Raw genomic sequence first — 55806 nt, forward strand, 5'->3', positions numbered from 1 at the left:
CACCCCGCCCGCATTCCGTCCCTCCCACCCCCGGCCTCCCGGCTGGCAGGGGTCCCGGGCCGTGCACGGACGGTGGAGGGGGGCCGCGCATGAAGCGGTTGCTCATCGTGGACGACGAGCTCGCCATCGTGGAGGCGCTCGAGGACATCCTGTCGCTGGAGGGCTACGACATCGTCACCGCCTACAACGGTGACGAAGGCCTGCAGCGGCTCCTGGCGGCCAAGCCGGACCTGGTGCTGTTGGACCTGATGATGCCGGTGATGGACGGCGGAGAGCTGCTGCGCCGCATCCGCGCCCACCCGGACCTGTGCGACCTGCCCGTGGTCGTCATGAGCGCGGGCCGCCTCACGGACGAGGAGCGCCGCGCCAGCTCCCACTTCCTCGCCAAGCCCTTCGAGCTGGACGACCTCCTGGGCACCATCCAGAAGCAGCTGCCCGCGGACGGGCCTCGCGCCTAGCCCGGCGTCGCGCGGAAGAGGACGTCGCGGTAGTACTGCAGCTCGCTGATGCTGGAGCGCAGGTCCGCGAGCGCGGTGTGCCCGCTGGGCGGCTTGCGCGGCTCCACCAGCGCCGGGTACCAGGCGCGCGTGATCACCTTCAGGCTCGTCACGTCCACCATGCGGTAGTGCAGGTAGCGGTCCACCATGGGCATGTGGTCGATGAGGAAGCGCCGGTCCGTGTGGATGGAGTTGCCCGCGAGGATGCCTTCGCCCAGGTCGCAGTAGTCCGCGATGAAGGACGTCACCTCGCGCTCCACCACGCGCAGGGACGACGTGGACGCGCGCACCTTCTCCAGCAGGCCGTTCTTCGTGTGCATCTCGCGCACGACGGGCTCCATGCGCTGGAGCATCTCCTCCGGCTGCCAGACGACGCGCTCGAACTCTCCCAGGGGCCGCAGGTCCGGACCCGTGACGATGATGCCCACCTCGATGATGCCGCAGGTATTGGGGTCCAGGCCCGTCATCTCCAGGTCGAGCCACACAAAGCGGATGTCACGAGAAGCCATTTTCCGGAGGGTCCTGGTCGCGAAGAGGGAAGTGTCCCTATAGCAGCCCGGAGCCCCGGCGCATCTGTGTCGTGGACGAATCCTCCCGCTGTGCCTGCCCGCGGTCCTAGAAGTCCACCAGCGCCTCGGCGGTCCACACGCCCTCCGGCTCCTGGCGCACGGACAGCCGCGTGAACGACGCGCCCGTCACCGCTACGCAGGCACCATGGCGAGCCTGCCCCGCGCGTTCACCGAAGCCGTGGCCGAAGAGGTTCAATCCATCCAGGCGCACCACGAAGCACTGGAAGCGCAGGCGCCGTCCGGCCATGGCGCCCACCACCGCGCGCAGCCAGTCCGCCAGCAGCTGTTCGTGGTCCGCGGACTGGCAGGCCACCTCCAGCTCCTCGTGCGCCTCCACGCTCCGGGGGTCCGTCACCCATGCGCAGAGTGCCAGCGCCGCCATCTCGAAGGCCTGCTCCATGGAGCGGCCCACGCCGCGCACCCCGAGCAATTCGTCGCGCGTGAAGTGCTCCCAGTGCGTCCGGGGCCTGCGGTCCTCCGCGTGCACGGTGTCCACGTCCATACGTCCTCCTCATGTCCTCGTCGTCAGAACCACCAACCGCCGGACAGGTCCGGCGCCACGTCCGACTTCCGGGCGGGATGGGCCTCCCGCGCGCGGGTGAGCCAGCGCCGCATCTCGTCCTGGGTGAGCGCGGGGAAGGTGTCATAGGCCTCGGAGACGTCGCGCAGGCCAGGGTCCAGCGTCAGCGCGTGCACGGCGTCCGCGCGGCCGCGGATGCGCTCCAGCGCCTTGGGTGTCGCCACGCCCACCGCCACGACGCGCTGGCGCGCGCCCTGCTGCTTCAGCGCCAGGAGCGCCGCGGCCACGGTGGCGCCCGTGACCATCCCGTCATCCACCAGCAGCACCGTGCAGCCCCGGATGCGGGGCGTGAGGCCGCCGCGCAGCTGCCGGGCCTGGTGCTCCACGTCGTCCACCTCCTGGTGCACGAAGCGCTGGAGCACGTCCCCGGACAGCTTCGTCTGGACCGCGGCCTGCGGATCCAGGAACAGCCCGCCCCCTTCCGTCACCGCGCCCAGCGAGAGGCGGCTCCCCGGCACGCGCAGCCTGCGCGCCACCCACAGGTCCAGGGGGGCTCCCAGCGCCCGGGCCACCTCGTACGCCACGCGCAGGCCGCCGCGTGTCAGCCCCAGCACACACACGTCCCCGGAGCGGTAGGGCGTCAACACCCCCGCGAGCTTCTGTCCCGCCTCCGCCCTGTCCCGGAAACGCATTGGCCAGCCTCCACCCCGGAAGGTGCTCTTCGCCCTCGAGCGCGGCGGCGGAGGCACGTTCAGTGGCTCTCCTGGCGGCACGCCCGGGGGGCCAGGGCACCACGAGCGGCTCCCGCGCTAGGGTGCGGACCATGACGCCCATCGCCCTCGTTGTCGGTAGTGCCAGTCCCCACCTCGGCCGTTCGCTCGCCCAGGCGTTCGGCACGGACCCCGTGGGAGTGAAGCGCGAGCGCTTCCCGGATGGAGAACTGCACATCGAAGTGCCCCCGGAGGAGGTGCGCGGCCGCCGCGTCGTCGTCCTCCAGTCCTCCACGCCGCCCGTGGGGGAGAACCTGATGGAGCTGCTGCTGCTCGCGGACGCGTGCTGGCGGGCGGGCGCGGCGTCGCTGGAGGCGGTGATTCCGTACGTGGGCTATGCGCGCCAGGACCGGCGGGCCAGGCCCGGCGAGCCCCTGGGTGGCCGTCTGGTGGCCGACATGGTGTCCCATGGCCGCTTCACGCGGGTGTTCACCGTGGACCTGCACAACCCGGCGCTGGAGGGCTGCTTCGGCGCCCCGCTGGAGCACCTGTCCGCGCTGCCGCTCCTGGCGGACGCGCTGCGCCCCCATGTCTCCGACACGACGGTGGTGGTGGCGCCGGACCTGGGCGCGGTGAAGCGCGCGGAGGCGCTGGCGAAGCTGCTCGGCCGCCCGTGGGCGGTGGTGCACAAGGCGCGGCTGAGCGGCAACGACGTGGAGACGCTGGGCCTCTTGGGCCAGGTGCGCGGCATGCGCCCCATCCTGGTGGACGACATGGTGTCCACCGGCGGCACGCTGGCGGCGGCGGCGAAGGAGCTGAAGGGCGAGGGCTGCGTGGACGACTTCATCCTCGCCACCACGCACGCCCTCCTGGTGGGCCCCGCGCTGGAGCGCCTGCACGGCGTGCCCGTGAAGCGGCTGGTCAGCACGGACAGTGTGGAGCCCCGGGAGCCCCTGCCCTTCCCGCATCAGGTGGTGACGCTGGCCCCGCTGCTCTTGCGCGCACTGCGGCCCGACGCGCGTTAGTCTGCCCGGCCATGTCCGACACGCTTCTGACGCAGCTCGACGCCGGGGTCTTCTCCGTCACCTTCAACCGGCCGGAGAAGAAGAACGCCTTCACCCACGCCATGTACGAGGCCGCCACCGCCGCGCTCCAGGAGGCGGAGCGCCGCGACGACGTCCGGGTGGTGCTCCTGTCCGGCGCGGGCGGCGCGTTCACCGCGGGCAACGACATTGGCGACTTCCTGGAGCACCCGCCCACGGGCGAGGACAGCGCGGTGTTCCGCTACCTGCGCGCGCTGGCCGCCATGAGCAAGCCGGTGCTCGCCGCGGTGGAGGGCGCGGCGGTGGGCATCGGCACCACCATGCTGCTGCACTGCGACTACGTGGTGGCCGGGGAGAAGGCGCGCTTCGCCATGCCCTTCGTCAACCTGGGCCTGTGCGCGGAAGGCGCCAGCAGCCTGCTGTTGCCGCGCGCGGCGGGCTTCGCGCTGGCGTCGGAGCTGCTGCTCTTCGGAGACCCGTTCGACGCGGCCACCGCGCTGCGCGCCGGCATCATCAACAAGACCGTCCCGGAGGCGCAGCTGAAGGAAGTGGCCACCGAGCGCGCCCGCGCCCTGGCCCAGCGTCCCGCCCAGGCGTTGAAGGTGACCAAGGCGCTCATCCGCGGCCCGCTGCGCGAGCAGGTGGACGCCGCCCTCAAGCGCGAGGGCGCCGAGTTCGTCCAGCGCCTCACCTCCGACGAGGCGAAGGAAGCCTTCATGTCCTTCATGTCGCGCGGCCGGAAGTAACCTCGCGCAACGGCCTCAACCCACCGGGTCCGCGTGCATGTCACGCGGACCCGGCGTCGTTTCAAGTCCCTAGCGAGGCGCGGGCGGCGCCTGCGGCGTCTTGGCCTTGTTGGAGAGGAACGCGCCGATGCTCGCGCCCTGGGCCTGCTTCAGCGCGATGCACTGGTCGACGATCTCCAGCACCTGGCGCAGCACGCGCTCGGAGCCGGGGACCTTGTCCGTGCGGGGCTCGAAGAAGGCGGCCACCTCCTTGCGCTTGCCCGCGTCGCAGTAGCCGGCGGCCATGTACGGCAGCCGCGAGCCCATGCCCTCCGGCATCAGGCCCGGCTTGTCGCCGGTGCCCACCAGCGTGTCGAAGTGCGTCTTCATGAACTCCACCGCGGTGTCGCGGGTGCGCGCGTCGCGGGACGCGCCCATCAGCAGCCACAGGTTCTCACGCATGTCCTGCTTCGGGTCGAGCAGCAGCTCCAGGTTCGCCTTCACCAGCTTCGGGTCGGTGACGTGGGACAGGCCGCCCAGGAGCTGCTGGCGCTGGTAGCGGCTCGTCTCGCCGCGCAGGGCCTCCATCAGCTTGCCGTGCAGGGCCGCGTCGCCGTGCTCCACCGCGATGGACAGCACCGCGCCCACCACGTCCGGGGCCACCGCCTTGCGGTCCTTGAGCCACGCTTCCGCCAGCGTGCGCGCCTCGGCGACGAGCTTCGGATCATTTCCCTCGTTGCCGGCCAGCTCCAGCAGGCGCGGACGCAGCAGGCGCAGGTCCTCGCTCTCACCGGCGCGCGGCTTGAAGCCCAGCTTGCGCGCGCGCGGCCCGAAGGTGTCGCGCACGTAGCGGGCGCGGTCCGCGTCCTGCGCCTCCGTGAGCAGCCGCGACGACACCAGGTCCATCAACTCCAGGCCCGCCTCCAGCACCTGCCGGTCCGGGTCCTCGGCCACGCCCGAGAGCAGCGGCAGCGCGTCCGCCGCGGGCATCAGCCCCGCCTGCGCCAGCGCCAGCGAGTCGCTCAGGAGCACCACGCGCTCCGCGCGCGACAGCTTCGTGAGGCCGGACTTCATCAGCTTCGCGCGCGTGTCGTCGGACAGGCGCATGCGGTAGTAGCCCGCGCCCTCCGCGTTGGGGAACACCCAGGCCGGGCACGCCTTGGCCTCCGGCAGCTCGACCTCCGCCTGGGTGTCCGTCATCAGCGTGCACGCGGTGGCGTCCTTGGACGCGCCCGGGTACTTCACGCACACCGGCACCTTCCACGACTGCGCGTCCGGGGCCTTGGAGCCCAGGCGCACGTAGCGCTCCTGGGTGAGGGCCACGCGCGGCTTGCCGCCGTCGCACAGCAGGGTCGCGGTGATGAAGGGCGCGCCCGTCTGGTCCAGGAAGCTGTTCATCACCTGGGCCACGTCCTTGCCGGACTCCTGCGACAGCGCGTCCAGGAAGTCCTTCGCGGTGGCGTTCCTGCCCGCATGCGCGCGGATGTAGCGCTGGATGCCCTTCTGGAAGACGTCGCGTCCCAGCCACGTCTCCGCCATGGCCAGCACCGCGCTGCCCTTGCCGTAGGTGATGCCGTCGAAGGCGTTCTGGATGTCACCCGCGTCCTGGATGGGCTGGCGGATGAAGCGCGCGGCGACCAGGCTGTCCGCGTCCAGCGCGCCGTTGCGGTCCTGCACGCGCTCCACCGGCGCGTCCCACGTGGGCTGCCAGGACTCCAGGATGCGCGGGGTCATCCACGAGGCGAAGGACTCGTTGAGCCACAGGTCGTCCCACCACGCCATGGTGACCAGGTCGCCGAACCACTGGTGCGCCAGCTCGTGCACCTGCGTGCCCGCGAACGCGCGCTGGCGCCACACGGCATCCTCTTCCGGCCTGGCCAGGATGAGGCGCGAGTTGAACGTCACGAGGCCCGGGTTCTCCATGGCGCCGCCCATCAGCGGCACCGCGAGCACGTCCAGCTTCTCGTACGCGTACGGGATGCCGAAGTACGCCTCCAGGCGCTCCAGGATTTCCGGCGTCACCTTCGCGGCCCACGCGCCTTCACTCGCGCGGTTGCGCGGCGTGATGATGCGCGTCTTCACCTGCTTCTGGCCCGCGTCGCGCGCGGGCAGGAAGTCGAACGGGCCCACGCCGAAGGCGATGAGGTAGCTGGGCAGGGGCTGCGTGGGGGCGAAGCGGTAGATGTGCCAGCCGTCCGCGCCCTTCTCCTCCGCCAGCTGCGGCGTGTTGGTGACGGCCACGTTGCCTTCCGGCACGTGGAAGGTCAGCTGCCACGGCACCTTGAAGCCGGGCTCGTCGAAGGACGGGAACGCGCGGCGCGCGCCCAGCGGCTCGAACTGCGTGTAGATGTACCAGTCGCCGCCCTCGTTGACGCGGAAGGCGCCGGACGTCTCGCGCTCGGACGCGGTGCCCGTGTACGTCAGGTGCAGCTTCGCGCCGCCCACCGCCAGCGGCTTGTCCAGCGTCAGGCCCAGGAAGTCCTCGCCCGCGGAGGAGGGCTTGAGCGTCTGCGTGACGCCCGCCTGCTCCAGCGTGGCCTCCTTCACGATGAGGCCCTTGCCGTGCATCCAGATGACGTTCGTGGCCTTGGCCACCTCCAGCATCACGTCCACGGTGCCTTCGAAGGACTCCGCCTTCGGATCCATCTTCAGCACGATGGCGTACTTCGTGGGCCGCACGTCGTCCGGCAGCCGCAGCGCGGGCGGCCTGGGCGCGGCGGCCGCGCTGGGCCCGGAGACGGCGGGCGGCGTTTCAACGGCACCAGGAGCGGGAGCGTTGCCCTGACGGGCACCACATGCCGCAAGGAAGGTTGCGGTGGCCAGGGCCACCGGACGGAGCAGGTTGGGCATGGCCGCGCAGTGTGGACCAGAGCGGCCTGGCAAGGTAGCGACGTGCAAGCAGCGCGTGGCCTTGCTGTCAGGTCGTCTTCGCGATGGAGTGCGCCGCCGTGTCCGCTCCCCTCTCCCCGCATCCGCTGCCAGTGCAAACGAACACCCCTCCCGAGGAGAAACGGCCTCCGGAGCACCTGCGCCGCATCATCGGTTCACCACCCGGCCCCATCGTGGCGTTCCTGACGCGCGGCGTCTGGGCGCTGCTCACGGCGATGTCACCGGACGCGCGGGACGCGCTCGCGCGCTTCGTGGCGAGGCTGGCCTACACGCTGGGCATCCGCCGCAAGGTGGCGCTGGACAACCTGGCGCATGCGATGCCGGAGAAGAGCGAGGCCGAGCGCCACGACATCGCGCGCGGCGCGTACCTCACCATGGCGCGCGTGGTGGTGGAGTCGCTGCCGTCCGGTGACCGCATGACGCCGGACTGGGACCAGCAGGGCATCGAAGGGGAAGAGGCCTTCGCGGCGCTCAAGGCACACGTGGCCACGGGCAAGGGCGCGCTGCTGGTGACGGCGCACTTCGGCAACTGGGAGCTGGTGGGCCAGATGCTGATCCGCTGGGGCATCCCGCTCAACGCGCTGGTGCGGCCGCTCAAGGGCGCGCTCAACACGCGCATCGCGGAGAACCGGCTGGGCGCGGGCGCGGGGCTCATCTACCCGAAGGGCGCGATTCAAGAGATTACGGACGCGGTGAACCGCGGCGAGTCCGCGTACATGCTGCTGGACCAGGCGCTGCCCGCGAAGTCCGCCGTGTTCGTGCCCTTCTTCGGAAGGCTCGCGTCCACGACGCCCGCCATGGCGGTGGCCGCCGAGCGCACGGGCGTGCCGGTGTTCGTGGTGATGGGCGTGCGGCCCCCGGGTCCGGGCGCGCGCTACAAGCTGGAGGTGGAGGGTCCCATCCTCCCGCCGAAGCCCGGCGAGTGCGCGGACCCCATCACCGAGCACACCGCGCGCGTCACCGCCGCGCTGGAGCGCGCCATCCGCCGGCACCCGGAGCAGTGGCTGTGGCTGCACCGCCGCTGGAAGGTGCAGCCTCCGGCGCTCACGACGGCGCCGTCCCCCGGCCTGACCGAGGGCACGCCGTCGAAGTAGCTACTCCACGACCACGCGGCGCAGGTGCGCGCCCAGGCGCGTCACCAGCTCGTAGTGGATGGTCTGCGCCCAGCCGGCCAGGGACTCGGCGGACACGGACTCCTCGCCGTCGCGGCCCAGGAGCGTGGCCGTCACCGGGCGCTCGTCGGCGGTGGCGCGCGTCACGTCCACCATCAGGTGGTTCATCATCACGCGGCCCAGCACCGCGCACCGCCGCCCGTTCACCAGCACGTGCGCCTTGCCGGACGCGAGGCGCGGATAGCCGTCGTAGTAGCCCACCGGAAGCACCGCGATGCGCGTGGGCTCCGGGCAGCGGTACGTGCAGCCGTAGCCCACGTACGCGCCCGCCGGCAGCCACTTCACCACCTGGCTCCTGCACCGCCACGACAGCACCGGCTTGAGCACCGGCAGCTCCCCCAGCACCAGCCGCGCGGACAGCCGCGTCTCCGGCGAGGGCCACAGCCCGTACAGCGAGATGCCCACGCGCGCGGCCTCGTAGCGCGCCCGGGGCAGCACCAGCGCGGCGGCGCTGGCGGCGATGTGCCGCTGCAACGGCTTCGCGGGCTTGAGCTGCGCGGACAGGTGCGCGAGCGCCGTCTCGAACGCGTCCAGCTGCGCCAGCGCGTACGCCTGCTCCGTCACGTCCTCCGTGTTGGCGAAGTGGCTGAGCACGCCCACCGGCTCGAACACGTCCGGCGCGTCCGCGAGGAACCGCGTCTCCCGCGGCAGCTGATCCAACGTGAAGCCCTCGCGGCCCAGGCCCGTGTCGATGTGCACGTGGACTCGCAAGGGACGCGGCAGCTTCGCCGCGCGAAGGGCGGGCACCGCGTCCGCCCAGGAGCGGTCCGCCACCACCACGTCGATGCCCTGATGCGCCAGCACGACGGCCTCCTCCGGAGCCACCGCGCCCAGCACCACCACCTGCCGTGCGGGCAGTCCGTGCGCGGACTCGTGCGCGCGCACCGTGAGCGCGTCCTGCGGCGCGATGAAGTAGAGGACGTCCACGCCCGCGTGCACCACGGGCAGCACCTGCGCCAGGCCGTGGCCGTAGGCGTTGCCCTTGAGCACCGCGCCCAGCGCCCGGGGCGTGGGACCGGAGGACTCCAGCGCGCGGAACGCCGCCACGTTGTGCTTGAGGTGGGACGCGCTCACCTCCAGCCACGAGGAGTACACCGCATCACCCGGCCCGGCTCCGACATCCCGCACGTTCACACCTCCGCACCCGCTCACGTCGCTCCCGCCTCTACCAGCAAAGCGCAGGCCATGGGCGGCCGTGGCCGGAGCGCCACACAGGGCTGGATGCCACTCGGGCGGACGAGGGCGCACCAGGAAATCCCGCCCTCCACGGCCAGAGGGGCGTGCTCGGGTGGACACGCGCGGCGCGCCAGCGTGTCCCGGGGGACACCTGACAGGTGGGAGCCGCTGCGCGACATGTCGGGTGAGACGGCGTCGCGACAGGGGCCGATGATAGTGTCCCTTCCGTGGCCTCCCCGGAATTGCCCCTAGCCCAGGCCTTCATGACCGCCCGAGGAAGGACGGAGCCGGCAGGCGCCCTCCCCGTCCTCCAGGAGCGGCTGGCCCAGGCCCTGGAATCCGCCCGGCAGTCCTGGCCGGACATCCCGCTGGAGGGGCCTCGCTTCGCGGCGCACCTGGCCCGGCTGGTCCCCGCGGACGGCCACGAGGACGCCTGGGGCCGGCTGCACATGGCGGACGTGTACCTGGCCCGGGCGGCGGCGGACGGCGTGCCCGCGGCGCTGGCCACGTTCGAGCAGCGCCTGATGCCAGAGGTGGACGCGGCGGTGGCGCGGCTGAAGCTGCCCCCGGCCGGGCTGGACGAGGTCCGCCAGGCGCTGCGGCAGCGCATGCTGGTGGGCAGCACGGAGGCCCCGGCGCGGCTGGCGGCGTACCCGGGCACCGGGCCGCTGGCGGGCTGGGTGCGCGCGGCGGCGCTGTGGCTGGCGCTGGACTGGCAGCGGCAGCGCTCGGGACAGGCGCAGTCGGAGGACGGCGACCTGTCCATGCTGGTGGCGCCCGGGGACGACCCGGAGCTGGCGTACCTCAAGCAGACCTACCGCGCGGAGTTCAGCGCGTCCTTCCAGGCGGCGCTCGCGGCCCTGTCCGCCCGGCAGCGCAACTTCCTGCGGCTGAAGTACCTGGACGGGCTGGGCATCGACCAGCTGGGGGCGCTGTACGGCGTGCACCGCTCCACGGCCGCACGCTGGGTGGTGGGCGCGCAGGAGGAGCTGCTGGACGGGACGCGGCAGCGGCTGACGGAGCGGCTGCGGCTGACGCGCTCCCAGCTGGACAGCGTGCTGAGGCTCATCTCCAGCCAGCTGGACGTGAGCCTCAGCCGGCTGTTGCGCACGCCTCCCGAATAACGCGGCGCGCGAGCGGCCGTCCCCGCGCGACGTGCCCGAGAATCCGGGCGGGGCATTCGAGGCCAGTGCGTTAAAGAGGGGAGAGATGCGAACGCTCTTCATTGGAGATGTGCACGGCTGTTCCGCCGAGCTGGACGCGCTCCTGAAGGCGTGTGACTGGAAGCCGGGCGACCGGGTGGTGCTGGTGGGCGACCTGGTGGCGAAGGGGCCGGACTCCGCCGGCGTGGTGCGGCGGGCGCGCGAGCACGGCTTCCTGGCGGTGAAGGGCAACCACGACGCGCACGTGCTGCGCTGGCATGGAGGCCGCGCGGCCAAGGGCAAGAAGCTCAAGCCGGAGCACCGCCAGGTGCTGGACACGCTGAGCGCCGCGGACTGGGCCTGGATGGAGACCCTGCCCTCCTACCTGCACCTGCCGGAGCTCAACGTGCTGGCGGTGCACGCGGGGCTGGTGCCGGGCGTGCCGCTGACGGAGCAGCGGGAGGAGTTCCTCTTCAACCTGCGCAGCATCGCGGCGGACGGGACGCCGTCCAAGCGGCTGGAGGCGGGCGAGCCCTGGGGCAGCCTGTGGAAGGGCCCGGAGCTGGTCATCTTCGGCCACGACGCCATGCGCGGCCTGCAGAAGCACCCGTTCGCGGTGGGCCTGGACTCCGGCTGCGTCTACGGAGGCAAGCTCACCGCGTACGTCCTGCCGGAGGGGAGGTTCTACTCCGTGCCCGCGGCCCGCGCGTACATGGCGCTGTAGGCGCTGTAGGCGCTGTAGCTCAGGGCTTCGCGCCCGGCGTCTTGCCGGCCTTCAGGGCCGCCATGCGCAGGCCCTCCTGCGCCTCCGGGTCGTCCGGGAAGAGGGCCGCGTTCTCCTGGAACACCTTCAGGCCTTCCTCCGTCTTGCCGGACATCATCATCCCGTAGCCCACCTGGCCGAGCACCTGGGGCGACAGCCCCGCGCCCTTCGTCTTCCGCGCCCACGCGATGACCGCGTCCGCGCCCTTCACGCGTGAGAGCAGGTCCGCCGTCATCTCCGGCGACTTCAGGTGGTCCGGCACGGGCTTCCAGCCGTACTCCGCGGCGATGCTCGCGATGATCCGCTCGAAGAGCAGCACGCCGTTGTCCGAGTTGGCCATCAGCACCACGCCGCTGCCCGAGTCCCCCAGCGTCATCACCGTGGCGGTGAAGCCCTCGTTCCACCCGCCGTGCTCGAAGCGGTCCGACGCGTCATCCACCCTGTAGCCCAGCCCGGAGGGCCCGGACTGCTTCGTGAGCATCTGCCGCGTCATGGCCTGCGACAGCACGCGCTGCGACCTGCCCGCCTTCGCCTTCGCCACCTCCAGCTGGAGCAGCGCCAGGTCGGACGGCGTCGTCCACAGCCCCGCGGGCGCCAGCTCCGGGTAGACCTTCCAGCGGCCCTCCACGGTCTCCCCGCTGGCGCGCGTGCCCGAGGCGGTGCGCGCCACGAGCTCCGGAGGCAGCGGCTGTTCGAACGTGCTGTGCGTCATCCCCACCGGGTCCAGCACCGCTTCCTTCATCAGCCGAGGGAAGGGCTTGTTCGTCACGTCCATCAAGAGCTTCTGCACGACGACGTAGCCGCCGCCGCTGTAGCGGCTCTCCGTGCCGGGCACCGTGTCCACGCGCACCGCCTCCGTGTTCGCGGGCTTCTGTCCGTCGAGGATCTGCTGGAGCGTGGGCAGCGGCTCGCCCACGCCGTAGCCGGGGAAGCCGTGCACGGTGAGGCCCGCGCTGTGGCTGAGCAGCCGGCGCAGCGTCACCTTCTGCTCGCGCGTGAAGCCGTTGTCCGGGACCTTCCAGCACTTCAGCGCGTCGTTGACGTTCGCGTCGAGCGACAGCTGCCCCTGCTCCACGGCGCGCAGCGCGGCCAGCGCCGTCACCGGCTTGCTGATGGACGCGGCCTGGAACAGCGTCTCCAGCGTGACGGGCTCCTTGCCGCCGGCCTGCGTCACGCCATACGTCTTGCTCCACACCCGCGCGTGCTTGTCATAGACCGCCACGCTCAGGCCCGGGATGCGGTACAGGTCCATCCAGCGCCGCACGGAGAGGGATTGCGGCTTCTCCCCCGGCAGCGCCAGCGGCGCGAGCCTCGCCTCCACCCGCGCGACGCGGGCGGACTCGGAGGGCCGCGCCGTCCACTGCGTGGTGGGCGGGACGGGCTTGGGCGCATCAGCCGCCGTGAGCAGGACGACCGCCGAACAGCCCAGGAACAGCGCCGGGACGAAGCGAGGGACGGCTTGGGACATGACGGACTCCGGGTTGACCCGCGGGGACAGGAGGTCAACCTACGAAGTCATGACTGCCCTTGGGCCTTGGCCACTCCTCGCGTTCGTCATGGTTTGGCCATGACGAACGCGAGTGTCTTCAATATGGCAGCGCTTCGCCGCGCGCCCGTAGAGCCCTGTCGTGGGTTCAGGGTTGAGCCGCCTGCACCTGTGAAGACACCATCGAGAACAGCTGCGGATCCAGGTGCGCCTTGGACGCGGACAACAGCCGCGACTCCACCGCGCGCGGCGCGTCCTCGTGCAAGGACGTACGGCCGCCCTCCACGACCTGCACCACGTCGCGGTACACCGTGGCCTTCGCACCGTCCGCCCACGTCACCGTGAAGCCCCGGTAGCCCAGCCCCGGGTCGGGCGGGGCGCGCTTGCCTTCGGGCAGCGCGTCCATCGACTCGCGCAGGGCGCGAGCGTCCTCGTCGGACAGCGCCCACGAGGGCGCCTCCCGGCCACTGAAGAGATCCACGCTCACCCGAGCCGCTGTCGCCATGGCACGCTCCTCCGCGCCCGGCGCATCCGCCGGTGCACCACCCCTCGCGCAAGCCCAGACTCCCAGAAGCCCCAGGCCCGCGGCCATCCACATGCCTCGAAATGACCGTTTCATGTCATGACCCCGTCAGGTTGTTGTTGGATGGGATACGGCCAAAGCCTTTCAAAGTTCCATCGCGGAAACCCCGCTTTCCGAATCTTTGACGCCTGACGCGCTAAGCCAAGCTTGAACATGGATTGAAGATTTGAGCTGCGAGTATCTTCCGCCCGCCCCCGGGGCTCTGACATATTCCGTGGACAGCGTCATTTTCCGGAGGAGTTCAACATGTCCCGCACCTCGAACCTCATCGGCGCCCTGCTCCTCGTGAGCGCCTGCCAGAAGCCCCCGGAGGCTTCCTCGCCGGCCGTGCCCGTGGCCGCGCCGGAGGCCGTGCGGGTGAAGGTGGCGCCGTTCTCACTGTCGGTGCTGCAGGACGCGGCGCCGTCGGGCTGTACGTGGCTGCGCCTGGAGTCAGACGGCAGACGCAGGGCCCTGGTCACGGTGGACGCGGCGTGTGACGGGTTGCAGCTCGCGTGGAGCGCGGATGGGAAGCACGCGGCGGTGCGGGACCCGGCCGGCAGCGCGCGCGGCCCCGGGCGCGTGTGGGTGGTGGACCTGACGTCGGGCCAGGGCGTCGCGCAGCTGCTCCCGGACGAGGGGCTGACGGGCGCGGTGGGGTTCGACTCCGTGGGGCGGCTGGTGGCGTTGACCGCGTACACGGGCGAGCTGGCGCGGCGCGACGACGCCTTCCTCTTCGAGGGCCGGCGCATCCCCATCCCGGACGAGGACGAGGGCGCGGGGCTCGCGCACGCGTACCGGCTGGAGGCGGGGGCGTGGAAGCGCATCGAGACGGTGGCCACGCGCGGGGACGCGGACGCGGTGTTCGCGCTCACCACGACGGAGATGCTGGTGTCCTCCACGGTGGCCGGGGACGCGGACGCGCTGGTGGCGCAGGGCCTGGAGGAGGACAGCCACGACGCGGCCCGGCTGGACGCGGTGGTGCCGCGCCGGGGGCACGACGTCTTCGGCGGCTGGGCGCGCGTGGAGTCGCGGGGCGGTCCGCTGTTCGCGTGGCAGACCGCGGGCGAGCAGACCGCGCTGATGATGCCGGTGCGCTGGGAGCTGGAGGACGGCCACCTGGGCGAACCCGAGTGCCTGGCCCTGCCCGCCCAGAGCCCCGTGCGGGCGATGGCGCGCGGGGACCTGCTGCTGCTCGCGGGCGAGGCGCAGGTGCGCGTCTACGACGTGGGCACGCGGCGCCTGGCGGCGTCCTTCGACGGGTTCCGGGCCGCGCGCTTCTGGCCGGAGCCCGGTTCGCGGGTGCCGCACGGGGCCACGGCCGCGTCCGCGCAGCCCTAGAACTGCCCGGTGCTCTTGAGGGTCGCGAACATGATGGCGCCGTAGGCGCCGCCGCAGAGGCAGCAGGAGAGCAACGGCGCGATGAGCGCGCCCGCGGCCGCCGTGCCCCAGCTGGTGCGGTGCAGCGTCCGGTAGGTGAAGACGCGCAGGCCCATGGCCCAGAAGGGCGCGGCGTACACGGCGACGAAGGGAATCACGCCGACGATGTACGGCGCATGGGAGAGGGCGTGCGCGCGCATCGTCACGGAGAAGCCGCGCTCCACGCCGCCCATGCGGAGGATGAGGTGGTCCACGGCCGCGTTCACCAGGGTCATGCCGGTGACGAACAGGGGCGTGAGCAGCGTCACCACCCCCATGCCCACGGTCATCCACAGCTTCACGTCCTGCTCATTCGCGCGCATTTCCCTGTCCGGCATGAACCCCAGGACGACGGCGAAGATGACGATGTAGAGGAGGCACGTGCTCAGGAAGCCGGCGATGGCCGACAGCAGCACGAAGCCCATGGAGCTGCCCACGGACGCGTCCGGGTTGACGCCCTTCAGGGTCTCCGTGGGCCGCATCAACATGCCGAAGCACGTGCGCCAGAAGGCCTTGAGCGTCCCCAGCTCCTCGCGCTGGTCCCACGGCAGCTGGCCCAGCGGCTCACGCTCGTGGCAGGTGGCGCAGATGGCGCCCTCGGGGCCCTGGCGCAGGCAGCGGGCGCAGGCGAACGCGCCACAGCGCTGGCACGTGGCCACGCTCCGCCATTCGGGGTGCACGGCGCAGACGGGCTCGGCGCCGCCAGGGGCCGGGGCCACCAGCAGCGAGGCCCCGCACCGCGCGCACGTCTCCGCGCCGGTAGCGAAGGGGGCCTGACAGGAAGGACAGGAGGGCGTCATCGCGCCCATCCTCTCACGGCTCCGGCGGAGATTCGGGATCCACCGGCACCGAGGGCGACGTGCTCCCGGCCGGGGCCACCATGCCCGGCGTGCTCCCCGCGGGGGTCACCATGCCCGGCGCCTTCGGAGCTCGGGCCTCCTGCGCGGCCCGGACCTGACGGGCCCGCTTCGCCTGGGCCAGCGCGTTCTTCGCCGCGCCCGCGTCCCCCAGCGCCCGCTCACGCTTCGCCAGCGCGTCCCACAGCTCCGGCGCGTCCGGGTGCAGCGTCACCGCCGCCCGCAGGAGCCCCCGCGCCACCCTGGGCGAGCGCGTGTCCAGGAGCCGCTTCAGGAAGCCCGCGGGCGACAGCACCAGCGAGCCCTCCGGCGTCTCGAACGCCTCGCGCACGTGCGGGATGCCCTCCGCCTCCCGGTCCGCCTCCATCAGCCCCACGGCCTGCGCCAGGTGCGCGTCCATGGACTCCGGATGCAGCTCCGTGGCGCGCTCCAGCCAGCGCATCCGGACCGAGGGCTTTCGCTTCGCGCGGTCCGCCAGCGTCAGCAGCTCGTCCGTGTAGTCCGGCCGCACGGCGGGGGCGCGCACCGCCGCTTCCTTCAGCGCGGGCCACAGCTTCTCAGGGTCCTTCGCCGCCTCCAGCCGGGTGCGCTTGAGCGCCGGCACCTCCGCGCGCTTCCACCCCGCGACGAAGCGGGCCACGTCGCCGCGCACGGCCGGGCTGAAGCGCTCCGCCTCCGGGCACTTCAGCGACTCGCACGCGGCCAGGTAGTCCGCGAAGAAGCCCGCCGCGCCCTGCGTGCGGTAGGAGCGCAGCCGCTCCGCGCCCATGGCCTTCTCCACCGTGGCCGCCATGTGCGCGCCCACGCGGATGAAGAGCGATTCGCCGCGAGGCTCGTGCGCGCCGCGGATGCGCTCCATGGCGCCCCGGCCGTCCCGGGCGATGGCCGCGCGGTCGAAGAGCGCGGACACCTTCGTGAAGGCCCCCGCCAGGTCCGTCTCCGGCGGCAGCATGCCCGGCCCGCGCGTGGCCCAGTCGTGGTACGCGAGCCCGTAGCTGGCCAGCCGTCCCATGCCCTCGTGGACGACCGCGTCCACGGGGTCCGTGAAGTGGCCGCCCCGGGCCGGCGCGCCCTCGTCCAGCACCGTCTCCATCAACCGGATGGACAGCCGGCGCAGCCGCTTCGCCTCGTCCTCCACGTTGGTGGCCAGCGCGATGGCCGTGTCCTCCGCCGGCAGCAGCACCAGCAGCGTCGTCGTCTCCGGCTGTCCGCCCGCGTGCGCGACGAGGTAGTGGCCCCGCAGCGGATACGTCGCGAAGCCCATGCCGTAGTCGGTGATGTGCCCGTCGCGCGTCACCATCGAGGCCTGCATGCGGCCCATCGTCTCGCGCGTGACCAGCTGGTGGTCCAGCACCGCGCGCGCGAAGCCCAGCAGGTCCTCCACCGTCGCGCGCGTGCCTCCACCGGCGAAGCGGCTGGTGACGTCCAGGAAGCGCGACGGCTTCAGCGTGGCGCCGGAGATGCGGTAGCCCACCGCCTGCTGCGCGTCGCGCGTGCTGATGTCATCCACGTCCGCGTGGCTCATGTTCGCGGGGCCGAAGACGTGGTCGCGCAGGTACTCGCGGTAGGACTGGCCGGAGGCCGTCTCCACCGCCGCGCCCAGCAGGTTGAAGCCCCACGTCGTGTACAGGTAGCGCGTGCCCGGCTCCGACACGAGCGGCCGGTCCGCGAACAGCCCGATGGCCTCCTTCGTCGTCACCGGCTTCGTGTTGTTGCCGGCGCTCGGGCTGTCGTAGGTGGGCACCCCGCCCAGGTGGCCCAAGAGCTGCCGCACCGTCACCGGCCACTGCTTCACCGGGTACTCGGGCACCAGCGTGTGGATGTCCGCGTCCAGGTCCAGCCTGCCCGCCTGCGCCAGCTGCATCACGGCCACCGCCGTGAAGGACTTGGTGATGGACGCCATGCGGTACGTGGTGCGCACCGTGGCCGGCAGCTTCCTGGCCAGGTCGCGGTAGCCGTAGCCGTGCATCCACCGCTGGCCGCCGCGCATCACGCCCACGGACAGGCCCGCCGTGGGGCCCTGCTTCAGGTCCGCGCGCACCAGCGCGTCCAGCGCGCGCTGCACCTCCGGAGGAAACCCGGAGGAGGCCTTCGCGTCCGGCGCGGGCGCGACCTGCGCGCTGGACTCCGGCGGAGCCGCGGGGGCCTCCTGCGCGAACGCGGGCCCGGCCTGCACCACCAACCACAGCGCGACGAAGAGCCGCTTCATGGCACCGCCTCCGCGGTCTCGCTGCTCGCACTGCTGGCCGGGGCATCCTCGCTCGCGGTCTTGAGCGCCGGAGCGGGCACCGCGCCGTCGTCCATCCAGCCCGCCAGCAGCGCGTCGGAGACCAGCTGGCCCAGCAGGTCCAGGCCGTGGCCGCGCGGGTGCACCAGGTCGTCGTGCATGAACCCCGCCTGGTTGAAGCGCGCGAGCGACCCCGCGCCGCCCATCGCCGCGTAGAGGTCGAAGAAGCCGCAGCCCTCCGCGAGCGCCACCTCTCGCTCGGCCTGGATGGTGGCCTCCAGGAACGGCCGCTGAGTCAGGGGCTTGCCCTTCGCGTGGCCGTCCTGCACCGCGTCCATGGGGCCCACCACCAGGCACGCGCTGCCCGGCGCGGCGGCGCGGGTGCGGCGCAGGAGCGCGGCCAGGTCCTGGCGCACGGTGGGCAGGTCCGTGCGCTTCCACTCCAGGCGCTTGGACTCGTTGCCGCCCAGGAAGAAGAGCAGCAGCTTCGGGTCGCGCTGCTGCAGCTGCGCCTTCAGCGCGTCCTCCTCCAGCCGGGCATACAGCGTGGCATCCGCGGACGGCACGCCCAGCATGTCCAGCACGATGCCGGCCTCGTCCTTCTGGAGCACCACGCCCTGCACGATGGCGCCCCTGCCCTCCGCGGTGACGTCCAGCCACTTCGCGCCCGCGGGCAACTCAAAGGACGTCGTGCGGCTGGCCCCGTCCCCCCGAGGCTCCGTGCGCGCGAGCACCGTGCCATCCACGGACACGACCAGGGGGCCCGCGCCCTTCACGTCCTTCCACCACAGCGTGCCGCGCGGCTCGCCCTCCAGCTTGAAGCGGCCCCGCGCGCGGTCCTCCGTGGCCAGGTGGTACACGCCGGTGATGCCAAACGGGTGCGGCGGCGCCTTCAGCTCGCCCAGCGTGCGCGGCTGCCAGCCATGGCTCACCGCGGCCGTGCGATTGCGTCCGCCGTAGGGCGCCATGCGGTCCACCAGCAGCACGCCCCGGCCTCCGTCGCCGAAGCCCGCCGTCAGATCCTCGCGGACCACGTCCACGATGCGGTCCCCCGCGATGAGCGAGTTGCCGAACGCGGCGATGACGGTGGGCGTCGTCCCCGGTGTCTCGAGGAGCCCGTCCAGCGCGGTGTAGAACGGCGTCAGCGCGGAGCGCGCGCAGCCGGTGTCATCCGTCTCCAGGCACGGGTCCTCCACCCTGCCCCCCGGAGCCTTGAGCCGCGTGGCCAGCGCGTGCAGCTGTCCGCCGCGCTCGCTGGTGGGCGGCAGCGCGCGGAACTCGGAGCGGCGTGGCTTGCTCGCGGCGGGCGCGGTCAGGCTCGCGGACGCGGGCACCACCGCGGGCTCGGGCCTGGCGGAAGGCTGCGACGCTTCGGACGTGGGGCGCGTGGCACCCGCCCCCTGCGGCGCCGGCACGGAGTCCGTCGCGGGCGTCGTCGTCAGGGGGAAGCGGTGAGGGGGTGTGCGGGACTCGCACCCGGGGAGCAGGACCCCCGCCAGGACAGCGAGCAGCCCCGCCCGCCAGAGCCCCCGCGAGACATCGAGAACCGTCATGTGGTCCGCGAGCGTAGACGAAAGCCCGGGGACACGCATGTTCTGGACCCCACGCTCGGCCGCCATGCGGGCCGCCCCGGCGTGCCATCCCGGACACCCATTCCGTCAGGCACCACACGTCCAGGCCCGGAGCGCGCGCGGAAGAACCGGTTTTCTGCGCCCCCAGCGCAAATGCAGGGTCAGGCCGCGAACAGGGTCCCTTCACATGTCGCGTCGCGGCCCCAAATTATCCGCCGCGATTATGGCGAAGAACCGGCTCACAACGTGGACGAAGCTCCACCGGCGATTTGGCGACCACGTGCGCCGCATGCGCAACAGCCGGTCGCTCACGCAGGAAGCGCTCGCGGAACGCAGTGACCTGTCGGTGGACGCCATCCGCCGCATCGAGCGGGGCGCCTTCTCTCCGTCGCTCGACACGCTGGGCAAACTGTCCGTGGGACTGGACGTGTCACTCAAGACGCTCTTCCACTCCTTCGAGTCGGAGCGCGCGGACGGCGTGGCGGAGCTGTGCGACTTCCTCGCGAGCCGCTCCGGCTCCGAGCTGAAGCTCGCCTGGCGCGTGCTCCAGGCCATGTTCGACGAGCGTTGAGCAGGCGTTGCCGGTCGCACCCGGCAGATGTTCCCTGTCACTCCTGTCTTGATTGCCCTAAGCGTCGGGGCCCATGAGCCGCGCGCCTCCCACCCTCCTCCTCGTCGAGGACGACAGCGACCTGCGCGACGCGCTCGTGGACATCCTCCTCGCGGAAGGCCACACCGTCGCCGCCACGGCGAATGGCGACGAGGCGCTCGCGTGGCTGGAGTCACACCCCAGCCCCGCGCTGGTGCTGGTGGACATGTGGACGCCGCGCAAGGACAGCTGGCGGCTCCTGGACACGCTGCGCCGCGAGCCGCGCTTCGCGGACCTCCCCGTCGTGGCCCTCTCCTCCTCCGAGGAGCGGCACCCCGCCATCCGCGAGGTGCTCGCCAAGCCCTTCGACCGGGAGGCCCTGCTCGCCGGGGTGCGCCGCTTCGTGCACCCGCTGCACTGAAGGCCTCAGCCCCCGGTGGTCCGCTGCCCCAGCTTCACCGCCATGGCCGGGTCCAGGTGGAACGAGTCGAAGAAGCGGTCCGCGTCCTCGGGCGCGCGTCCCTCCGGGTGCAGCAGCAGCTGCTGGTACAGGCGCGGGCCCACCATGAAGAAGCGGCCCCGCAGGCGTCGCGGACCGGACAGCCCGCCCACCTCCTGGCCCGGGAAGCCGCCCTCCATCTGCAGCGGCTTCGCGGTGATGGCCGTCGCGCCCAGGGCCTCCAGCGCGCCCTGGCTGGCGCGGTCCACCACGTCGCGCGGGCGCACCTGGGCCACCGCCGCGAGCGGGAAGTCCGTATAGGAGACGTAGTAGGCGGTGTCCTCCTGCGTGCGCGCGGCGATGAACGTGTGCAGCGTCACCTCGCCCACGTCGGTGGGCTGCACGCGCCGCTCCTCGGTGACGGGGCCGGGGAACGTCACGCTGAAGCCCCCCTCCCGCGACTGGACGACGGAGGACGGCGACTGACGCACGGGCTCGGCGGAGGCCACGGGGGGCTCGGTCCGCGTGCGGCCCGCGCACCCGCCCAGCACCAGCAGGGCGGCGGCCAGCGGCACGGCCCGGGAGGACTGCTTCTTCATCCAGACGGCTCCTGACATGGGGCCGCAAGGTACGCCCTGCCCCGCCCGGGCGCATCCCTCCGCTTCACCCGCGCCCGCTTCAGGCAACGGTTGCCCTGGCCTTCAGTGCACCGCGCTGGAGCCCTCGGCTCCGGGTTCCTCCTCGGAGTCGGAGGGCGCGGACGGCTCAGGAGGGCCGGAGGACACCCGGGCCAGGTGGACGCGGAACACGGAGCCCTGGCCGGGGCGGCTCTCCACCTCGATGCGGCCGCCGTGCGCTTCGATGATCCGCCGCGACACGGACAGCCCCAGCCCCACGCCCGGCGCGCGCTGCTTCGCGTTGCCCGCGCGCTGGAACGGGATGAAGAGCCCCTGGAGGTCCTCCGGCGACATGCCGATGCCCTGGTCCGTCACGGCCAGCACCACGTGGCCGGCGTCGCCGCGCACGGCCACCTCCACGCGGCTGCCCGAAGGGGAATACTTCAGCGCGTTGCTCACCAGGTTGGTCAGCACCTGCTCCAGCCGGGCGGGGTCCGCGCGCACCAGCACCGGGGTGTCCGGCATCACCAGGTCCAGCGCGTGCCCGGACTCGTTGGACTGGTACAGCTCCACCACGGAGCGCGCCAGCTCGCGCGTGTCGCGCACCTCCGGCTGGAGCTCCAGCTTGCCGGCCTCGATGCGGGTCGCGTCCAGCAGGTCCCCCACCATCCGGTCCAGGCGCGCCACCTGCCGGCGCACCAGCGACAGCGTGCGCTGCATCCGCTCCGGCGTCAGCTCTCCTCGGCCCGTCAGCGCCGTGGACAGCTTCAGCGCGGACAGGGGGTTTCGCAGGTCGTGCGCCACGCCGGCCAGGAACGCCAGCTGCTGCTCCTGCTGGTGGGTCAGGCTGTCCGCCATCTCGTTGAAGGTGCGCGCCATGTCGCGAAGCTCGGACGGGCCCTCCTCCGGCGCGCGCAGGTGCCGCCCGCCCCGGCCGAAGCCGGCCATCGCGCTGCGCAGCGCCGTCACCGGACGCAGCGCGAAGCGGCCCAGCCAGAAGACCACCAGCCCCAGCGTCGCCAGCACCAGCAGTCCCAGCACCAGCCCCATGAGGTTGGCCGTCTCGCTCCAGCGCGTGGCGCGCTGCCGGGCCTCCTGCGCCTGGTCCACGTTGATCTGGATGAGGCGCTCCAGCGAGCGCAGCGACGCGTCCAGCGACACCATCGCCGTCGCTTCGTGCTGGGCCTGGGACACGCTGGGGCCCAGCGGCGCGTGCTGCGCGGCGAGGTACGCGTAGACCTGCTGCTGCACCTGGGTCACGGTCTGGCGCTCCTCGTCGGTGGACGCGATGGCGTGCATCTCCACCATCTGGCGGCGCAGGTCGGACTCCAGCTGGGGAGGCGTGCGCCCGCGCGACGGGTCCGCCACCATGGGCGTGTCCGGCGACGCCAGGAGGCGCGAGTGGACGAGCAGGTCCACCTCCAGCTCCTCTGCCTGGCGCACCCCCTCCACGGATTCACTCAGCGTGGAGGTCATCCGCTCCAGGGCGGTCGTCAGCACCACGAGCAGGGTGGCGGAGATGATGGTGAGCAGCACCAGCCCACCCACCACGGTGGAAAAGAACGCGCGCAGGCTCATCGCGCCCCCCGTGCGAGCCTCCGGCTGGCGTCCCGCTTCATCATGGTCTCGCATCCTCCCTCCCGAGCCGCGCCAACCCCCCTGGTTGCCGTCCTCTTCCTGAGGAAAGCAACAAGCGTCCGATATCGTGGATTCGCGCCCCGGCCGCTGGCCGGCCCTCCCGGACACCGCCCCCAAAAGGAGCCGGCCTCCCGAGGCCCGGCCATGTTAGTCAGCACGGACACGCGGCCCGATGCGTCCCCCGGCGTTCGGGCGCCCGCTCTCCTCGATGAGGTCACCCGATGGATCTGCTCGCCCCACCGGCCCGCACCCTGAACTTCGATGCCTTCTGGCGCTGGCTCCAGGAGCACACCAACTGCATCCTGCGGTGCGGCTCCCCCGACATGACGCTGTTCGACCATGACGACTTCCACTGGATGCTGATGGAGGAGGAGCGCCAGCACGTCCTCCAGCTCATCAAGGGCAAGTCCCTGGTGGGCGAGATGGTGATGGTGGGCCGCGAAATCTCCGAGGTCACCATCTCCCCGGATCCGGACGCGGATCCGCAGGCGGGCCACTTCCTGGTGGAGCTGATGGGCGGTCCCAAGGAGGACCCGCAGATCCTCTACCACTTCGTCATGGCCCACGGCATCGAGCCAGCCGCCGGCCACCAGGGCTTCAAGCACTAGCGCGCGACGCGCTCGATGGCCTCCACCGCCGCGTGGACGCCGTTGTCCCAGGCCGAGGGCCGCTCGCGGGGCCCCGCCTGGAGCAGCAGGGACAGCAGGGACGCGACCCTCGCCTCCAGCGCCCCCGGGTCCTCCACCCGCTCCGCCTCCGTCAGCCGCAGGGCCTGCCGGTCATAGAGCCGGGGCCGCGCACGGGCCACCAGCGGCGTCCCGGTGGCCCGCGCCTCCTGCACGGTGTTGTAGCCGCCCGCGCCCACCAGCACGTCCACGCCCCGCATCACCGCGAGCGCCGGCCACACCGTCAGCCCGCCGTCCTGCGGCGTGGGCACCAGCCACCGCACCGCCGCCCGTTCCTCGAAGGCCGCGCGCAGCCGCGCCGCGGTCTCCCGCGCCTGGGCCACCTCCTCCGGGCGGCCACAGCCCATCACCGCGACGAAGGGCCGCGCGTCCCCGTCATGCAGGCCCAGCTGGCGCCGGGCGTCCTCACGGGACAGACACGCGTCCGCGTCCAGGAGCAGCCACGGCGCCGTGCGCACCGCGCGCGGGTGCTGCGCGAAGGGCGCGTCCTCGCCGGGCACGACGAGCAGGTCGAACGCGTCCACGGCGCGCGCCACGTCGAAGCGCTCCACGTAGACGGGGTTCAGGTCGCGGTGCACCAGCACGCGCGGCGCGCGCACCGTGGGCAGGAGCGCCACCAGCTCTCCCGCGAGTCCTCGCGGAAACGCATCCACCACCAGCACGTCCGGCGTGGACCGCGCCAGCCACGCGCCCACCGCCGCCACGGTGGTGGCCTTGTCCGCTCGCGCGTCCACGCGGTGCACGGTGGCGCCGGGACCCAGCCATGACTCCAGGGGCAGGCCGGGAGCGAACGGGCTGTTGGTGAGCAGGTCCACCGCGTGGCCCCGGGCCACGGCGGCGCGGGCCAGCGCGGTGGCGCGCGTCAGGTGCCCCAGTCCTCCGCCCAGCGCATACAGGCGCCAGCGCTGGCGTCGCGTGGCCACGCGCTAGCTCCCGCCCAGGTCCTCCTCGAAGGAGGCGTCGTCCTCGCGCCGCACGCTCTCGCCGTCGGCCTCGGTGAAGTCGTTGCGGTCGTTGCCGGAGGAGGACGACGACGCGCCGGAGCCACGCCACGCGTCGCGGCCGTAGTAGCCGTAGTCCTCGTAGTAGTAGCTGGGGTCGTCCTCGTCGGAGGTGTCGGACGGGTCGCGATTCTCGTCGCCGTTGTCGGCGGCGCGCGCGCACGTCACGCAGACCGTCTCCGCGCCGTCGAGCGTGCGCATGTGCAGGAGGCAGATGGCCCTCTGGCAGCGCATGCACTGCGTGGTCGAGCCACGCTCACACGGGTGGGAGAAGAGGAAGCCGGAGGTCTCCTGGCACTGCGGCGTGGCGGACGGGAAGGAAGGGGACATGGCTCAGGGCGACGCAGGGGTCTGGAGGCGGAAGAGCAGGGCCATGCGCAGGGGCAGGTCCAGCGAATCGAAGCCGAGGCACGCGGCGGCCTCCGGCGGCACCGGCTGCTTGGTGGCGAGCAGCGTCTTGCCGGACGGGTCGCGCAGGGACAGCTTGCCCTCGCGCACCTTCACGTGGAGCGCCTCCGCGCCGGAAGCGCCCTTCACGGACGCGCCGCCGCCATCGGGCGCCACGGTGTAGAGCACCGCGCCCTGCGCGTCCGTGAGCTTCCACCCGGCGCCCTCGCGCGTCAGCGTGTAGCGCACCGACTTCGTCGCGTCCTTCACCTGGAACGCGTCCGGGCCGCCGGTGACATAGGCCAGCACGGTGTCATCCGGACCGGACACCTTGAGCTCGCCGCCCTTCCACTTGTAGCGGGCCAGCTCCTTGTCCTCGCCGTCCACCAGCTTGGCGCCGTCGTCCTTGGGCTTGAGCGAGAAGCGCTCGCGGTCGTCGCCGTCCTTGAACTTGAGCTTGGTGCCCGCCTCCTTCGGCTCGGCGGCGGCGGCGGCGGCGTTGGCGGGGATGGCCTGGGTTTGCGGCGCGCTGGAGGCGGGAGCGCCGCCCTCCGTGCAGGCCGAGGCCCCGAGCACCCCCAGGCCCACGAGAAACAGGACACGAAGCTTCACGGCGTGGACCTCATCTTCCCGGGCTGGCCCTGGGAGCTGGAGTGGTGGAGCACCTGATACAGGCTCAAGAGCATCATCGTCACGGTGCGCGACGCGTCCGTCTTCCGAGGATCCCGCGGCCGGGCCACCCAGTCCTCGTTCATCAGGACGCGCAGCTCCACCCGGTCCTCGGCCACGCGCAGCCGCTTCAGCCTGACGCCGGGGGGCAGCTTCACGGCGCCGCGCGCGTGGTCTTCCATCGCCGCGAGCCCGGGGTGGCGCTCCGGCTTCACCCGCAGCGCCACCGTCATCAGGCTGACCCCGCTGCGCTTGCGCCGGATCCTGGTCTTGAGCGGCGTCGTCTTCATGCGCTCGACCACCCGCACCTGGTCCACCACGGACAGGTGCAGCTGCGTGCCGTCCGCGAACCGGCCCTGCAACGACAGCCAGGGGTCGACGAAGTCCTCGCGGGTCGCCGGGCCCTGCGTCCGCGGCTGGGCGCGCTTGGCGGGGTCCACGGGCAGCGTCAGGTCCAGCGTCACGTCCACGGGCGCATCCGCCATCAGGTCCACCTGGAAGCGCTGGAGCACCGTGGCCAGCAGCTGCCGGCGCTGCGCCTCGTGCGGAGGCTCCACGACCCAATCGCCCGGCGGCCAGGACCGCTGCGCCTCGGCCTCCTGCCGGAGCATCCAGGACGCGATGAGCAGGATGCCGCCGCCAAACAACGACAGCAGGCACAGGGAGCCCAGCAGGGACGCCAGCCCCTCCTGGTCCGGGGGCAGCAGGCGCAGGACCAGGAAGAGCCCCGCGGTCGCGACGAGCAGCCCCACCCCGAAGCGCGCGGGGGTGTTCTTCCGGGGGCTCTCCGGCTCCGGCTCCGGCTCCGGAGCGGGCCTGGGCTTCGGGGACAGGGCCTCCAGCACCTCCGGCACGGTCGCGCTCACCTGGTAGCGCCGGGTCTTCTGGAAGGCTTCGGGTTCGAGCGGCACGGAAGGGAAAACCTTGTCCAGCGGGAGCGGCGGCCGAGCGTAGGAGGCGCCCTCCGGCAGGTCAAACCGGCTTCTGGCGGGCCGGCGCGGCGCCCTGCCGGCGCGAGGTGCCCAGCACCTGGTAGAGGGACAGCAGCATCATCGTCGCGGCGCGCGCGCCGTCCTGGCGCGCGGGAGGCTTCAGCCCCTGGGGCGTCCTCCCCTCGGGAGGCGCGGGCTTCGTCGTCAGGACGGTCCACTCCTGGTCCAGCACGGCGCGCATCGCCAGGCGGTCCTCCGCCACGTCCAGCCGCGACAGCGCGACGCCCGGCGGCAGCTTCGCGGCCTGCTTCGCGTTCGTCCTCAGGCCCGCCAGTCCGGGGAAGCGCTCCGGCTTCACGCGCAGCCCCACCTGGAGCAGCGTCTTGCCCTTGCGCTTGGTCTTGAGCTTCGTCTTGCCGCTGCTGCCCCGGCTGGTGCGCCTGCGCTTCTGCAGGTGCTCCACGACGGACAGGTGCAGGTGCGTGCCGTCCGCGAAGCGTCCGTGCAGGGACAGCCACGCGTCCGTGAAGTCCTCGCTGTCCCACCGGCCGCGCTTCTTCTTGCCCACGCACTTGCGCTCTTCATCCGTGCGCGCCAGGTCCAGCTTCACGTCCACGGGCGCGCTCACGTCCAGGTCCACCTGGAAGCGCTTCAGCACCGTGGCCAGGAGCCCATAGCGCCGGTTGTCCAGGTCCATGCGGCCCATGCTCGCCCGGACGATGAAGAGGACGATGCCCACCCCGAAGAAGCCCACGCCCACCAGCCACGGCAGCCCCGCCAGCGCGTCCTGCTGCCCGAACGACAGCTGCGCCACCACGGCGCTCAGGATGGCGCAGCCCGCGATGCTCAAGGCCATCAGGCTCCACGCGGTGATCCACAGCGTGCGCCGCTTGCGCTCCACCCGCGCGTCCAGTTCCGCCAACGCCTTCAGGTCCGCCAGCACCTCCGTCACCGGAGCGCGGGCTTCATAGACATACGTCTTCAGGAATTCGGAGGGGTCGAGCGCCACGGCGCGGGAGCGTAGGAGCCGCCCCCAGGCAGGTCAAACCCGCTGGCGGCGTCCGCGCGCCGCCTGCTGCTTCGCCCGCCGCCGCGCGTAGCCCAGCACCTGGTAGACCGAGAGCAGCATCATCGTCGCGGTGCGGGACGCGTCGTCCTTCTCCAGCGCCTGCTTCCAGAAGGCCGGAGTCTCCGGGTCGCCCGGCTCGCGTCCCGCCCGCGCCACCCATTCGTCGGACAGCCGGGCGCGCAGGGACAGCCGGCCCGCGGCGACGCGCACCCGCTCCAGCTCGACGCGCCGGGGCAGGCGCGTGGCGGCGGTGGCGCGGACCTTCAGCCGCTCCAGGCCGGGGTAGCGCTCCGGCTTCACGCGCACGGACACGCTCAGCCGGGCGAAGCCCTTGCGCTTGGTCTTCGTGCGCGTCTTGCCGCTGGCGCTCGTCTTGGAGCGCTCGCGCTTCTGGAGGTGCTCCGTCATGGCGATTTGCACGAACGCGCCGTCCGCGAGCCGGGCCTCCAGCTTGAACCACGGGTCCACGAAGAAGTCCGTGTTCCACCACCCCACCATGTCCTGCTTCACGCGCTTGTCGAGCACGTCCGGCGCGCGCAGGTCCAGCTTGAGCCACACCGGCGCGTCCGGGCCCAGGTCCAGCTCCAGGCGCTGGAGCAGCGCCCGCGCCAGCCCGTAGCGCCGGTTGTCCAGGTCGCGCCGCCGCAGGCCGAAGCGCCACAGGAAGAGCAGCACTCCCGCGACCACCAGCAGCAAGCCCACCGTGCCCGTGACCGCCAGCAGGTGTTCGGCCTCCTCGGAGAGCCCGTTCCTCGACTCCTGGTTGCCCACCCAGATGACATAGGCCAGCAGGGCCATCAGGCCGCCGGGACTGACGGTGAGCCAGCCGCCCCACGCCAGCGCCAGCCGCTGCTTCTCCGCGCGAGCGTCCAGCTGGGACAGGACGTCCATGTCCTCGAGCAGGTCCGGCACCGGCGCGCGGGACTGGTAGCGGAAGACCTCGTGGAAGCGGCTGACGTTGACCGGCACTGCGGTGGGCCCCCTGCGACGCCCGTCGGGCGGAAAACCACGCGCGAGCGTAGGGGCCCGCGCGGACGACGGTCAAACCGGCTCGAGGCGCCCGCGCGCCGCCTGACGCTTCGCCCGCCGCCGCGCGTAGCCCAGCACCTGGTAGAGCGAGAGCAGCATCATCGTCGCGGTGCGGGACGCGTCTTCCTTCTCCAGTGCCTCCGCTCGCTCCGCCCGCGCCACCCATTCGCCGGACAGCCGGGCACGCAGGGACAGCCGATCCGCGGCGAGCCGCACCCGCGACAGCTGGACGCGCGGGGGCAGGCGCACGGCGCCGGTGGCGCGGGTCTTGAGCTGCTCCAGGCCCGGGTAGCGCTCCGGCTTCACGCGCGCGGACACGTCCAGCACGGCGCAGCTCTTGTGCTTCCCCTTCGTCTTCCTCTGGATCCTCAGGAAGCTGACGGTCGTCCGGGTGCGCTTGCGCTTCTGGAACCGCTCCACCATGCGGATCCGCACGAAGGTGCCGTCCGCCAGCCGGGTCTCCAGGGAGAACCACGGGTCCACGAAGAACTCCGTGGACCACTCGCCCACCATGCCCTGCCCGGCGTGCTTGTCAGGCTCGTCCGGCGCGCGCAGGTCCAGCTTGAGCCGCACCGGCGCTTTCGGGGCCAGGTCCACCTGGAGGCGCTGGAGCAGCACCCGGGCCAGGTCATAGCGGCGGTTGTCCAGGTCGCGCTTGCGGAGCAAGGCACGCCACACCAGGAGGCCGATTCCCACCACGAACGCCGCACCGCCCACCCCGCCCGTGATCAGGATGGCCCCGGAGATCACGCCCAACCCCTCCGTCGGGTCCACGGCGCCTGCCCACACCTGACGGCACAGGAGGGCCAGGGCCCCGCCAAGAATCGCGGCGGTTCCCCCCGCCCGCGACAGCACGCGCCGCTGCCCTTCCGCGCGGGCATCCAGCCGGGACAGGACCTCCAGGTCCTCGAGCAGCGCCGGCACCGGCGCGCGGGCCTGATAGGTGAAGCGTTCGTGGAAGCGGCTGACGTTGACCGCCAAGGCGGTGGACTCCCTGCGATGCCCGTCGGGCGGAAGAACGCGCGTGAGCGTAGGGGGCGCCCGCCCTCCTGACCAGGGCCGGCCCGCTGGCCTGGCAGGCAGGGCGCCGGGCCGCGGGTCAAGTAGACTGGAACGGCCCTCAACGGCATCGGGCGCGAGGTGGACCTTGGACGAAGTGAGCCGGAGAGCGGCGCTGAAACTCATCGCGGCGGCGGGCATCTCTACCGTGACCGCGGGGTGTTCACGCGGTTCGGGAAAGGCAGAGGAGTCGAAGATGAGCCAGCAGCAGACGCAGCAACCGGAAGCCGTGGTCCGCGTGGATCCGCTCGGGCCGTCCCCCACCCCGTGGCGGACGCCGGATCCGTTCCTCTTCTGCGTTCACCATGACGACCGCTATCCCCAGGGCAACGAGAAGCTGGGGCCCAAGGCGTCGCTCGCGGGCCGGGACATCGGCCAGGACTTCGCGGGGCGGGACGGCTGGAACATGTACCACGGCACCGTCGTGCCGGGCTTCCCGCAGCACCCGCACCGGGGCTTCGAGACGGTGACCATCGTGCGCAACGGGCTGCTCGACCACTCGGACTCGCTGGGCGCGGCGGCGCGCTTTGGCGGGGGCGACGTGCAGTGGCTCACGGCCGGCGGCGGCATCAACCACTCGGAGATGTTCCCGCTGCTCAAGCAGGACCAGGGCAACCACATCGAGCTGTTTCAAATCTGGCTCAACCTGCCGCGCGCCAACAAGATGGTGCAGGCGCACTTCTCCATGTTGTGGAACCACGTCATCCCGCGCCACGTGGCGAAGGACGACGCGGGCCGCGCCACGGAAGTCACCGTGGTGGCGGGCAACCTGGGTGACGTGAAGGCGCCGCCTCCGCCGCCCAAGTCCTGGGCCGCGAACCCGGACGCGGACGTGGCCATCTGGACGCTGAAGATGGAGCCGGGCGCGCGCTGGACGCTGCCGGCGGCGGTGCGCGGCACGAACCGGATGCTCTACTTCTTCCTGGGCTCCGGGATGAAGGTGGGCGGCCGGGCGGTGCCGGCGCGCAACGCCATCGAGCTGCGCGCGGACGTGGACGTGGTGCTGGAGAACGGTCCGGAGACGGCGGAGCTGCTGCTGCTCCAGGGCAAGCCCATTGGCGAGCCGGTCGTGCAGTACGGCCCGTTCGTGATGAACTCGCGGCAGGAGATCCAGCAGGCCTTCGCGGACTACCAGCGCACGGGCTTCGGCGGCTGGCCCTGGCCCAGCCACGACCCGGTGCACGCGCGAGAGGAAGGACGCTTCGCGCGGCACGCGGACGGCCACGTCGAGAAGCCGGCCTGATCAGGGCTTCTTCTTCGCCTCGGCGCCCTCCCACTGGAAGCTCACGGAGGGCGCCTTGACGGCCTTGGCGTCCTTCATGAGGAAGCCCTCCTGGCGCGTGTTCGCGCGCTCCAGGGCGGGCTTCAGCGACGCGGGGATGGGCAAGAGCAGGCCCACCACGTACATGTTCCCCCGGCACATCTCCGCCGCGTAGCCCCCCCCGGTGTAGCCGCCGTTGGATTCCTCGTGGCTCACGTACGGGCCCACCACGGACAGCACGGTGAAGGACTGCGCGGCCTCCCAGCCGGACGTGTCCTGCGTGGCGTCCACGCCCTCCGTGACGCTGGCCAGGAAGTCCTTCTTGCGCGACTGGAGGCCGAAGACCTCCTTGCCGTCACGCAGCGCGCGCAGGTCCTTGGACGACATCTCGAACGTGACGTCCGTGCCGGTCACCTTCCACGTGAGAGGCTGGAACTTGGGGGCGGGCGCTGCCGCGAGCAGCGCCACCATCACCACGGAGTTCATGAGCATGAGCGCCATCCTGCCCGAACTCTTCTCCTGTTCAGTGCGTGAGCTTCTCCTCGACGGTGGAGGCAATCGTCTGGAGCCCTTCGCGGGAGCGGCCCATGGGCTTGTGAGGCAGGGTGCGCAGCCCGGCGAGGCCCATGCCCAGCGAGCCGCCCACCAGCACGCCGCCCATCCAGAGCGCGCCTTTGACGGGCCGCTTCGGCAGCGCGAGGGCCGCCGCGATGACGAGCGCGCTCACCCCCGTCATCCCCATCCACGCGCTCGCGCCCAGCAACAGCGTGCTCTTCGCGGTGTTCTTCGCGTCCTCCTTCAAGTCCTTCCGGGCGAGCTCCGCCTCCTTCGTGAGGATGCGCTTGCCCTGCGTGAGGATCGTCGACATCAGCGACGGGCGCTGCTGCGGCTGCCCGGCCTGCTGCTTCTGTTCGTCCATGGTGCGCTCCGCTGGGTTGAGGGGTCTGGAGAAAAGCTAGGACCGGGCCTTCGGACGTGAGCGGCAGGGGGGCGGGGCAAGGCACGCCCGTTCGCGCTAGAACCCCATCCCGTGGGGAACATGGGAGGCACCATGGAGCAGAAGGCACTGGCCAGGACCGGGGAACGCCGGGCGGTGGCACAGCGGGTCCTGGGGGCGGTGGGCGGAAGTCTCCTCCTCGGAGGCGCGGGCGTTGGCGTCATGGGCGCCCTCCTCACACCCTGGCTCTTCATCCCCGCGGGCGCGCTCGCCGTCAGCTCCGGCGTCCTCTTCATCGTGCGCGGAGCCCTGGGCGCGGCGAGCGCCGCACGGGCGCAGGGGGCCGGTTCCGCGCGGATCGGCCTGGGGGCGGAGATCTCCAGCTCGGCGCGCATCGAGCCCGGTGCCGTCATCGAGATGGGCGCCACCGTGCAGGCCGGCGCGGTCATCGAAAGCGGAGCCGTCATCCGCATGGGCGCCACCGTGCAGCGCGGCGCGACGGTGCAGCGGGGGGCCGTCGTCGGCTGGGGCGCCACCATCCAGGAGGGGGCGACCGTGGAGCGCGCCGCCAGCGTCGGCGCGGGGGCCACCGTCGGCCGGAACGCGCGGCTGTCCTCGGGAGGTCACCTGGGAGCCGGTGGGCACATCGCTTCGACCGAGGGCTCCTCCGGCGCGCCCCTGGAGCGGGTTCCGGACGCGGTCGCGGTGTTCCAGGAGGATGCGCGGCTGCGCGAACTGGACGAGGTCTGCGACCGGCTGGAGGCCGCCTTCCGCAAGGCGTCCCCGGCCGTGCGGGGCTTCCTCAGCGGAGGCGAGGAGTCCGTGAAGGCGCTGCGCCGCTCCTGCCACGACCTGCGGGAGCGCGAGCAGGGCCTGCGCCGCGAGGTCAGCCCGGAGCTGATGGGCCGGCTCGACGCGGAGCGCACGACGCTCTCCGCGCGCATCACGGCGTCAACGGATCCGCAGGTGCGCGCCTCGCTGCAGAGCGCCGTGGACGCCATCGATGCCCAGCGGGCGCAGCGCGAGCGGCTGGCACGCAACGCGGACCGGCTGGACGCCGAGCTCACCCGCCTGCGCTGGAGCATTGAAGGCGTGGCCACCCAGCTGGTCCAGGTCCACGGACAGAGCGGACCGACGGCCGCGCCCGCCGACGCCGAGCAGGGCCTGAGCCGCGTGCGGGAAGAGCTGGCCGCCATCAGCGAGGCGCTCGAGTCCGTCAACGAGGCGGAGCGGACGGGGCTGCGGCCGATGCAGGAGCCCATCGCGCCCCTGGACTCCCAGGAGCAGGGCACCCGGCCCTCACGCGTCCGGGGCTGAGCCGCGGGCCCGTTTGCCGCCGGGCCGCCGTCGCGGTAGCACCGGGACGTGGGCTCATCTGGAATCGTCTACGCGTCCTTCGACCGCTTCCCCGCGCCCAAGGGCGCCGCCGTGCACATCCGAGCCTTCGTGGAGGCCCTGGGCGCCGCGTTCGGCCCGGTGGACCTGGTGGCCATCGGCGATGCGCCCGGTGCTCCCCCGCCTGCCCTGGGCCCCGCCATCACCTACCACCCGCTGGGTGCCCGCGGGAAAGACCTCATCTCCCAGGCGCTGACGTTCCGCTCGCACCTGGGCGCGTGGTGGCAGGGCCGGCCGCGCGCGAAGGTCGTCCACGTCCGCTCCATCTTCGAGGGCTACCCCATCGCCCGGCGCAAGGCCGCCCTCACCGACGCGCTCGTCTACGAGGTCAACGGCCTGCCCTCCATCGAGCTCAAGTACCACCACCCCGACGTCGCCGACGACGCGGAGCTGATGCGCAAGCTCCTCGCGCAGGAGGAGACATGCCTCCACGCCGCGGACCTCCTCGTCACTCCCAGCGCCGTCACCGCCGAGCACCTGATTGCACGCGGCGCGGACCCCAAGCGCCTGCGCGTCATCCCCAACGGCGTGGACCTGGACGTGTTCCGCTACGCGCCCCCACGCCCCGCCGAAGCCGGCCGCCCGCTGCGCATGCTCTACAGCGGCACCATGACCGCGTGGCAGGGCGTGCACCACGCCATCGACGCCTGCCGCATCCTGCGCCGCGACCTGCCGGTGACGCTCACCCTCGTGGGCCCGCTGCGCAAGCACGCGCGCCGCGCGCTCCTGGACCGGTGCGGAGACCTCGTGCTCCAGGGCGCGGTGGAAATCCTCGAACCCCTGCCCCAGGAGGAGCTGGCCCGGCTGCACCACGCCTGCGACGTCGTGCTCGTGCCGCTGCCCGTGAACGACCGCAACTGCGTGCAGGGCTGCTGCCCGCTGAAGCTGCTGGAGGCCATGGCCACCGGCACGCCCGTCGTCGTCAGCGACCTGCCGGTGACGCGCGCGCTCGCGGAAGGGACCGAGGCCTACCGCATCCGCCCCGGCTCACCCAAGGCCATCGCCGAGGCCGTGAAGGACCTCGCCGCCAACCCCGCGCTCGGCGCCGCGATGAGCGCCAACGCCCGCGCCCGCGTGGAGCGGGACTTCCCGTGGGGCCGCGCGCAGGAAGCGCTCGTGAACACCTACGCGGAAGATTTGGGGATGGCGCGCGCCAGCACGCGGGACAACACCCGGGCCTCCGCGTCCGCCTGAAAGCCCGCCTCGATTCGCGCTCTCGCCGCCGTCCCCAGCGCCGCGCGCTTCGCCTCCGGCATCCCCAGCACGTCCAGGCACGCCTGCCCCAGGTGGTTGAGCAGCGCCTTCTCCACGATGAAGCCATTCACCCCGGACTCCACCGCCTCCGGGATGCCGCCCGCGTCGCTGGCGATGACCGGCCGCGCGCACGCCATCGCCTCCAGCAGCGCGTTGGGCATGCCCTCCCACAGCGACGGCTGCAAATACACATCACACAGCCGCAGGTATTTTGAGATGAGCCCCGGGGACTCCAGCGCGCCGGAGATGATGATCCGCGCCGCGTCCTCCGGATGCTCCGCCCGGTAGGCCACCAGGTGCTCGGCATCCCGCGCGCGCACCTCACCAATCACCAGCAGGCACGCGGGCCGCACGCGCCGCACCTCGGTGAGCGCGGACAGGAGGAACGGCAGCCCCTTCTTGTGGCGCAGCTCCCCGGAGAAGCCGAGCACCGCCTCGCCCGGCAGGATGCCCAACCGCTCGCGCAGGGCCGCGTCCACCGGGCCCGGTGAGAACAGCGCCGTGTCCACCGCGTTGGGGATGACCTCCACGCCTGGGTCGCGGCCCATCAGCATCGCCATCTTGCGGCCCAGGTCCGCGGACGCGGCCGTGAGCACATCCGCCCGCTGAATCGTCCAGAGCAGGCGGGCGAAGTCCCCCGGCGGGAACATCAACTGATCCACGTCATTGCCCCGCGCGCTGATGACGGACTTGAGCCCCGCGCTCTGCGCGAACACCACCGCCAGGAACCCCGGCGGATACAGGTAGTGCCCCCACACCAGGTCGTACTTGCGCCGCGCGTGCAGGTGGCCGAGCACATCGAGCGTGTGCTGCATGGACAGGTCCGCGCTGCCGAACAGTCCCAGCCGGTGCAGCGTCACGCCCTTCGCGAACGGGGACACGGCCTCCGCGTCCGGCACCGTCTCCAGCGCCCCGGGCTGCGCCGTGCGCGTCCAGGCCACCACGTCCACGCGTGCGCCCAGCCGCACGAGCGAGCCCGCGGTGCGCGCGCCGCTCCGCGCGAGCCCTCCGATGTCAGGGGGGAAGCGCTCGGCGAGGAGGAGGACGCGGGGACCGGAAGCCATGCCCTGAATCTACCCGGCCGCGCGCGCCGGCAGGCGGGGAACCGCGAGGGATGAAAGGCGGAAGGCGTCCCGTTGCAACGACCTATCCATGACGCAACCCCCGACTGAAACGCTCTCCCCGGATGCCTCCCCTTCCACCTCGGGTTCCAAGGGCCTCCTTGCCTCCCTGTGGCTGGCGGTGAAGGGCTCTACCGAGGACCTGGCCACCGGGCCCGTGGATCGCGCCTTCCTGCTCTTGTCCGTGCCCATGGTGCTGGAGATGGTGATGGAGTCCGTCTTCGCCCTGGTGGACGTGCTCTTCGTGTCGCGCCTGGGCGCGGACGCCATCGCCACCGTGGGCCTCACCGAGTCCATGCTCACGCTCCTGCAGACCCTGCCGCTGGGTCTGTCCATCGGCGCCACCGCGCTCATCGCGCGCCGCATCGGGCAGAAGGACCCGGAGCGCGCCTCCAGCGCCGCCGTGCAGGCCCTGGGCCTGGGGCTCGCGCTGTCCGTGCCGCTGGCCTTCGCGGGCAGCTTCTTCGCGCGGCCGCTGCTCACGGCCCTGGGCGCCGCGCCCGGCGTGATTGAGCATGGCGCCGGCTACACGCGGCTGATGCTGGCCAGCTTCCCCATCATCACGCTCCTGTTCCTCATCAGCGCCATCCTGCGCGGCGCGGGGGACGCGGCCACGTCCATGCGCGCGCTGTGGCTGGCCAACTCCGTGAACATCGTGCTCGCGCCGCTGTTCATCTTCGGCCTGGGCCCCGTGCCCGCGATGGGCGTCACCGGCGCCGCGCTGGCCACCACCGTGGGCCGCTCCACCGGCGTGCTGTATCAGGTGTACCGCCTGCTCAAGGGCAGCGGACGTCTGGAGTTGCACCGCCGCCACCTGCGCGTGGAGCTGCCCACGCTGCGCTCGCTGCTGAAGCTGTCGGGAGGCGCCACGCTCCAGTCGCTGCTGGGCATGTCCAGCTGGCTGGTGCTGATGCGCATCGTGGCCACCTTCGGCAGCACGGCGCTGGCGGGCTACACGCTGGCCATGCGCATCCTGCTCTTCGTGCAGCAGCCGTCGTGGGGCCTCTCCCACGCGGCGGGCACGCTGGTGGGCCAGAGCCTGGGCGCGGGCGACACCGACCGCGCGGAGAAGGCCGCGTGGCGCGCCAGCTTCTATACGCTCGCGTTCCTGGGTGTGGTGGCGGTGGGCCTCTGGCTCTTCGCGGAGCCGCTCATCCACCGCTTCACCACGGACCCGGAAGTGGGCCTGCACGCCGCGCGCTGCCTGCGCATCGTCAGCTGCAGCCTGGCCCTCTACGCCTTCGTCACCGTGCTGCCCCACGCCTTCAACGGCGCGGGGGACACCACCACCCCCACCGTGGTGAACGCCCTCTTCTCCTGGGGCCTCCAGCTGCCGCTGGCGTGGGTCCTCTCCCATCCGCTGGGCCTGGGGCCGGCGGGTGCGTTCATCGCCATCGCCGTCACCTACGGGGCGCTGGGCCTGGCGAGCGCCGCCCTCTTCCGCCGCGGCGGCTGGAAGCTGCGACACGTCTGAGGCCGTCCTCCACCGGCCGACAGTCCGCACCTCCCGGGGGGCTGAGTTGAAAGCCCTCGGGGAGTGCGGACTATCCCGGCACTCTCGCAGCAAGTAGGCGCCGCCTGGCGCCTCCTGCCACGGGGCTCCCGCCACCCCGGGGCGCCGCCAAAGTGTCGCCGCGAGAGCACGGGGCACAACGGTGGGGGAGGGGCTTCACACATGGCGGGCAACGAGCGGTTGGGCGTGGCGGTGGTGGGTCTGGGCGGCGCGGTGGCGACGACGGCGGTGGCGGGCATGGAGCTGCTGCGCCGGGGGCGGGTGGACACGCGAGGCCTGCCGCTGGCGGACGCCAAGGGAATGGGGCTGGTGGAGTACGGCGCGCTGACGTTCGGCGGCTGGGACCTGTTCGAGGACGACCTGGCGCACGCGGCGCGCAACCACGCCGTGCTGACGGAGGCGCAGCTGGAGGCGGTGGCGCCCACGCTGGGCCGCATGCGGCCGTGGCCCGCGGCCTCCAACGCGAGCTTCTGCAAGAACGTCGTCGGCACCGCGACGAAGAAGGCGCGCACGCTGCGCGAACAGGTGCAGGCCATCCGCGAGGACCTGGCGCGCTTCAAGGAACACGAGAAGCTGGACCGCGTGGTGGTGGTGAACCTGGCCTCCACGGAGAAGGCCGTGGACCTCACCCGTCCGGAGTTCGCCACGCCGGAGGCCTTCGAGAAGGCCCTGGACGCGAACGACCCGGACATCGGCCCCGCGATGCTCTACGCGTACGCGGCCATCGTGGACGGCATCCCGTTCGCCAACTTCACGCCCAGCGTCGCCGCGGACGTGCCCGCGCTGCTGATGCTGGCGCAGCGCACCGGCGCGCCCATCGCGGGCAAGGACGGCAAGACGGGGCAGACGCTGCTCAAGACGGTGCTCGCGCCCGCGCTGCGCGACCGCGCGCTGCACGTGGACGGCTGGTACTCCACCAACATCCTGGGCAACCGCGACGGTGAGGCCCTCAACGACCCGGCGTCGAAGCAGAACAAGCTCGACACCAAGGGCGCCGCGCTGGACAGCATCCTTGGCTACAAGGTCCAGGACCACGTCGTCTCCATCCAGTACTACCGCCCGCGCGGGGACAACAAGGAGGCCTGGGACAACATCGACGTGACGGGCTTCCTGGGGCAGCCCATGCAGCTGAAGCTCAACTTCCTCTGCAAGGACTCCATCCTCGCCGCGCCGCTCGTCGTGGAGCTGGCGCGCACGCTGGACCTGGCCAAGCGCCGGGGAGAGGCCGGCGTCATCGACGCGCTGGGCTGCTTCTTCAAGGCGCCCATGTCCCCGGACGGTCAGCCCGTGGAGCACGCCATGCCGGAGCAGCAGCGCCGCCTGATGGCGTGGCTGTCCAAGGGACGCGTGCAGCAGGCGGAGCGCACCCCGCAGCGCCTCCGGGGCTAGAGCACCATGAACGCACCCGCGCGTGACACGGCAGCCCCGGGCCGTCTGGCGGAGCTCCGCCCGCTCCTGTCCGAGCTGATGGACCTCAAGCGCATCCGCACTCCGGACCATCCGGAGGGACTGGCGGCGCATGGCTTCCGCCGCGCGTGGGCCGCGCTGGCCTCCGGCATGGACCCGCGCAGCGTGGCGCTGCAGGAGACGGCGCGCGCGGTGGCGGCGGTGCGGCTGGGCGGCCTGGACCTGGACGTCCTCCAGCGGGCGGGGCTGTCCCCGTTGGAGGCGACGCGGGTGCTGCACCGGGGCCTGGACGCGGTGGCAGCCCCCCTGGACCCCGGTCTGCGCGAGCGGCTGTCCGTGGCGCTCGCGCAGACGCCGGAGGAAGCGTGTCACGTGCCGCCGCCCCTGTTCGTGGAGCGGCTGGTGCGCCAGCCCCGCGCCGGGGCCACGTTCCCCGGCCGGGCGCGCATCATTGTCTCGCCGCAGGAGGGCCACGCGGACCACTGCTACGCGGTGGCGGTGGCCGCGGTGCTCGTCGCGCCGCGCTTCAACGCCTCCCCTGCCCTGCCCTTCGTGGCGGGGCTGTCGCATCACCTCTTCAACGCGACGCTGCCGGACGCGGGCTACGGCGGCGAGGCGCTCCTGGGCGACCTGCTGGAGCCCGTGATGAAGCGCCTGACGGAGAAGGCCCTGGCCGCGCTGCCGGAGCGGCTGGCCGGCGTCGTGAAGGAGGCGCTGGCGCTCACGGGCAACGTGGACTCGGCGGAGGCGCGCGCCTTCAACGCCGCGGACGCGCTGGACCGGGTGCTGGAGCTGGAGGCCCACGCGCGAGCGGCGGGCTTCACCCTGCGCCAGGCGATGGAGGACCTGGAGTTGATCCACCCCGGCCCGCTCCAGACGTTCGGCAACGACGTGCTGCGCGAAGCGGCGGTGTGGCCATGAGCCGGAGGCGGTGACCATGTTCGAAGCGAAGCCGAAGACCCGGAAGCTGGGCTGGGCGGTGGTGGGCTGTGGCTGGGTGGCGCGGGACTACGTCATCCCCGCGCTCCAGGGCGCGAGCAACGCGCGGCTGGTGGCCCTGTGCGACGCGAACGCGGAGGCGCTGATGCGCATCCGGGCGGACGACGTGAGCCGCCACACCGCACTGGGGGCGGTGCTGGCGGACAGGGACGTGCAGGCCGTCTACATCGCCACGCCCAACCACCTGCACGCGGCGATGACGGAGGCGTGCGCGGCGGCGGGCAAGCACGTGCTGTGTGAGAAGCCCATGGCCGTCACGCCACGGGATGGCCTGCGCATGGTGTCCGCCTGCCAGCGCGCGGGCGTGCACTACGCCACCGCGTTCGACCAGCGCCATCATGCAGCGCACCGCAAGCTGCGCACGCTGGTGAAGGAGGGCGCGCTGGGCACCGTCACCCAGGCGCGCATCCACTACGCCTGCTGGCTGCCCCCGGACTGGGCGCCGGACAACTGGCGCATCGACCCGGAGCAGGCCGGCGGCGGCGCGATGATCGACCTGGCCCCGCACGGCCTGGACCTGCTGGAGGTCCTGCTGGGCGACGAATGGATATCGCTCACCGCGATGACCCAGCGGCGCGTGCACCCCTACGCCGTGGACGACGGCGCGGTGCTGATGGGCCAGTTCCGGAGCGGCACGCTGGGCATGTTGCAGGTGGCCTACAACTGCCCGGACGCGTACCCCCGGCGCACGCTGGAGCTCATCGGCACGAAGGCGCGCGCGCTCGCGTACAAGACCCTGGGCCAGACGCCCGGCGGTTCCCTGTCCCTCACCGACGCGAAGACGGGCGAGGAGACGTTCATCCCGCTGTCGCCGGAGGAGGACCAAAGCCCCTTCCTGCACCAGGTGGAGGCCTTCTCCGCGTGCGTGCTGGAGGGACGCCCGCAGCCCTTCGCCCCGGAGCGCGACGTGCGGCTCGTGGGGCTGCTCACGCAGGCCACGTGGGCCGGAAAGGCGTTTCCGCCATGCCACTGACCCGCTACGCCTGCTCCCACTGCGGCACGTGGCAGCCGGGCTTCCCGCGTGAGAAGCCCACCAGCTGCCCCACCTGCATGGACGTGCGCAACGCGCTGCCGAGCGACGGCTGGGATTTCCAGACGGCGGGCCAGCTGTCGGAGCGGCTCGCCACGCGCTGGGAGGAGGTGCTGCCCGGCATCTGGAGCTTCAGCTGCACGCCGCCCTTCGGCCTGGGCTCCACGGGTTGGTTCCTGCGCAGGCCCGAAGGCAACGTGGGCTTCGAGGGCGCGCCCTGGTACTCGCGGCCCGCGCTGGAGTTCATGGAGGTGATGGGCGGCCTCCACATGCTGTCCGCGTCGCATCCGCACGGCTTCGGGGCGCTGTGGCAGTTGCAGGAGCGCTTCGACCCGCTGCTGGTGCTGCACCGGGACGCGGTGCCCTACAGCAAGGCCTTCCAGGTGCGCTGGCCGGTGGATGACGAGCAGGAACTGGCGACGGGCCTGACCCTGCACTGCGTGGGCGGCCACTACGAAGGCCAGATGGTGCTGTACGACGCGCGCAGCCGCTCCCTGTTCTGCGGAGACGCGCTGAAGGTGGACCTGGACGCGCAAGGCCGGCCCACGGCCCTGTCGTGCCACAAGGGCTTCCACTACGCGATTCCGCTGAGCCACGACGAGCTGCGCCGCTACCGCGCCGTGCTCAAGCAGCTGCCGTTCGAGAACGTCTTCACCTCGTTCGAGTTCGCGCGCGGCGTCACCCGCAAGCACGCGCTGGCGCTGTTCGACCGGCTGCTCGCGGGCATGCCGCACACCCGTCCCCTGCCATTGGAGGAACTGTCATGAGCATTGCCCAAGCCCTGGACGCCTATCACCGCGCCGTGTCCACCGGCGCCCTGCAGAGTTTCCGCATCGACCCCATCGACCGGCTGGGGATTCCGGTGGCCTCCGCCAGCCTGCGCCTGGGGGACAAGCCGGGCGAGGCGCTGCACGGCAACGGCTATGGCCGCACGGACGAAGAGGCGCGGGTGGGCGCGCTGGGCGAGCTGGTGGAGGAGACCTTCTGCGAGCTCGCGATGCACCGCATGCCGCGCGTGCACGGCAGCTACGCGGCGCTGGTGCGCGCCCGGGGCCCCACGGCGGTGGCGGATCCGCTCACGCTGGGGCTGCCCGCGGGCAGTCCGTACACGCCGGACATGCCCCTCATCTGGGTGGAGGTGCAGCGGCTGTCCACCGGCGAGCGGGTGCTGGTGCCGGAGGAGTACGTCGCCATCCACCCCGGTCAGCTGCAGGGCCGCTCTCCGCTCATCACGCCCATCACCAACGGACAGGGCGCGGGGCTGACGCGGCCGCAGGCGCTGGCGCACGGCCTGCTGGAGCTGATCCAGCGCGACGGCAACGGGCTGATGTACCGCGCCATGGACCAGGGCGTGATGCTGGACCTGGAGGGCGCGGACCTGGCGCCGGACGTGCGCGAGCTTTTGGAGCGCTACCGCCGCGCGGGCGTGGAGGTGATGGCGAAGCTGGCCAGCACGGACTTCGGCATGGTGAACCTCTACGTCGTGGGCCGCGACCTGTCCGTGGGGGACCAGCCGCTGATGGTGACGGCGTGCGGCGAGGCGGCGGATCCGGACCGCGACCGGGCGCTGCGCAAGGCGCTGCTGGAGTACGCCTGCTCGCGAGCGCGCAAGGCGTTCATGCACGGGCCGCTGAGCCAGGTGGCCCGGGTCGCGACGCCGGAATACATGGAGCGCTTCGTGCCGCTGGTGGACCTTGGCGCGGAGGAGCCGCGCGCGCTCAACGCGATGGTGGAGTGGGCGCGCATGCCGGCCGCGTCGCTGCGCGAGCTGACGGCGTGCACGCTGATGGTCCGCCAGAAGGTGCGCTTCGAGGACCTGCCCCGCTCCCCTCCGGCGGAGGACCCGTCGCTGCGGTGCGACCACGTGGTGCGGCAGCTGCACGCGGCGGGCTTCGACATCCTGGTCGCGGACCTGTCGCCGCCGGGCCGCCAGGTGCACGTGGTGAAGGCGCTGGTGCCGGGCCTGGAGGTGGAGACCCTGACGTACTACCGCCTGGGCGAGCGCAACGCGGCGCGCCTCCTGGAGCGCCGGGACCCGCTGGTGGGCCTGGGAGCGCCGCCGCCGGGAGCGCAGCCGGTGCGCCTGACGCCGGAGGCCGAGGAGCGGCTGGGCGGACCGGTCTGGTTCAACGTGCGGCTGGCGGAGGCGCGCGTGGGGCGGCTGTACGCGCTCTACCGTGAGCCGGACCGTCACGCGGTGCCGGCGGTGCTCGCGAGCCGCCGCTTCGGGGGGCAGTGAGCCATGGCCCTGCGCTTCGCGTACAACACCAACGGCGTCTCCAACCACCGCTTCGAGGACGCGCTGGGCCTCATCGCGGACAGCGGCTACGACGGCGTGGCGCTGACGTTGGACCACCACCACTTCGACCCGTTCGCGCCGGACCTCGAGACGCGCACGGAGCAGCTGGCCACCCGGCTGGAGCGGCTGGGCCTGGGGCTGGTGGTGGAGACGGGGGCGCGCTTCCTCCTGGACCCCCGCAGGAAGCACGAGCCCACGCTCATCAGCCCGGAGGCGGAGGGCCGCGCACGGCGGCTGGAGTTCCTGAAGCGCGCGGTGGACGTGTGCGCGACGTGCCGGGGGGAGGCGGTGTCCTTCTGGGCCGGCGTCCCCCGCGCGGGCGTGACGGAAGCCGCCGCGTGGCCGTGGCTGGTGGACGGCGTGAAGCGGCTGGCGGACTACGCGGCGGCGCGAGGCGTGGTGCTGGCGGTGGAGCCGGAGCCCGGGATGCTGGTGGAGACGGTGGACGCCTGGCGCCAGCTGCAGGCCCGGGTGCCCGGCGTGCGTCTGGCATTGGACGTGGGGCACCTGCTGGTGACGCAGGAGCGGACGCCCGCGCAAGCCGTGCGCGAGTTCGCGCCGGTGCTGGGCACGGTGGCGCTGGAGGACATGAAGCGCGGCGTGCATGAGCACCTGCCCTTTGGCGAAGGGGACGTGGACGTGCCGCCGGTCCTGCGCGAGCTGACGCGCGCGGGCTGGGAGCAGCTGGTGTGCGTGGAGCTGTCGCGCGACGCGCACCGGGCGCACGAGCTGGTGCCCCGGGCGCTGGAGTGGCTGAGGAAGCGACTGCCGACGGACGCGGAGGTGGCGGCGTGAACAGGGTGAATGGACTGCGGATCTGCTTCATCTCCCGGCGCTTCTTCCCGGCCATCTCCGGGATGAGCGTCTATGCGCTGAACCTGGTGCGGGAGCTGGTGGCCAGCGGGCACGACGTGACGATGGTGAGCCAGTACCGCAACGACCCCGCGGGCATGGCGGTGTACGGGGGCGGGCCGCCGCCAGGGATTCCCGGCGCGCACGTGCTGGGCTGCGAATCGGTGGGCGAGCAGCGCATCAACCAGGGCCAGCCGGCGAGCTTCGAGGAGGACCTGGAGGTGATGGTGGACACGGTGGTCCGCGAGCACCGGCGCCACCCGTTCGACCTCATCCATGCGCAGTACGGCTACCCTTGCGGCCTGGCGGCGCTGGAGGCGGCGAGGCGGCTGGGCCTGCCCAACGTCGTCTCCATCCAGGGAGGGGACGGGCACTGGGTGGGGACGTGCTGCGGGACGCACAAGCAGGCGATGCTCGCGGTGCTGGGCCACGCGGGGGCGCTGCTGATTGGCAGCAGGACCTTCGCGCAGGAGGTGAGCGAGCACCACGGGACTCCGATGGAGCGCTTCACCATCGTCCCTGGCGCCACGGACACGCAGCGCTTCCATCCCCGGGATGAATCCGCGCTGGGACGGCTGCGAAGGGTGCCGGTGTGGCTGTACCACGGCCGGGTGGACGCCCGGAAAGGCGTGATGGAGCTGCTGGACGCGGTCCAGCTGCTGGTGGCCGACGGGCGGCGGTTCAAGCTGCGCGTGTCTGGGATTGGGCCTGATGCCGATGCGGTGCGCGCGAGGGTGGAGGCCGAGGGGCTCCAGCGCGTGGTGGAGCTGACGGGGGCCTCCACCTACGCGGAGGCGCCGGAGCTGTACCGGAGCGGGGACCTGTTCGTGTCGCCCACGTACTCCGAGGGGTTCTCCAACACGCTGCTGGAGGCGATGGCGTCCGGGCTGCCCATCGTGTCGACGATGGCGGTGGGGGTGGTGGACTGCCTGGAGGACGGGCGAGACGGGCTGCTGGTGCCGCCCAAGGACAGCGCCGCGCTGGCCAGGGCCATGGGCCGGTTGATGGACGACGCGCCGCTGCGTCAGCGGCTGGCGGCCACGGCGCTGCGCGAGGTGCGGGAGCTGTACTCGTGGCGGTCGGTGGGGCGGCGGATCCAGGGTGTGTACAAGGAGCTGACGGGCACGCGGCCGGACACGCGGTGGACGGACCTGTACGACCCGGCGATGACGGAGGAGCGCGCGGACCATACCTGCCGGTTCCGGGCGGAGCCGCACCTGTTATGAGCACGGCCCTGTTCGTGTCGCCGCACCTGGACGACGTGGCGTTTTCGTGTGGCGGCACGTTGGCGGTGTTGAAGGCGAAGGGGTGGACGGTGGGGCTCATCACCGTCTTCACGCGGTCGGTGCGGCAGCCGACGGGCTTCGCGCTGCAATGCCAGACCTCGAAGGGGCTGGGGCCGGACGTGGACTACATGGCCCTGCGGCGGAAGGAGGACCGGGACTTCGCGGCGTGCATGGGGGTGGACCAGGTGCGCTGGGGAGACCTGGAGGAAGCGCCGCACCGGGGCTACGCGAGCCCGGAGGCGCTGTTCCAGCCGCCGCGAGCGGACGACGTCATCGAAGCGAAGGTGGCGGCGTGTCTGAAGCCGGTGTTGTGGGACCTGAAGCCGGACCGGGTCTTCGTGCCGCAGGCCCTGGGAAGCCACGTGGACCACGTGCAGGTGGTGCGAGCCGTGAAGGGGTTGGGCATCCCGGCGGACCGGGTCTTCTACTACCGGGACACGCCCTACGCCGTGCGCCAGCCGAAGGCCCACCCAGACGCGGCCGTGCCCCAGGGCCTGCGGCCCCTGGCGGTGGACATCACGGAGCACCTGCCCAAGAAGGTGGAGGGCTGCATCCGCTACGGCACGCAGCTGGGCTTCCAGTTCGGAGGCGTGGACAGCCTGGCCAGGACCCTCACGGCGTTCCACCGGATGGAAGCGCGGACCTGGGGACAGCCCGGGGCCGCGGAGGTGTTCCTGTCACAAGGGGCGCAGTAGCCCCGCGGCGTCGAGCACCTGGTGCACCTCCGTGGCCAGCCGGACATGTTCCGGATTCGCCACGGAGAACCGTTCCTCCGTGAGGATGACCAGGGTGCCCAGGTCCTCCACGGGCTCGACGCGCACAGTGGAGGGCAGTGGAGGAACGGCCCCCCACTGCCGGGAGAAGTAGGTCATCCAGCCCACGAAGGTGCCCGCCATCCCCGACTCAGATGCCTGGTCCCTATACTCCTGGGATGCAACAACGCCCCACGCCGGCGCCCAACAGCGCACCACGGAACGGAGCACCTCGCGCATGACGGGTGCGGTCAGTACGCGTTCAGCGACTTCCCCCTGAGAAGGAGGATCGATGACACAGACCGAAGTCGGCACGGCATCCGCAGAACCGCAGAAGCCATTGACCGAGGTTGTTTCGTCCGGATGCGGGCCTGCCCAGAACCAATATTGGAAGCCGTCACCGATACGGCTCTTCTTCTTGGCGAACAGCTCCAGGAAGGAAGCCTGATCGGTCTGGATCCGACGCTTCTGAGCTTGCTTGAAAGTGCGCCCGGTTTCGTGCCACTGACGCCACGTAGGCTCAACGCGGCCCAGCTCGTCGAACAGATTCGACGCTCGAGTGGCACAGGACTCGTCGGACTCGTGCCTCGCCGTCCAGTAGGCCCCCAGGTAGTAACTGTCCGTCATGCGGTCGGCGGTGCTCATTGAGTAGGCGAGAGGAAGCGCACTTCCACCTTAACGTTCTGGCGGTTGAACAGCGCACGCAATGCATCCGCGAATTTCGCCTCGGCGACCACCCACCGAACGTGTGCACTTCCGGCCACTGCGATTTGCCGCCGAGCCTGCTCAACCAAGGCATTCGCGCCCTGGAAGAACCTCTTCGCCTTCAGGTCGGCACCAAAGAACTGCTCGTAGCCAGGTCCCTTGGCCTCCAGCAGCACGTTCTCAGCCGGGTCATACCCGTCGAAATCGGCCTCTTCGCCTCCCCGCTTGACCCGGTACGCGGAGCCCTTCGGCGCTCCGGTCACCTGAGCCTGATAATCGCGGGCCCGGCTGGACATCGACTCGTTCACCTGGACCCACTTGCCTGGACCTCCCGGAGGCGGTGGTCCCACCACGGCCATGGTCACCGCCGTGGACGCGAGCGTCACCTCCACCACTTCGCCTGCCACCGCCACCGCGCTCACGTCCAACACCTGCGCCGGGCTCAGGCTCATCGTGTCCGGGAAGCGCGGCATGGCCGCGAGCGCGGATGACAGCCCCGCCGTCACGCCGTGACTCACCAGCATCGTCACCGCGAGCACGAAGACGCGCGCCACCTCCGGCCCCAGGGCCTGCGCGAAGACCTCCGCCGCTTCCTCCAGTTCCTGGAACGTCGTCGCCCGGTCCGTGGCGTCCTTCAGCACGCCGCACGCGCGCACCACCGCGAGGAACGACTGCACGCCCACGTACGCCAGGAACACAGCGGCAATCACCGCCGCGGCCTTGGTGAACAGCGGCTCCGGTGCCGCCGCCAGCACCACCCAGGACGCAATCGCTCCCGAGACCACGGACACGAAGAACGCTGGGTCCAACGTGTCCTGCAACGCGGTCCCGATGCTCGCGCGCAGGGGCTCCAGCGACATGCCCACCGCGAGCGTCAGCCGGTCCAGCTCACCGAAGCCCGCCCCATCCTCCAGCAACGACAGACAATCCCCCGGAGCCTCATGCGCCCGGCACCACCGTCCGTACCGGTCGCGCAGCATGAACCCGAGGCTCCGGTCCAGCTCCGCCCCCTGCTTCGCGACCGCGCGCACCACCCTCGGTGCCCGCACCTTCAGTGGCACCTCCAGCACCAGCCGCGTCAGCGCGTCCTCGAACTCCCGAGCACGGACCGGCGCATGGGTCCGAGTCCCCTGCTCCGTGCGCAGCCGCACCGTGGGCCCGCTGGCGCAGCCCATCCAGAACACCAGCAACAGCGGCCAACAGACAGCCCGTGCCCACGGTTTCATGTCCAAACGGTGTCTCCTCCCCACGACAGGTCATCTACACTGCCCCGACCCCTGGTCCCTGGAGCAACGATGACGTCGATCTCGGATGAAACCCACCAGCGCATCACCGACCTCTGCGCCCAGGGAGACGCCGCGGCGGGCGATGGCGACTTCGAGCAGGCCCTGAAACACTTCAAGGCCGCCCTCGCCCTGATCCCCGAACCCACCCGCGACCATCAGCAGAACACCTGGGTGCGCGCCGCCATCGGCGACATGTACTTCCAGCTCGAACGCTTCGAGGACTGCCGCGAGCACTTCCGCGAAGCCGTCCACTCGCCGGGAGGACTGGGCAATCCCTTCATCCACCTGCGCCTCGGCCAGTCCGCCCTCGAACTGGGAGACGAAACCCGCGCGGCCGACGAGCTCGCCCGTGCCTTCATGGGCGGCGGAGAAGAGCTCTTTGAAGGCGACGACGCGAAGTACCTGGAGTTCATCCAGTCGCGCCTCAATCCACCCCAGGACGCTTGAGAGCCCGAGCGCCGGACTCCTCGCCTGACCTGGCACCTCACGAACGCAGGGCATGCACACCCTGAGGCGTGAACCTGCTCCCGCGAGGAGGCGCCCATGACACGCCAGCAGCCGAGCACCGACCGCCCCTTCTTCCCGAGGGGCTTCCGCGAAGGCGACGAGGACGTCAACGGCACGCGGATCCACTTCGTCATTGGCGGCCAGGGCAGCCCCGTCCTGCTGCTGCACGGCTACACGCAGACACACCTCATGTGGTGGCGTCTCGCGCCGGAGCTCGCGAAGCAGCACACCGTGCTCATCCCAGACCTGCGAGGCGCGGGGGCCTCGGCCGCCCCCGTCAGGGGCTACGACAAGGAGACGATGGCGCGCGACATGCGCGCACTGGTGAAGAGGCTCTGCTTCGAAAAGGTCTCCGTCGTGGGTCACGACATCGGCCTGATGGTCGCCTACGCCTACGCCGCCCTCTTCCCCAACGAGGTCGAACGCCTGGCCCTCCTGGACGCGTTCCTGCCCGGCATCGAGCCCTGGTCCGACCAGGTCATGAGCAGCCGGGACGTGTGGCACTTCACCTTCAACGGCCCCACCGCGGAGAAGCTGGTGCAGGGGCGCGAGCGCGTCTACTTCGACCACTTCTGGACCGACCTCTCCGCCAATCCCGACGCTGTCGGCGAAGCGGAGCGGCGGGCGTACACGGAGGCCTACGCGGCGCCAGGCCGGCTCCATTCGACGTGGGGTTACTTCCAGGCGTTCGAGCAGGACAAGAAGGCCTTCCGGGAGCTGGCCCGCAACAAGCTCCCCATGCCCGTGATGGTCATTGGCGGTGACAAGTCCCTGGGCGAACCGCTCGCCGCGCAGGCGCGCGCGGTGGCGACGCAGGTCGAGCCCCACATCCTCCAGGACACCGGCCACTGGGTGGCCGAGGAGCGGCCGGAAGAGGTTCGCGAGCTGCTCGGAGACTTCCTCCGGGCGTGAGCCCACCCGCTAGGCCCCGAAGCCGCCCAGCGCCGTGCGGCTGAAGCTGGCCGCGCCCTGGCTCACGCGCACGGCGGACTGGCTGAACACCTGGAACGCGGCGCGGATCTCCTGAGCGCTCTGGCCCGGCGTGAGAATCCAGCGGTCCGAGATGCCCATCTCCTGGAACACGCGCCGGAAGTCCGTCACCCCGTCGTCGATGCCCATCGCCGCGACGATGTGGTTCTCCACCCGGTGCAGGTCCTTCACCAGCGCCGCCACGTCCTTCGCCCGCGCCTTCTGCGAGCCCGCGTCCGCGCCGTCCGTAATCAGCAGCGTCACCGTGCGCACCGGCACCCCGTTGCCGCTGAACTCCTGCGCCTTCGCCAGCACCGTGCCCAGCAGCACCACCGCCTGGTCGTACAGCGGCGTCCCCAGGTCCGCCGAGTAGTTCTTGGAGTGCATCCGCACCACGTCCTCCAGCGGCCGGAACGGGTTGAGCACGTGTCCGTTCAGGTAGCGCGTGTGGAACAGGACGCCGTCCTTCTGCTGGCTCGCCAGCAGCGCGTCCAGCACCAGGTTGTGCCCGTCACACACCGTCTTCGTGTGTCCCGAGTGCGCGATGCTCCCGGAGTCATCCGGCATCACCGTCACCAGCACCACCTCGCTCGCCTGCACATCGTCCACGTGGATGCCCAGGCCCGCCTGAATCTGTGCCCCCAGGTCCACCACCGTGAGCGTCTGCAACCCCGCGGGGCTCAGGATGCCCTCCGCGTGCGCGTCCTCGAAGAGCTTCGTGACACCCGTCCCGTTCGCCTTGCTCATGTCCGTGTCTCCCTTCGTGTGAGTGCTCACGCCAGGCGCAGGTCCGGCCAGCTCGCCAGCGGATCCGTCGACTTCACCAGGTGCATGCCCGCGTCCGCGAAGCGCTTGAGCGCCGCGTCCGCCTGCGGCGTGAAGTCCGCCGCAAAGCCGCCCTTGCCGTCCGGCACCGTCACCGACGACATGCAGTCCGTCAGCAGGTACACCTTCCGGGCCAGCGCCGCGTCCTGCGCGACAATCTCCCCCAGCAGGTCGTCGATGCTGCTCTTCACGCAGTGGCTGGCGGCCTGCCCGCCAATCACCACCGCGTCCGACGTGAGCAGCGTCTTCAGGAACTGCGTGTTGCGCTGCGCGAGCGGCTGGCCGTCATGCCGCATCAGCACCTCCGGCCGCAGCACCGAGTAGTTCTCCGTCAGCGGGTTGCCGCCCTTCACCTCCGCCCACGACTGCACGCCGCGCGCGTACGAGTGGAACAGCCGAGCCTCCTGCACCACGCCCGACAGCGCGTGCCCGTCGCTGCCCAGCAGGCAGTGCGGCGGCCACAGGTAGAGCGTGTACTTCCCCGCGCGCTCCAATTCCTCGCAGTAGAACTTCACCTGCTTGAGCAGCCACGGGTAGTTGCCGCCGCACAGCCACTTCGCCACCGCGGGGTTCGGCCGCGCCTGGCCGCGCTCAATCTGCTCGCGAGTCACCTCGCGGTACGGCTGGAGCGGCTGGTCGTCCTGGTCCACCCAGAACGACGGGAAGAAGATTTGATAGGCGAAGTGCGTGTCCAGCGTCGCGGTGACGTTCGTCAGCGTGCCCAGGTTCCGGTAGATGAACTCCGCGATGCGGCGGTTGTCGTCGATGGCGCCCCGCCCGCTGCGCCCCGCCACGTACAGCGAGCCGTCCGGGAAGCAGAAGTCCTTCTGCACGTCGATGAGCAGCAGGTGCAGGTTGAAGCGGTCCGTGGCCGCCGCCGTCACGCCCTGCGCCGCCTTCCACGCGCCGGCCTCCCGCTGGAGCTTCCCGGCGTTCGGGCCGTAGCCGTACTCCGCCGCATGGTTGGAATTGTAGAACCCGGGCAGCGGCAGTTCCTTCGCATTCGCCTTCGTCATGTCCAGCCCCCTGTGTCTGTGTTTCAGTTCATCCGCAGCACGGTGAGGTCCTGGGCCCCCACCACCATCAATCCCTCGCGCGACAGCAGGAGCCCCCGGCCCGCGTCCACGAACGGCTCCGCGTCCGGGAACTCGCGCACCGCTTCCAGGCGTCCCTGCCGGAGCTCCACGCGCGTCAGCCCCGCGTCCGTGGCGCAGAAGAGCGCGCCCCCCACGGCGCACTTCCCCCGCAGCGTGCCCAGCCACGAACCGTCCCCCGCGTCGGCCCGGGCGCTCGCGCGCACCGCCCCGTCCGCCCCCAGCAGCACCGCGTGGTGCACCGTGCGGCCGTGGGACTCCTCCGCCAGCAGCAGCCACACCGCGTCCCCGTCGAACACGGCCTCCGCGTCCAGCAGTTGCCCCGAAGGCCACGGCAGCGTGAGTCCGTCCCGCAGGCCCTTGCGCTCCACGCTGAACAGGAAGGCGCCCCTGAGCCCCGCCGCGCGGTGGAAGCCCAGGCCGAAGCGGGGTCCCACGAACAGCCGCGTCTGGCCCTGGAGCACGTCCCCCCAGCGCTCGGCGCCGTACGTGCCGTCGCGCCACAGCCCGCCCTCCGCCGCCCAGAAGCGGTGTCTGGCATTGGCCGCGAACACCGGCCGGTTTTCACAGACATCCACGCCCAGGAACTCCGGCCCCCGGCCCGGCATGAACACCGCCACGCGGCCCTGGTGCCCCAGCAGCGTCACGTCCCCCTGCACCGCCCAGCGCAGCGCCGGGTCCAGCTCGCCGCGCATCACCGTGCGGCCGTCCTCGCGCCGGTACGCGCCGTCCGCGTGGTAGACGAAGCGCACCGCGCCGTCCTCCGCGCTCGCGTGCACCAGCACGCCGCGGGTCGTGAACGTCCGCTTCGCCGTCACCTGCCCGCGCACCGCCGACACCGGCGTGGCCGCCACCGTCGCGTGCGGCTGACACGTGGGACACGCGTCCCGCGCGTGCTCCAGGCCACACGACGCGCACACCGTGAAGCGAAGTCCCTCCAGCACCGGCAGCGGGAACGCGCCGCGCCGGTCCTCCACGAACACCTGGTGGAACAGGTGCAGCAGCTCATCCGGCAGCGAGGCCCGGGGCAGCGCGGGCTTGGGGTACTGCACGTCCGGATGGAACACCGTGACGCGCTGGAGCATGCGGCCCACCGCGTTCAGCCGTAGGGCACCGGCAGCCTTCGGCTTGTGGATGCCGCCCTGAGGCCCCACGCACAGGAGCGACTGCATCACGGTGACGGCGAAGGCATACCAATCACTGTCCACCGTCGCCGGCCGCGCGGGCGTCAGCGTCTGCGCGCCTGAATCCAACCGCAGCGGGTCCAGGAACTTCTCCGTGAACACGGGGCAGAGGAAGGCACCGAACTGGAAGCTGTCCGCGTCGATGAAGTACGCATCCGTGCCCACCGTCAGCACGTTCAGGTCGTTGAAGTCCCCCACCACGACACGGGCCGCGTGCACCGCCGTCAGCACCCGGTGCAGCCCCGCCAGCACCGTCACCGCGTCCGAGGCCTTGCCGCCCGCGCGCCGGAACGCCGGCTCGCTCCACCGGCGCAGCGGCTCCACCCCATCGAGCTTGCGCATCGCATAGCCCAGGACCTCCGCGCCCTTCTTGTCCGTGGCCAGGGCCTGCGGCGTCACCACGCGCGCCGGAAGCCCCGAGGGAAACACGCGCAGCTTGCGCTGGTGCTCCGCGAGCCGGGCCTTCGCCGCGGCCTGCTCGGGCAACAGGCCCAGGAAGTCCGGGTGCTCGGGCTGCTTGAAGACCTTGAGCGCGCGGCCATCCCCCAGGTCATACACATCCGCCTCGCCGCCCTTGCCCAGCGCCCGCTGCGGATCCAACCGGACCTTCTTCCCCTCCACCCAGACATCCATGGCCTCACGCCCTCCCCATCCGGCGGCGCAGCACCACCAGCGTGGTGTCGTCCGTCAGAAGGCCCGGCGTGCGCAGCAGCCGCCGCTCCGCGAAGTCCGCGCGCACCGACTCGCGGTTGAGCTGCGCCAGGCGCCGCCGCATCGCGTCCGGGTTGGTGAAGTACCGGTCCTCCGTCCAGAAGCGCGACAGCGGGCCCACGGGCTCGTCGCGCTCCGGCAGCCGTGCCTGCGCCAAGCTCAGCAGGTCCCCCACCCCATCCGTGCCCACCAGCAGCGCGTGCACGTCCTCCGTGGGCACCAGCGCCCGGGGCTCCAGCCGCACGTCCTCCCCGCGCAGCAGCGCATACGCGAGGTACGGCGGCGCGTTGCCCGGGAACGGCCCCAGCGCGTGCACCTCGCCGTTGAGCATCCACACCCCGTCCCCCGACGAGAAGACCAGCGTGTGCGCCGGCGTCACCACCGCCCCCACGAGCGTGAAGAGCAGGTCCCCCAGCACGTCCCGCCCCAGCGTGGACGCCAGCCCCTCCATCAGCTCCAGCAGGTCCCCTCTCAGCCCCGGCAGGAAGTCCGCGCCGTCCACCGCCTCACCGCGCTGAAGCCTCGCCTGCGCCGCCTGCGCCAGCCGCCGCGCGCCCAGCTGCGCCCCCAGCTCGCTGCACGGCTGGCTGCCACAGCCGTCCGCCACCACCACCACCAGCCCGTGCTCGCTCCCCCGGACGCAGGCGGCGTCCTGGTTGTTGCGCCCCGAACGCGCGTGCTCCCGGCCCTGCACCGAACCCACCGCGACGTCGAAGGGCAGCGTGGACATGGCTCTCCCGTGGCCCTCGAAGAGGGCTCGCACGACCAACTTCGTGTATCGATGACACCAACATAGTGTCCAAACGACACGAAGTCAAGGCGACGAGGGACAACCTGTCAGTGGAGGGCGCGGGAGAGGTGGGGCCTACAGCTCGAAGTTGAAGCCGGCCTTCTCGAGCTGTTTGTACTTCTTGTGGTCGAACCGGTAGAGGCGCGCGGCGCGGTGGGAGACGTCCTGCTCCACCTCGTCCAGCTCCTCCAGCAGGTCCATGGCGAGGATCTTCTTGCGGAAGTTGCGCTTGTCGAGCTCGCGCTCCAGCACCGTTTCGTACAGCCGCTGCAGCTGCGACAGCGTGAACTTGGGCGGCAAGAGCTCGAACCCGATGGGCTGGTAGCGCACCTTGCCCTTGAGCCGCTGCAGCGCGGTGCCGAGCACGTCCGCGTGGTCGAACGCGAGCTTCGGCGTGTCCCAGACGGAGAACCACGCGGCTTCGCGCGCGTCGGTGGACGCCTGGAGGTGGTGCTGGGACAGCTTCACCAGCGCGAAGTACGCCACGGTGATGACGCGGCCCCGGGGGTCGCGGTCTGGCGCACCGAACGTGTAGAGCTGTTCCAGGTGGCTGGTGCGCAGGCCCGCTTCCTCTTCCAGCTCGCGGCGCGCGGCGTCCTCCAGGGACTCGTCCATGCGCACGAAGCCGCCGGGCAGCGCCCACCGGCCCTGGTAGGGCTCCACGCCGCGCTGGATGAGCAGCACCTTGAGGTCTTCCTCATCCAACCCGAAGACGACGCAGTCCACCGTCACCGCCGGGCGCGGGTACTCATAGGTGTGGCTCAATTGGGAAACCCTCCGGCCGGCATCGTGTCCAGAGGACACGGTGCCGGCAAGCGCCTTCATGCACGCTTCAGGGAGGTGACGGCGCTAGACGGCGACGAGCCGGCTCAGGCGGCGCCAGTCGACCAGGTTGACGTTCTCCTCCGCCAGGTCGAACTCCAGCGAGCGGCGCATGCCCAGCACGTCGCCGCCCATCTGGAAGGGCACCTCGCGGTCGAAGTCCATCCGCAGGCGCTCCACGAAGAAGTCGTGCATGCGCGGCATGGGGTGCTCGCCGCGCCACAGGCGGAACATGTTGCGCGTGGCCTCCATCACGCCCGCGCCGTACACGCGCACGGACAGCCGGTGCGGCACCGCCTGGGCGAACGGGAACGCCTTGAAGCCGAAGCCCCACTCCGGCGTCGTCGCCGCGCCCGCCACGCCCGCGGGGCCCTGGTACAGCAGCTGCCCCTCGCCGCCGTTGGGCAGCGGCCGCACCGCGCCCGTCGCGTCGATGGTCAGCGCGGAAGCCCCCAGGTTGTAGACGGAGACGTTCGGGTTGCCCTCGCCGAACAGGTGGCGGGGCACCGTGCGCGTGAACATGGCGCCCAGGTAGCCGCGCAGGCCGGACTGCGCCTTCTTCAGCGGCCCGGCGGAGGCCAGCTGGTTCTTGAAGTCCTGAATCATCTCCGCGTCCCAGCCCGTGCCCGCGAAGGGCGCCACCCGGCCCTCCACCCGCACCAGGGAGAAGGGACGCAGGGGCGGCAGGCGCTCGCCGTACGCGGCGATCTGCTTCAGCGCCACCTGGGGACGCGGCGCGCCGGTGACACGCGCCCAGGCGTTGCCCGTGCCCAGGGGCAGCACGCCAATGGCCGGCAGGGCGACCCCCTGGGAGCGCAGCTCGTTGAGCAGGCCCGTGATGGTGCCGTCCCCTCCGCCCGCGAGCAGCAGGCTGGGCGGGTCGTGGCGGAGCTGGTCCACCCACTCACGGGCTTCATCCAGGGAACGGGTGAGGGCCACCCGGGCCCGGGGGAGCAGGTCCTTGACGAGCCCGCCCATCCCTTCGGTCCCTTTACGCGCACGCAGATTGACGAGGACGGCGATGTTCATGGCGGGCGCGACTCTTCCCCAGTTCATGTCATGGCCCCGTCACGAAAAGCGCCCCCGGCATGGGAACGCCCTATGTGAATAGGGTCTTCACGCCCCCAGGGCATGGGCCAGCCGGGCTTCCAGGTGCCGCTCGGCCGCTCGCCGACGCAGCGTCACCGCCGCGGCCGCCAGCCCGCCCGCCACCAGCAACCGCCGCAGCCATGTTTTTCCGGTGCCGTGGTAACCGCCGGAGGCCGTCACCCCCTCCTCCATGGGCTGGAAGACGTTGCCGGAGGTGGGGCCCTGGCGCTGGTTCTTGAAGTGCAGCACGTCCGTGCCGGACTTCATGGTGCGCT

55 protein-coding genes (1 of these 55 only partly in view) are annotated in these 55806 nt (G+C 71.9%); 24 read left to right on the forward strand and 31 right to left on the reverse strand.

Annotated elements, in window-relative coordinates; all coding sequences use genetic code 11:
- The first annotated feature begins 89 nt into the window (after positions 1-89).
- A complete protein-coding gene (locus D7X96_RS13790; protein WP_121769914.1) occupies positions 90-458 on the forward strand; it encodes a response regulator in 369 nt (122 codons plus the stop codon).
- Here the strand turns inward: D7X96_RS13790 and orn are convergent.
- The 3 genes from orn to D7X96_RS13805 form a co-directional block, all read right to left on the reverse strand.
- On the reverse strand, positions 455-1006 hold the full coding sequence (gene orn / locus D7X96_RS13795; RefSeq protein ID WP_014393105.1) for an oligoribonuclease: 552 nt from the start codon (positions 1004-1006) through the stop codon (positions 455-457). The two genes, D7X96_RS13790 and orn, sit on opposite strands and share 4 nt — an antisense overlap.
- 106 nt (positions 1007-1112) lie before the next feature.
- Complete coding sequence (locus tag D7X96_RS13800; RefSeq protein WP_120550865.1) at positions 1113-1568, reverse strand: archease; 456 nt, start codon at positions 1566-1568, stop codon at positions 1113-1115.
- A gap of 23 nt (positions 1569-1591) precedes the next feature.
- Positions 1592-2278: a phosphoribosyltransferase gene (locus D7X96_RS13805; protein WP_120550864.1), complete on the reverse strand. Its 687-nt coding sequence runs from the start codon at positions 2276-2278 to the stop codon at positions 1592-1594.
- 122 nt (positions 2279-2400) lie between these two features.
- On the opposite strand from D7X96_RS13805, the gene D7X96_RS13810 reads away from it, so the two are divergent.
- Positions 2401-3321, forward strand: coding sequence for a ribose-phosphate diphosphokinase (locus D7X96_RS13810; protein WP_121769915.1), 921 nt, complete (start codon positions 2401-2403; stop codon positions 3319-3321).
- Between the two features lie 11 nt (positions 3322-3332).
- A complete protein-coding gene (locus D7X96_RS13815; RefSeq protein WP_121722481.1) occupies positions 3333-4085 on the forward strand; it encodes an enoyl-CoA hydratase in 753 nt (250 codons plus the stop codon).
- Between the two features lie 69 nt (positions 4086-4154).
- Here D7X96_RS13815 and D7X96_RS13820 read toward each other — a convergent pair whose 3' ends face one another.
- Complete coding sequence (locus D7X96_RS13820) at positions 4155-6914, reverse strand: M1 family metallopeptidase (protein WP_121769916.1); 2760 nt, start codon at positions 6912-6914, stop codon at positions 4155-4157.
- Positions 6915-7012: 98 nt separating this feature from the next.
- On the opposite strand from D7X96_RS13820, the gene D7X96_RS13825 reads away from it, so the two are divergent.
- Entirely contained in the window at positions 7013-8047 is a 1035-nt protein-coding gene (locus tag D7X96_RS13825; protein ID WP_370450120.1) for a lysophospholipid acyltransferase family protein, read from the forward strand.
- On the opposite strand, the gene alr is transcribed toward D7X96_RS13825, so the two are convergent.
- Positions 8048-9259, reverse strand: a complete 1212-nt coding sequence (gene alr / locus D7X96_RS13830; protein ID WP_208647313.1) for an alanine racemase — start codon at positions 9257-9259, stop codon at positions 8048-8050.
- 305 nt (positions 9260-9564) lie between these two features.
- Here alr and D7X96_RS13835 point away from each other — a divergent pair, with 305 nt between their 5' ends.
- Together D7X96_RS13835 and D7X96_RS13840 are read left to right on the forward strand one after the other, a co-directional pair.
- Entirely contained in the window at positions 9565-10425 is an 861-nt protein-coding gene (locus D7X96_RS13835) for a sigma-70 family RNA polymerase sigma factor (protein WP_120550858.1), read from the forward strand.
- Positions 10426-10510: 85 nt separating this feature from the next.
- Positions 10511-11167, forward strand: a complete 657-nt coding sequence (locus D7X96_RS13840) for a metallophosphoesterase (protein WP_121769918.1) — start codon at positions 10511-10513, stop codon at positions 11165-11167.
- Between the two features lie 19 nt (positions 11168-11186).
- On the opposite strand, the gene D7X96_RS13845 is transcribed toward D7X96_RS13840, so the two are convergent.
- Both D7X96_RS13845 and D7X96_RS13850 read right to left on the reverse strand, forming a co-directional pair.
- Positions 11187-12674, reverse strand: coding sequence for a serine hydrolase domain-containing protein (locus D7X96_RS13845; RefSeq protein ID WP_121769919.1), 1488 nt, complete (start codon positions 12672-12674; stop codon positions 11187-11189).
- A 166-nt stretch (positions 12675-12840) separates the two neighbouring features.
- A complete protein-coding gene (locus D7X96_RS13850) occupies positions 12841-13197 on the reverse strand; it encodes a hypothetical protein (RefSeq protein ID WP_147468300.1) in 357 nt (118 codons plus the stop codon).
- 324 nt (positions 13198-13521) lie between these two features.
- Here D7X96_RS13850 and D7X96_RS13855 point away from each other — a divergent pair, with 324 nt between their 5' ends.
- Positions 13522-14595, forward strand: a complete 1074-nt coding sequence (locus D7X96_RS13855; RefSeq protein ID WP_121769921.1) for a hypothetical protein — start codon at positions 13522-13524, stop codon at positions 14593-14595.
- Here D7X96_RS13855 and D7X96_RS13860 read toward each other — a convergent pair.
- The 3 genes from D7X96_RS13860 to D7X96_RS13870 are packed head-to-tail and all read right to left on the reverse strand — an operon-like array spanning position 14592 to position 19310.
- On the reverse strand, positions 14592-15473 hold the full coding sequence (locus D7X96_RS13860; protein WP_121769947.1) for a YIP1 family protein: 882 nt from the start codon (positions 15471-15473) through the stop codon (positions 14592-14594). The genes D7X96_RS13855 and D7X96_RS13860 overlap by 4 nt on opposite strands.
- Positions 15474-15486: 13 nt before the next feature.
- On the reverse strand, positions 15487-17739 hold the full coding sequence (locus D7X96_RS13865) for a serine hydrolase domain-containing protein (protein ID WP_121769922.1): 2253 nt from the start codon (positions 17737-17739) through the stop codon (positions 15487-15489).
- Positions 17736-19310 (reverse strand): GDSL-type esterase/lipase family protein, encoded by a 1575-nt coding sequence (locus D7X96_RS13870; protein ID WP_121722503.1) that lies wholly within the window; start codon positions 19308-19310, stop codon positions 17736-17738. Before D7X96_RS13870 ends, D7X96_RS13865 begins: the two co-directional genes overlap by 4 nt.
- 241 nt (positions 19311-19551) lie before the next feature.
- On the opposite strand from D7X96_RS13870, the gene D7X96_RS13875 reads away from it, so the two are divergent.
- Both D7X96_RS13875 and D7X96_RS13880 read left to right on the forward strand, forming a co-directional pair.
- Complete coding sequence (locus D7X96_RS13875; RefSeq protein ID WP_121722489.1) at positions 19552-19899, forward strand: helix-turn-helix domain-containing protein; 348 nt, start codon at positions 19552-19554, stop codon at positions 19897-19899.
- A gap of 73 nt (positions 19900-19972) precedes the next feature.
- Positions 19973-20338: a response regulator gene (locus tag D7X96_RS13880; protein WP_120550849.1), complete on the forward strand. Its 366-nt coding sequence runs from the start codon at positions 19973-19975 to the stop codon at positions 20336-20338.
- A gap of 5 nt (positions 20339-20343) precedes the next feature.
- On the opposite strand, the gene D7X96_RS13885 is transcribed toward D7X96_RS13880, so the two are convergent.
- A complete protein-coding gene (locus D7X96_RS13885; protein ID WP_121722490.1) occupies positions 20344-20955 on the reverse strand; it encodes a tudor domain-containing protein in 612 nt (203 codons plus the stop codon).
- A gap of 102 nt (positions 20956-21057) precedes the next feature.
- Positions 21058-22605, reverse strand: a complete 1548-nt coding sequence (locus tag D7X96_RS13890; protein ID WP_306437704.1) for a sensor histidine kinase — start codon at positions 22603-22605, stop codon at positions 21058-21060.
- A 227-nt stretch (positions 22606-22832) separates the two neighbouring features.
- On the opposite strand from D7X96_RS13890, the gene D7X96_RS13895 reads away from it, so the two are divergent.
- Entirely contained in the window at positions 22833-23219 is a 387-nt protein-coding gene (locus tag D7X96_RS13895) for a serine/threonine protein kinase (RefSeq protein ID WP_120550846.1), read from the forward strand.
- On the opposite strand, the gene D7X96_RS13900 is transcribed toward D7X96_RS13895, so the two are convergent.
- From D7X96_RS13900 to D7X96_RS13930, 7 genes are all read right to left on the reverse strand, one after another.
- Complete coding sequence (locus tag D7X96_RS13900; RefSeq protein ID WP_121769923.1) at positions 23216-24220, reverse strand: hypothetical protein; 1005 nt, start codon at positions 24218-24220, stop codon at positions 23216-23218. The two genes, D7X96_RS13895 and D7X96_RS13900, sit on opposite strands and share 4 nt — an antisense overlap.
- Positions 24221-24223: 3 nt before the next feature.
- Entirely contained in the window at positions 24224-24628 is a 405-nt protein-coding gene (locus D7X96_RS13905; RefSeq protein ID WP_120550844.1) for a hypothetical protein, read from the reverse strand.
- A gap of 3 nt (positions 24629-24631) precedes the next feature.
- Positions 24632-25297 carry a hypothetical protein gene (locus D7X96_RS13910; RefSeq protein WP_121722492.1) on the reverse strand — a complete coding sequence of 222 codons (666 nt, stop codon included), beginning with the start codon at positions 25295-25297 and terminating at the stop codon, positions 24632-24634.
- Positions 25294-26265, reverse strand: a complete 972-nt coding sequence (locus D7X96_RS13915; protein WP_121769924.1) for a hypothetical protein — start codon at positions 26263-26265, stop codon at positions 25294-25296. The genes D7X96_RS13910 and D7X96_RS13915 overlap by 4 nt, the downstream gene beginning before the upstream one ends.
- 61 nt (positions 26266-26326) lie before the next feature.
- On the reverse strand, positions 26327-27295 hold the full coding sequence (locus D7X96_RS13920; protein WP_120550841.1) for a hypothetical protein: 969 nt from the start codon (positions 27293-27295) through the stop codon (positions 26327-26329).
- A gap of 33 nt (positions 27296-27328) precedes the next feature.
- Positions 27329-28324 (reverse strand): hypothetical protein, encoded by a 996-nt coding sequence (locus D7X96_RS13925; protein WP_121769925.1) that lies wholly within the window; start codon positions 28322-28324, stop codon positions 27329-27331.
- A gap of 72 nt (positions 28325-28396) precedes the next feature.
- Positions 28397-29365, reverse strand: a complete 969-nt coding sequence (locus tag D7X96_RS13930; RefSeq protein ID WP_121769926.1) for a hypothetical protein — start codon at positions 29363-29365, stop codon at positions 28397-28399.
- Between the two features lie 274 nt (positions 29366-29639).
- On the opposite strand from D7X96_RS13930, the gene D7X96_RS13935 reads away from it, so the two are divergent.
- Positions 29640-30686 carry a pirin family protein gene (locus D7X96_RS13935; protein ID WP_120550838.1) on the forward strand — a complete coding sequence of 349 codons (1047 nt, stop codon included), beginning with the start codon at positions 29640-29642 and terminating at the stop codon, positions 30684-30686.
- Here the strand turns inward: D7X96_RS13935 and D7X96_RS13940 are convergent, their stop codons facing one another.
- Positions 30687-31196 carry a hypothetical protein gene (locus tag D7X96_RS13940; RefSeq protein ID WP_244219577.1) on the reverse strand — a complete coding sequence of 170 codons (510 nt, stop codon included), beginning with the start codon at positions 31194-31196 and terminating at the stop codon, positions 30687-30689.
- Between the two features lie 31 nt (positions 31197-31227).
- Positions 31228-31623, reverse strand: coding sequence for a phage holin family protein (locus D7X96_RS13945; protein ID WP_121769928.1), 396 nt, complete (start codon positions 31621-31623; stop codon positions 31228-31230).
- 240 nt (positions 31624-31863) lie between these two features.
- On the opposite strand from D7X96_RS13945, the gene D7X96_RS13950 reads away from it, so the two are divergent.
- A complete protein-coding gene (locus D7X96_RS13950; RefSeq protein ID WP_120549725.1) occupies positions 31864-32958 on the forward strand; it encodes a hypothetical protein in 1095 nt (364 codons plus the stop codon).
- Positions 32959-33006: 48 nt separating this feature from the next.
- Entirely contained in the window at positions 33007-34230 is a 1224-nt protein-coding gene (locus tag D7X96_RS13955) for a glycosyltransferase family 4 protein (RefSeq protein WP_121769930.1), read from the forward strand.
- Here D7X96_RS13955 and D7X96_RS13960 read toward each other — a convergent pair.
- Positions 34161-35354: a glycosyltransferase gene (locus D7X96_RS13960; RefSeq protein ID WP_121769931.1), complete on the reverse strand. Its 1194-nt coding sequence runs from the start codon at positions 35352-35354 to the stop codon at positions 34161-34163. The two genes, D7X96_RS13955 and D7X96_RS13960, sit on opposite strands and share 70 nt — an antisense overlap.
- Before the next feature lie 88 nt (positions 35355-35442).
- Here D7X96_RS13960 and D7X96_RS13965 point away from each other — a divergent pair, with 88 nt between their 5' ends.
- The 9 genes from D7X96_RS13965 (at position 35443) to D7X96_RS14005 (ending at position 45492) form a co-directional block, all read left to right on the forward strand.
- Positions 35443-36885, forward strand: coding sequence for an MATE family efflux transporter (locus D7X96_RS13965; RefSeq protein WP_121769932.1), 1443 nt, complete (start codon positions 35443-35445; stop codon positions 36883-36885).
- Between the two features lie 201 nt (positions 36886-37086).
- On the forward strand, positions 37087-38313 hold the full coding sequence (locus D7X96_RS13970) for an inositol-3-phosphate synthase (protein ID WP_121769933.1): 1227 nt from the start codon (positions 37087-37089) through the stop codon (positions 38311-38313).
- Between the two features lie 6 nt (positions 38314-38319).
- Entirely contained in the window at positions 38320-39252 is a 933-nt protein-coding gene (locus D7X96_RS13975; protein ID WP_121769934.1) for a hypothetical protein, read from the forward strand.
- Positions 39253-39268: 16 nt separating this feature from the next.
- On the forward strand, positions 39269-40303 hold the full coding sequence (locus D7X96_RS13980; RefSeq protein ID WP_121769948.1) for a Gfo/Idh/MocA family protein: 1035 nt from the start codon (positions 39269-39271) through the stop codon (positions 40301-40303).
- A complete protein-coding gene (locus tag D7X96_RS13985; protein WP_121769935.1) occupies positions 40294-41127 on the forward strand; it encodes an MBL fold metallo-hydrolase in 834 nt (277 codons plus the stop codon). Before D7X96_RS13980 ends, D7X96_RS13985 begins: the two co-directional genes overlap by 10 nt.
- Positions 41124-42599, forward strand: coding sequence for a YcaO-like family protein (locus D7X96_RS13990; protein ID WP_120549718.1), 1476 nt, complete (start codon positions 41124-41126; stop codon positions 42597-42599). The genes D7X96_RS13985 and D7X96_RS13990 overlap by 4 nt, the downstream gene beginning before the upstream one ends.
- 3 nt (positions 42600-42602) lie before the next feature.
- Positions 42603-43454, forward strand: coding sequence for a sugar phosphate isomerase/epimerase family protein (locus tag D7X96_RS13995; protein ID WP_120549717.1), 852 nt, complete (start codon positions 42603-42605; stop codon positions 43452-43454).
- Positions 43451-44737, forward strand: a complete 1287-nt coding sequence (locus tag D7X96_RS14000; protein ID WP_199747092.1) for a glycosyltransferase family 4 protein — start codon at positions 43451-43453, stop codon at positions 44735-44737. Before D7X96_RS13995 ends, D7X96_RS14000 begins: the two co-directional genes overlap by 4 nt.
- Positions 44734-45492 (forward strand): PIG-L deacetylase family protein, encoded by a 759-nt coding sequence (locus tag D7X96_RS14005; protein ID WP_121769936.1) that lies wholly within the window; start codon positions 44734-44736, stop codon positions 45490-45492. Before D7X96_RS14000 ends, D7X96_RS14005 begins: the two co-directional genes overlap by 4 nt.
- On the opposite strand, the gene D7X96_RS14010 is transcribed toward D7X96_RS14005, so the two are convergent.
- Together D7X96_RS14010 and D7X96_RS14015 are read right to left on the reverse strand one after the other, a co-directional pair.
- The gene (locus tag D7X96_RS14010; RefSeq protein ID WP_208647311.1) at positions 45475-46194 is read right to left on the reverse strand and encodes an immunity 52 family protein; all 720 of its coding nucleotides are present in this window, start codon (positions 46192-46194) and stop codon (positions 45475-45477) included. The two genes, D7X96_RS14005 and D7X96_RS14010, sit on opposite strands and share 18 nt — an antisense overlap.
- A complete protein-coding gene (locus D7X96_RS14015; protein WP_121769950.1) occupies positions 46191-47480 on the reverse strand; it encodes a restriction endonuclease fold toxin 5 domain-containing protein in 1290 nt (429 codons plus the stop codon). The genes D7X96_RS14010 and D7X96_RS14015 overlap by 4 nt, the downstream gene beginning before the upstream one ends.
- Positions 47481-47549: 69 nt before the next feature.
- Between D7X96_RS14015 and D7X96_RS14020 the strand changes: the two genes are divergently transcribed.
- Both D7X96_RS14020 and D7X96_RS14025 read left to right on the forward strand, forming a co-directional pair.
- A complete protein-coding gene (locus D7X96_RS14020) occupies positions 47550-47987 on the forward strand; it encodes a tetratricopeptide repeat protein (RefSeq protein WP_121724211.1) in 438 nt (145 codons plus the stop codon).
- 96 nt (positions 47988-48083) lie between these two features.
- On the forward strand, positions 48084-48959 hold the full coding sequence (locus D7X96_RS14025; RefSeq protein WP_120549714.1) for an alpha/beta fold hydrolase: 876 nt from the start codon (positions 48084-48086) through the stop codon (positions 48957-48959).
- 9 nt (positions 48960-48968) lie between these two features.
- Here D7X96_RS14025 and D7X96_RS14030 read toward each other — a convergent pair whose 3' ends face one another.
- From D7X96_RS14030 to D7X96_RS14060, 7 genes are all read right to left on the reverse strand, one after another.
- The gene (locus tag D7X96_RS14030) at positions 48969-49763 is read right to left on the reverse strand and encodes a hypothetical protein (protein WP_120549713.1); all 795 of its coding nucleotides are present in this window, start codon (positions 49761-49763) and stop codon (positions 48969-48971) included.
- Between the two features lie 26 nt (positions 49764-49789).
- Positions 49790-50857: a cysteine hydrolase family protein gene (locus tag D7X96_RS14035; RefSeq protein WP_120549712.1), complete on the reverse strand. Its 1068-nt coding sequence runs from the start codon at positions 50855-50857 to the stop codon at positions 49790-49792.
- 23 nt (positions 50858-50880) lie between these two features.
- Positions 50881-52752: a hypothetical protein gene (locus D7X96_RS14040; protein WP_121769937.1), complete on the reverse strand. Its 1872-nt coding sequence runs from the start codon at positions 52750-52752 to the stop codon at positions 50881-50883.
- A 4-nt stretch (positions 52753-52756) separates the two neighbouring features.
- Positions 52757-53560, reverse strand: coding sequence for a protein phosphatase 2C domain-containing protein (locus D7X96_RS14045; RefSeq protein ID WP_121769938.1), 804 nt, complete (start codon positions 53558-53560; stop codon positions 52757-52759).
- A gap of 135 nt (positions 53561-53695) precedes the next feature.
- Positions 53696-54385, reverse strand: a complete 690-nt coding sequence (locus tag D7X96_RS14050) for an NUDIX hydrolase (RefSeq protein ID WP_120549709.1) — start codon at positions 54383-54385, stop codon at positions 53696-53698.
- Between the two features lie 84 nt (positions 54386-54469).
- Positions 54470-55471, reverse strand: coding sequence for a diacylglycerol/lipid kinase family protein (locus D7X96_RS14055; RefSeq protein WP_120549708.1), 1002 nt, complete (start codon positions 55469-55471; stop codon positions 54470-54472).
- 87 nt (positions 55472-55558) lie between these two features.
- A protein-coding gene (locus D7X96_RS14060) for an SDR family NAD(P)-dependent oxidoreductase (RefSeq protein WP_120549707.1) crosses the window boundary here: on the reverse strand, positions 55559-55806 show its 3' portion. 757 nt of this gene lie beyond the right edge of the window; only the last 248 of its 1005 coding nucleotides appear in the window; its start codon lies beyond the right edge, outside the window; the stop codon is at positions 55559-55561.

This window comes from Corallococcus interemptor (genome assembly GCF_003668875.1).
Classification (GTDB): Bacteria; Myxococcota; Myxococcia; order Myxococcales; family Myxococcaceae; genus Corallococcus; species Corallococcus interemptor.

Coding starts and splice junctions, on each gene's coding strand:
- D7X96_RS13845 (WP_121769919.1), bottom strand. CDS start 12,674: ATGTCCCAAGCCGTCCCTCGCTTCGTCCCGGCGCTGTTCCTGGGCTGT.
- D7X96_RS14025 (WP_120549714.1), top strand. CDS start 48,084: ATGACACGCCAGCAGCCGAGCACCGACCGCCCCTTCTTCCCGAGGGGC.
- D7X96_RS13970 (WP_121769933.1), top strand. CDS start 37,087: ATGGCGGGCAACGAGCGGTTGGGCGTGGCGGTGGTGGGTCTGGGCGGC.
- D7X96_RS13850 (WP_147468300.1), bottom strand. CDS start 13,197: ATGGCGACAGCGGCTCGGGTGAGCGTGGATCTCTTCAGTGGCCGGGAG.
- D7X96_RS13870 (WP_121722503.1), bottom strand. CDS start 19,310: ATGACGGTTCTCGATGTCTCGCGGGGGCTCTGGCGGGCGGGGCTGCTC.
- D7X96_RS14015 (WP_121769950.1), bottom strand. CDS start 47,480: ATGAAACCGTGGGCACGGGCTGTCTGTTGGCCGCTGTTGCTGGTGTTC.
- D7X96_RS14055 (WP_120549708.1), bottom strand. CDS start 55,471: ATGAACATCGCCGTCCTCGTCAATCTGCGTGCGCGTAAAGGGACCGAA.
- D7X96_RS13975 (WP_121769934.1), top strand. CDS start 38,320: ATGAACGCACCCGCGCGTGACACGGCAGCCCCGGGCCGTCTGGCGGAG.
- D7X96_RS13875 (WP_121722489.1), top strand. CDS start 19,552: ATGGCGAAGAACCGGCTCACAACGTGGACGAAGCTCCACCGGCGATTT.
- D7X96_RS13950 (WP_120549725.1), top strand. CDS start 31,864: ATGGGCGCCCTCCTCACACCCTGGCTCTTCATCCCCGCGGGCGCGCTC.
- D7X96_RS14010 (WP_208647311.1), bottom strand. CDS start 46,194: ATGAGCACCGCCGACCGCATGACGGACAGTTACTACCTGGGGGCCTAC.
- D7X96_RS13820 (WP_121769916.1), bottom strand. CDS start 6,914: ATGCCCAACCTGCTCCGTCCGGTGGCCCTGGCCACCGCAACCTTCCTT.
- D7X96_RS13890 (WP_306437704.1), bottom strand. CDS start 22,605: ATGCGAGACCATGATGAAGCGGGACGCCAGCCGGAGGCTCGCACGGGG.
- D7X96_RS13895 (WP_120550846.1), top strand. CDS start 22,833: ATGGATCTGCTCGCCCCACCGGCCCGCACCCTGAACTTCGATGCCTTC.
- D7X96_RS13880 (WP_120550849.1), top strand. CDS start 19,973: ATGAGCCGCGCGCCTCCCACCCTCCTCCTCGTCGAGGACGACAGCGAC.
- D7X96_RS13905 (WP_120550844.1), bottom strand. CDS start 24,628: ATGTCCCCTTCCTTCCCGTCCGCCACGCCGCAGTGCCAGGAGACCTCC.
- D7X96_RS13835 (WP_120550858.1), top strand. CDS start 9,565: ATGACCGCCCGAGGAAGGACGGAGCCGGCAGGCGCCCTCCCCGTCCTC.
- D7X96_RS13855 (WP_121769921.1), top strand. CDS start 13,522: ATGTCCCGCACCTCGAACCTCATCGGCGCCCTGCTCCTCGTGAGCGCC.
- D7X96_RS14045 (WP_121769938.1), bottom strand. CDS start 53,560: ATGTCCACGCTGCCCTTCGACGTCGCGGTGGGTTCGGTGCAGGGCCGG.
- D7X96_RS14035 (WP_120549712.1), bottom strand. CDS start 50,857: ATGACGAAGGCGAATGCGAAGGAACTGCCGCTGCCCGGGTTCTACAAT.
- D7X96_RS13960 (WP_121769931.1), bottom strand. CDS start 35,354: ATGGCTTCCGGTCCCCGCGTCCTCCTCCTCGCCGAGCGCTTCCCCCCT.
- D7X96_RS13800 (WP_120550865.1), bottom strand. CDS start 1,568: ATGGACGTGGACACCGTGCACGCGGAGGACCGCAGGCCCCGGACGCAC.
- D7X96_RS13805 (WP_120550864.1), bottom strand. CDS start 2,278: ATGCGTTTCCGGGACAGGGCGGAGGCGGGACAGAAGCTCGCGGGGGTG.
- D7X96_RS13995 (WP_120549717.1), top strand. CDS start 42,603: ATGGCCCTGCGCTTCGCGTACAACACCAACGGCGTCTCCAACCACCGC.
- D7X96_RS13940 (WP_244219577.1), bottom strand. CDS start 31,196: ATGCTCATGAACTCCGTGGTGATGGTGGCGCTGCTCGCGGCAGCGCCC.
- D7X96_RS13865 (WP_121769922.1), bottom strand. CDS start 17,739: ATGAAGCGGCTCTTCGTCGCGCTGTGGTTGGTGGTGCAGGCCGGGCCC.
- D7X96_RS13790 (WP_121769914.1), top strand. CDS start 90: ATGAAGCGGTTGCTCATCGTGGACGACGAGCTCGCCATCGTGGAGGCG.
- D7X96_RS13980 (WP_121769948.1), top strand. CDS start 39,269: ATGTTCGAAGCGAAGCCGAAGACCCGGAAGCTGGGCTGGGCGGTGGTG.
- D7X96_RS13945 (WP_121769928.1), bottom strand. CDS start 31,623: ATGGACGAACAGAAGCAGCAGGCCGGGCAGCCGCAGCAGCGCCCGTCG.
- D7X96_RS13985 (WP_121769935.1), top strand. CDS start 40,294: ATGCCACTGACCCGCTACGCCTGCTCCCACTGCGGCACGTGGCAGCCG.
- D7X96_RS13885 (WP_121722490.1), bottom strand. CDS start 20,955: ATGAAGAAGCAGTCCTCCCGGGCCGTGCCGCTGGCCGCCGCCCTGCTG.
- D7X96_RS14020 (WP_121724211.1), top strand. CDS start 47,550: ATGACGTCGATCTCGGATGAAACCCACCAGCGCATCACCGACCTCTGC.
- D7X96_RS14040 (WP_121769937.1), bottom strand. CDS start 52,752: ATGGATGTCTGGGTGGAGGGGAAGAAGGTCCGGTTGGATCCGCAGCGG.
- D7X96_RS13990 (WP_120549718.1), top strand. CDS start 41,124: ATGAGCATTGCCCAAGCCCTGGACGCCTATCACCGCGCCGTGTCCACC.
- D7X96_RS13965 (WP_121769932.1), top strand. CDS start 35,443: ATGACGCAACCCCCGACTGAAACGCTCTCCCCGGATGCCTCCCCTTCC.
- D7X96_RS14005 (WP_121769936.1), top strand. CDS start 44,734: ATGAGCACGGCCCTGTTCGTGTCGCCGCACCTGGACGACGTGGCGTTT.
- D7X96_RS13840 (WP_121769918.1), top strand. CDS start 10,511: ATGCGAACGCTCTTCATTGGAGATGTGCACGGCTGTTCCGCCGAGCTG.
- D7X96_RS13815 (WP_121722481.1), top strand. CDS start 3,333: ATGTCCGACACGCTTCTGACGCAGCTCGACGCCGGGGTCTTCTCCGTC.
- D7X96_RS13860 (WP_121769947.1), bottom strand. CDS start 15,473: ATGACGCCCTCCTGTCCTTCCTGTCAGGCCCCCTTCGCTACCGGCGCG.
- orn (WP_014393105.1), bottom strand. CDS start 1,006: ATGGCTTCTCGTGACATCCGCTTTGTGTGGCTCGACCTGGAGATGACG.
- D7X96_RS14030 (WP_120549713.1), bottom strand. CDS start 49,763: ATGAGCAAGGCGAACGGGACGGGTGTCACGAAGCTCTTCGAGGACGCG.
- D7X96_RS13935 (WP_120550838.1), top strand. CDS start 29,640: ATGAGCCAGCAGCAGACGCAGCAACCGGAAGCCGTGGTCCGCGTGGAT.